This window comes from Paucibacter sp. B51, from assembly GCF_027863535.1.
GTDB classification, from domain to species: Bacteria; Pseudomonadota; Gammaproteobacteria; order Burkholderiales; family Burkholderiaceae_C; genus Paucibacter_A; species Paucibacter_A aquatilis.
On record NZ_JAPIVN010000001.1, the window covers coordinates 4,656,200 to 4,713,280 of the forward strand.

General features: G+C 65.9%; 49 protein-coding genes (2 of these 49 only partly in view). 21 read left to right on the forward strand and 28 right to left on the reverse strand.

Annotated features, from left to right (window positions below; translation table 11 throughout):
• Together OOB33_RS19645 and OOB33_RS19650 are read left to right on the forward strand one after the other, a co-directional pair.
• Positions 1-778: the final stretch of a TonB-dependent receptor domain-containing protein gene (locus tag OOB33_RS19645; RefSeq protein WP_271009875.1), read on the forward strand. 1,400 nt of this gene lie to the left of the window's left edge; only the last 778 of its 2,178 coding nucleotides appear in the window; the start codon falls outside the window, past its left edge; it ends in the stop codon at positions 776-778.
• A gap of 124 nt (positions 779-902) precedes the next feature.
• Positions 903-1,193 carry a late competence development ComFB family protein gene (locus tag OOB33_RS19650; RefSeq protein WP_102767242.1) on the forward strand — a complete coding sequence of 97 codons (291 nt, stop codon included), beginning with the start codon at positions 903-905 and terminating at the stop codon, positions 1,191-1,193.
• Between the two features lie 18 nt (positions 1,194-1,211).
• Here OOB33_RS19650 and modA read toward each other — a convergent pair whose 3' ends face one another.
• A complete protein-coding gene (gene modA / locus OOB33_RS19655) occupies positions 1,212-1,964 on the reverse strand; it encodes a molybdate ABC transporter substrate-binding protein (RefSeq protein WP_271009876.1) in 753 nt (250 codons plus the stop codon).
• Positions 1,965-1,972: 8 nt separating this feature from the next.
• Positions 1,973-3,610, reverse strand: a complete 1,638-nt coding sequence (gene nadB / locus OOB33_RS19660) for an L-aspartate oxidase (protein WP_171825920.1) — start codon at positions 3,608-3,610, stop codon at positions 1,973-1,975.
• 304 nt (positions 3,611-3,914) lie between these two features.
• Between nadB and OOB33_RS19665 the strand changes: the two genes are divergently transcribed.
• Positions 3,915-6,092, forward strand: coding sequence for a TonB-dependent receptor (locus OOB33_RS19665; protein ID WP_271009877.1), 2,178 nt, complete (start codon positions 3,915-3,917; stop codon positions 6,090-6,092).
• Between the two features lie 2 nt (positions 6,093-6,094).
• Complete coding sequence (locus OOB33_RS19670) at positions 6,095-7,333, forward strand: PepSY-associated TM helix domain-containing protein (protein ID WP_271009878.1); 1,239 nt, start codon at positions 6,095-6,097, stop codon at positions 7,331-7,333.
• Here OOB33_RS19670 and OOB33_RS19675 read toward each other — a convergent pair.
• Positions 7,308-8,198 (reverse strand): sterol desaturase family protein, encoded by an 891-nt coding sequence (locus tag OOB33_RS19675; RefSeq protein WP_271009879.1) that lies wholly within the window; start codon positions 8,196-8,198, stop codon positions 7,308-7,310. The two genes, OOB33_RS19670 and OOB33_RS19675, sit on opposite strands and share 26 nt — an antisense overlap.
• 208 nt (positions 8,199-8,406) lie before the next feature.
• Here OOB33_RS19675 and OOB33_RS19680 point away from each other — a divergent pair, with 208 nt between their 5' ends.
• Entirely contained in the window at positions 8,407-9,423 is a 1,017-nt protein-coding gene (locus OOB33_RS19680) for an AraC family transcriptional regulator (protein ID WP_271009880.1), read from the forward strand.
• Positions 9,420-10,445, forward strand: coding sequence for a DUF2804 domain-containing protein (locus OOB33_RS19685; RefSeq protein WP_271009881.1), 1,026 nt, complete (start codon positions 9,420-9,422; stop codon positions 10,443-10,445). The genes OOB33_RS19680 and OOB33_RS19685 overlap by 4 nt, the downstream gene beginning before the upstream one ends.
• A 673-nt stretch (positions 10,446-11,118) precedes the next feature.
• On the opposite strand, the gene clpB is transcribed toward OOB33_RS19685, so the two are convergent.
• A complete protein-coding gene (gene clpB / locus OOB33_RS19690) occupies positions 11,119-13,725 on the reverse strand; it encodes an ATP-dependent chaperone ClpB (protein WP_271009882.1) in 2,607 nt (868 codons plus the stop codon).
• 180 nt (positions 13,726-13,905) lie between these two features.
• Between clpB and OOB33_RS19695 the strand changes: the two genes are divergently transcribed.
• Both OOB33_RS19695 and OOB33_RS19700 read left to right on the forward strand, forming a co-directional pair.
• Entirely contained in the window at positions 13,906-14,424 is a 519-nt protein-coding gene (locus OOB33_RS19695) for a DUF1993 domain-containing protein (RefSeq protein ID WP_271009883.1), read from the forward strand.
• Between the two features lie 352 nt (positions 14,425-14,776).
• A complete protein-coding gene (locus OOB33_RS19700; protein WP_271009884.1) occupies positions 14,777-17,902 on the forward strand; it encodes a PEP-CTERM sorting domain-containing protein in 3,126 nt (1,041 codons plus the stop codon).
• Positions 17,903-17,981: 79 nt separating this feature from the next.
• Here the strand turns inward: OOB33_RS19700 and crcB are convergent, their stop codons facing one another.
• Together crcB and OOB33_RS19710 are read right to left on the reverse strand one after the other, a co-directional pair.
• Positions 17,982-18,383: a fluoride efflux transporter CrcB gene (gene crcB / locus OOB33_RS19705; RefSeq protein WP_102767251.1), complete on the reverse strand. Its 402-nt coding sequence runs from the start codon at positions 18,381-18,383 to the stop codon at positions 17,982-17,984.
• Positions 18,380-18,883 (reverse strand): molybdenum cofactor biosynthesis protein MoaE, encoded by a 504-nt coding sequence (locus tag OOB33_RS19710; RefSeq protein WP_102769517.1) that lies wholly within the window; start codon positions 18,881-18,883, stop codon positions 18,380-18,382. Before OOB33_RS19710 ends, crcB begins: the two co-directional genes overlap by 4 nt.
• Before the next feature lie 219 nt (positions 18,884-19,102).
• Between OOB33_RS19710 and OOB33_RS19715 the strand changes: the two genes are divergently transcribed.
• From OOB33_RS19715 to OOB33_RS19725, 3 genes are read left to right on the forward strand one after another with little or no spacing between them, the layout of a single operon-like run.
• Entirely contained in the window at positions 19,103-20,158 is a 1,056-nt protein-coding gene (locus tag OOB33_RS19715; RefSeq protein ID WP_102767252.1) for an SPFH domain-containing protein, read from the forward strand.
• Between the two features lie 16 nt (positions 20,159-20,174).
• The gene (locus OOB33_RS19720; RefSeq protein ID WP_271009885.1) at positions 20,175-21,830 is read left to right on the forward strand and encodes a DUF4178 domain-containing protein; all 1,656 of its coding nucleotides are present in this window, start codon (positions 20,175-20,177) and stop codon (positions 21,828-21,830) included.
• 52 nt (positions 21,831-21,882) lie between these two features.
• Positions 21,883-22,113: a DUF350 domain-containing protein gene (locus OOB33_RS19725; RefSeq protein ID WP_102767254.1), complete on the forward strand. Its 231-nt coding sequence runs from the start codon at positions 21,883-21,885 to the stop codon at positions 22,111-22,113.
• An 18-nt stretch (positions 22,114-22,131) separates the two neighbouring features.
• Here the strand turns inward: OOB33_RS19725 and OOB33_RS19730 are convergent, their stop codons facing one another.
• On the reverse strand, positions 22,132-22,494 hold the full coding sequence (locus OOB33_RS19730; protein WP_102767255.1) for a YkgJ family cysteine cluster protein: 363 nt from the start codon (positions 22,492-22,494) through the stop codon (positions 22,132-22,134).
• 101 nt (positions 22,495-22,595) lie between these two features.
• Positions 22,596-23,243 carry a hypothetical protein gene (locus tag OOB33_RS19735; protein WP_271009886.1) on the reverse strand — a complete coding sequence of 216 codons (648 nt, stop codon included), beginning with the start codon at positions 23,241-23,243 and terminating at the stop codon, positions 22,596-22,598.
• 272 nt (positions 23,244-23,515) lie between these two features.
• Between OOB33_RS19735 and OOB33_RS19740 the strand changes: the two genes are divergently transcribed.
• From OOB33_RS19740 to OOB33_RS19750, 3 genes are all read left to right on the forward strand, one after another.
• Positions 23,516-25,126 (forward strand): polyamine aminopropyltransferase, encoded by a 1,611-nt coding sequence (locus OOB33_RS19740; RefSeq protein ID WP_271009887.1) that lies wholly within the window; start codon positions 23,516-23,518, stop codon positions 25,124-25,126.
• Complete coding sequence (locus OOB33_RS19745; protein WP_271009888.1) at positions 25,108-26,757, forward strand: flavin monoamine oxidase family protein; 1,650 nt, start codon at positions 25,108-25,110, stop codon at positions 26,755-26,757. Before OOB33_RS19740 ends, OOB33_RS19745 begins: the two co-directional genes overlap by 19 nt.
• Before the next feature lie 146 nt (positions 26,758-26,903).
• Complete coding sequence (locus OOB33_RS19750) at positions 26,904-27,443, forward strand: outer membrane beta-barrel protein (protein ID WP_102767259.1); 540 nt, start codon at positions 26,904-26,906, stop codon at positions 27,441-27,443.
• Between the two features lie 137 nt (positions 27,444-27,580).
• Here OOB33_RS19750 and OOB33_RS19755 read toward each other — a convergent pair whose 3' ends face one another.
• A complete protein-coding gene (locus OOB33_RS19755) occupies positions 27,581-28,693 on the reverse strand; it encodes a questin oxidase family protein (RefSeq protein ID WP_271009889.1) in 1,113 nt (370 codons plus the stop codon).
• Positions 28,694-28,815: 122 nt separating this feature from the next.
• Here OOB33_RS19755 and soxR point away from each other — a divergent pair, with 122 nt between their 5' ends.
• Together soxR and OOB33_RS19765 are read left to right on the forward strand one after the other, a co-directional pair.
• Positions 28,816-29,400: a redox-sensitive transcriptional activator SoxR gene (soxR, locus tag OOB33_RS19760; protein WP_271009890.1), complete on the forward strand. Its 585-nt coding sequence runs from the start codon at positions 28,816-28,818 to the stop codon at positions 29,398-29,400.
• Between the two features lie 213 nt (positions 29,401-29,613).
• Positions 29,614-30,144 (forward strand): outer membrane beta-barrel protein, encoded by a 531-nt coding sequence (locus OOB33_RS19765; RefSeq protein WP_171825902.1) that lies wholly within the window; start codon positions 29,614-29,616, stop codon positions 30,142-30,144.
• Positions 30,145-30,840: 696 nt separating this feature from the next.
• Here OOB33_RS19765 and speD read toward each other — a convergent pair.
• Genes speD through OOB33_RS19795 form a run of 6 tightly spaced genes read right to left on the reverse strand, consistent with a single transcriptional unit; the run spans position 30,841 to position 36,759 of the window.
• Positions 30,841-31,212 (reverse strand): adenosylmethionine decarboxylase, encoded by a 372-nt coding sequence (gene speD / locus OOB33_RS19770; RefSeq protein ID WP_271009891.1) that lies wholly within the window; start codon positions 31,210-31,212, stop codon positions 30,841-30,843.
• A gap of 15 nt (positions 31,213-31,227) precedes the next feature.
• Entirely contained in the window at positions 31,228-31,503 is a 276-nt protein-coding gene (locus OOB33_RS19775; RefSeq protein ID WP_263299859.1) for a MoaD/ThiS family protein, read from the reverse strand.
• Positions 31,500-32,759 carry a molybdopterin molybdotransferase MoeA gene (locus tag OOB33_RS19780; RefSeq protein WP_271009892.1) on the reverse strand — a complete coding sequence of 420 codons (1,260 nt, stop codon included), beginning with the start codon at positions 32,757-32,759 and terminating at the stop codon, positions 31,500-31,502. The genes OOB33_RS19775 and OOB33_RS19780 overlap by 4 nt, the downstream gene beginning before the upstream one ends.
• Positions 32,752-34,158 (reverse strand): threonine synthase, encoded by a 1,407-nt coding sequence (gene thrC, locus OOB33_RS19785; RefSeq protein ID WP_271010087.1) that lies wholly within the window; start codon positions 34,156-34,158, stop codon positions 32,752-32,754. The genes OOB33_RS19780 and thrC overlap by 8 nt, the downstream gene beginning before the upstream one ends.
• A gap of 5 nt (positions 34,159-34,163) precedes the next feature.
• Positions 34,164-35,477 (reverse strand): homoserine dehydrogenase, encoded by a 1,314-nt coding sequence (locus tag OOB33_RS19790; protein ID WP_271009893.1) that lies wholly within the window; start codon positions 35,475-35,477, stop codon positions 34,164-34,166.
• A 55-nt stretch (positions 35,478-35,532) separates the two neighbouring features.
• On the reverse strand, positions 35,533-36,759 hold the full coding sequence (locus OOB33_RS19795; RefSeq protein ID WP_271009894.1) for a pyridoxal phosphate-dependent aminotransferase: 1,227 nt from the start codon (positions 36,757-36,759) through the stop codon (positions 35,533-35,535).
• Between the two features lie 238 nt (positions 36,760-36,997).
• On the opposite strand from OOB33_RS19795, the gene OOB33_RS19800 reads away from it, so the two are divergent.
• The 4 genes from OOB33_RS19800 (at position 36,998) to OOB33_RS19815 (ending at position 41,061) form a co-directional block, all read left to right on the forward strand.
• Positions 36,998-37,372 carry an Mth938-like domain-containing protein gene (locus OOB33_RS19800; RefSeq protein WP_102767347.1) on the forward strand — a complete coding sequence of 125 codons (375 nt, stop codon included), beginning with the start codon at positions 36,998-37,000 and terminating at the stop codon, positions 37,370-37,372.
• A 235-nt stretch (positions 37,373-37,607) separates the two neighbouring features.
• On the forward strand, positions 37,608-38,087 hold the full coding sequence (locus OOB33_RS19805) for a peroxiredoxin (protein ID WP_102767348.1): 480 nt from the start codon (positions 37,608-37,610) through the stop codon (positions 38,085-38,087).
• A 281-nt stretch (positions 38,088-38,368) separates the two neighbouring features.
• Complete coding sequence (locus OOB33_RS19810; RefSeq protein ID WP_271009895.1) at positions 38,369-40,150, forward strand: PhoH family protein; 1,782 nt, start codon at positions 38,369-38,371, stop codon at positions 40,148-40,150.
• 74 nt (positions 40,151-40,224) lie between these two features.
• Positions 40,225-41,061, forward strand: coding sequence for an HAD family hydrolase (locus OOB33_RS19815; protein ID WP_271009896.1), 837 nt, complete (start codon positions 40,225-40,227; stop codon positions 41,059-41,061).
• A gap of 21 nt (positions 41,062-41,082) precedes the next feature.
• On the opposite strand, the gene OOB33_RS19820 is transcribed toward OOB33_RS19815, so the two are convergent.
• The 7 genes from OOB33_RS19820 to OOB33_RS19850 all read right to left on the reverse strand — a co-directional run bounded on the left by OOB33_RS19820 (position 41,083) and on the right by OOB33_RS19850 (position 50,053).
• Positions 41,083-42,099, reverse strand: coding sequence for a 2-dehydropantoate 2-reductase (locus OOB33_RS19820; RefSeq protein ID WP_271009897.1), 1,017 nt, complete (start codon positions 42,097-42,099; stop codon positions 41,083-41,085).
• Positions 42,100-42,118: 19 nt separating this feature from the next.
• Positions 42,119-43,645: a tripartite tricarboxylate transporter permease gene (locus OOB33_RS19825; protein WP_271009898.1), complete on the reverse strand. Its 1,527-nt coding sequence runs from the start codon at positions 43,643-43,645 to the stop codon at positions 42,119-42,121.
• A 1-nt stretch (position 43,646) separates the two neighbouring features.
• Positions 43,647-44,201, reverse strand: coding sequence for a tripartite tricarboxylate transporter TctB family protein (locus OOB33_RS19830; protein ID WP_271009899.1), 555 nt, complete (start codon positions 44,199-44,201; stop codon positions 43,647-43,649).
• A gap of 33 nt (positions 44,202-44,234) precedes the next feature.
• Entirely contained in the window at positions 44,235-45,251 is a 1,017-nt protein-coding gene (locus OOB33_RS19835) for a Bug family tripartite tricarboxylate transporter substrate binding protein (RefSeq protein WP_271009900.1), read from the reverse strand.
• Positions 45,252-45,306: 55 nt separating this feature from the next.
• The gene (locus OOB33_RS19840; protein WP_102767354.1) at positions 45,307-46,842 is read right to left on the reverse strand and encodes an acyl--CoA ligase; all 1,536 of its coding nucleotides are present in this window, start codon (positions 46,840-46,842) and stop codon (positions 45,307-45,309) included.
• 63 nt (positions 46,843-46,905) lie between these two features.
• Positions 46,906-47,727: a phosphate/phosphite/phosphonate ABC transporter substrate-binding protein gene (locus tag OOB33_RS19845; protein WP_271009901.1), complete on the reverse strand. Its 822-nt coding sequence runs from the start codon at positions 47,725-47,727 to the stop codon at positions 46,906-46,908.
• Between the two features lie 301 nt (positions 47,728-48,028).
• Complete coding sequence (locus tag OOB33_RS19850; protein WP_271009902.1) at positions 48,029-50,053, reverse strand: M3 family metallopeptidase; 2,025 nt, start codon at positions 50,051-50,053, stop codon at positions 48,029-48,031.
• A 410-nt stretch (positions 50,054-50,463) separates the two neighbouring features.
• Between OOB33_RS19850 and OOB33_RS24460 the strand changes: the two genes are divergently transcribed.
• Entirely contained in the window at positions 50,464-51,297 is an 834-nt protein-coding gene (locus OOB33_RS24460) for a C40 family peptidase (RefSeq protein ID WP_333780340.1), read from the forward strand.
• Positions 51,298-51,330: 33 nt separating this feature from the next.
• On the opposite strand, the gene OOB33_RS19860 is transcribed toward OOB33_RS24460, so the two are convergent.
• The 6 genes from OOB33_RS19860 to paaD form a co-directional block, all read right to left on the reverse strand.
• A complete protein-coding gene (locus OOB33_RS19860; RefSeq protein ID WP_102769534.1) occupies positions 51,331-51,837 on the reverse strand; it encodes a hypothetical protein in 507 nt (168 codons plus the stop codon).
• 49 nt (positions 51,838-51,886) lie between these two features.
• Positions 51,887-53,941, reverse strand: a complete 2,055-nt coding sequence (paaZ, locus tag OOB33_RS19865; RefSeq protein ID WP_271009903.1) for a phenylacetic acid degradation bifunctional protein PaaZ — start codon at positions 53,939-53,941, stop codon at positions 51,887-51,889.
• 93 nt (positions 53,942-54,034) lie between these two features.
• Positions 54,035-55,213: an ABC transporter substrate-binding protein gene (locus tag OOB33_RS19870; protein WP_271009904.1), complete on the reverse strand. Its 1,179-nt coding sequence runs from the start codon at positions 55,211-55,213 to the stop codon at positions 54,035-54,037.
• 80 nt (positions 55,214-55,293) lie between these two features.
• Positions 55,294-55,917, reverse strand: a complete 624-nt coding sequence (locus OOB33_RS19875) for a TetR/AcrR family transcriptional regulator (RefSeq protein WP_271009905.1) — start codon at positions 55,915-55,917, stop codon at positions 55,294-55,296.
• Between the two features lie 39 nt (positions 55,918-55,956).
• Positions 55,957-57,036 (reverse strand): 1,2-phenylacetyl-CoA epoxidase subunit PaaE, encoded by a 1,080-nt coding sequence (gene paaE / locus OOB33_RS19880; protein ID WP_271009906.1) that lies wholly within the window; start codon positions 57,034-57,036, stop codon positions 55,957-55,959.
• Between the two features lie 24 nt (positions 57,037-57,060).
• On the reverse strand, positions 57,061-57,081 hold the 3' end of the coding sequence (gene paaD / locus OOB33_RS19885; protein ID WP_171825858.1) for a 1,2-phenylacetyl-CoA epoxidase subunit PaaD. It continues 507 nt past the right edge of the window; only the last 21 of its 528 coding nucleotides appear in the window; its start codon lies off the right edge, out of view; its stop codon occupies positions 57,061-57,063.

Consider the following 57,081-nt stretch of genomic DNA (forward strand, 5'->3'; position numbering starts at 1 on the left):
CAGCGCTGCGACGAGCTGGTTCGCCGATGCCGGCCGCAGCTGGCGGGCTCCGGTGATCGACGAGATGTTCGAAGTCCAGTCGGCCGCGGCCAGCGCGCCGGCGACCAGCCGCGGCCTGCGCAAGGAGCGGGTCACCGCCCTGCGCGGCGGGCTGAAGTTCCAGCAGGCCGACTGGCTCAGCGATGGCGATGCTCTGGCCGCGACCTTCACCGCCTTCCGCAATCTGGTGCACGACAACATCCACAAGCGCTTCGGCGTCATGGTGGAGCCCGGCAGCGTGCGGCCTGCGCAGCTGCCCTTCTACCGCAACCTGCCCGGCTACCGCAGCGAGGGCCTGGATGTGGAGGCGCATTACGAGCAACGCCGCTACTTCATGACGGCCTCGCTGGCCTGGATGGACGGCGAGCACCAGGGCTCGATCCGCGACCCCTGGTCGGCCAAGAACCAGCCGTTGATCGACATCGGCGCGCCCAAGGCGGTGTTGGTGCTGGGCGCCAAATGGCCAGCGCACGGCCTGGCGCTGGGCTGGCAGGGCAAGTTCGTCGGCGCGCAGACCCAGGTGCCGGATGACGAGATCGTGCCCTACGCCCTGCCTGCGGCCAAGGGCTATGCCGTGCACGGCCTGTTCGCCCAATGGCAGGGCCGGGGCCGCTGGGCCGGCAGCCGGATGCAGCTGAGTGTCGACAACCTGTTCAACCGCAGCTACCAGCCCTATCTGGCGGAGGCGGTCTATGCGCCGGGACGCAATCTGAAGCTGAGCTTCAGCCAGCAGATCTGAGTCACGGGCAAGGATGCGAAATAGCGGCCGGGCGCGGCTTTTTCTGCCACGCCCGGCGTGTAAAAACGTTTATCGTTGCAGGGATCAAGCCGCCCTGCCGGCGAAACGCGGAGACCCCTGCACCATGAGTCAAGATTTCAGCTCGCTTTACAACCACCACGAACGCGAGGTGACGGCCGCCGTGATGGCGCTGGCACACAAATACCCCAGCATCGAGGCCGACAGCGACCTGCTCTGCGACGTGGCCTGCGTGGCCCTGAACCGCCTGCCGCCTCGCTACATCCGCCACGCGGTGGATTTCCTCTTCTACCTGACCGAAAACGAGCGCCGCGAGATCGACGCCGCGATCGAAGAGGCGGTCGACTACGCCTTCAACTTCGTGCAAGCCCGCACCGCCCTGCGCCAGCAGGCCTGAGGGGCGCGGCCTCTCCGTTCAGGGCTTGCGAAAGCCGTGCCGCGCCAGCACCGCCTGGCCGGCCGGAGAGAGCAGGTGGTCGATGAATTTGCGCGCCTCGCTGGCCTTGCTGCTGCCGGCAATGGCCGCAACCGGGTAGCGGATGGCCGTTTCGGTCGGCACCGTGAACAGCACCCGGACCTTGCCCTTCTGCGCTAAGGCATCGCTGGCGTAGACAAATCCGGCATCCACCTCGCCGCGCGCCACATAGTCCAGCGCCTGCCGGACATGGATGGCGTAGATGGCCTTGGGCTCCACCACGCCCCAGAGCTTGGCCGACTCCAAGGCCGCCTTGGCATAACGCCCTGCGGGCACGCCCTCCGGCTTGCCCAGCGCCACGCGCTTGACGGCGGGCCGGGCCAGATCGGCCAGGCCGCTCATCAAAGCCGCCCCGCCCTCCGCCGGCGTCACCAGCACCAGCTCATTGCTGACGAAATTGAAACGGCTGCCCGGCAGCAGGAGCTTTTGCACCTCTGCCCGGTCCATGGTCTCCTGATCGGCCGTGGCCAGCACATCGACCGGCGCGCCCTTGCTGATCTGGGCCAGCAAGGCATCCGAAGCGGCAAAGTTGAACAGCAGCCGGGTACCCCGGTTCTGCGCCTCGAAAACCGGTCTCAGCTCCTTGAAGGCATTGCTGAGGCTGGCAGCCGCCGACACCGTCACATCGGCGGCCAGGGCCGCACCGCTCAGCAACCCCAAGCCGGCCAGTGCCCATGCACGAAGGCGCCGCATGATGGCGCTCAACGCTTGGTGGTGCGCAGGCCGCGGTCGGCCACCAGCACCGTGGGAAAGCTGACCGGCAGGGTGCGCGGGTAGTCACGGCTGTAGTGCAGGCCGCGGCTTTCGTGGCGCAAGAGTGCCGAGCGCACGATCAGCTCGGCGCAATCGACCAGATTGCGCAACTCCAGCAGGTCACGGGTGACGCGGAAATTGGCGTAGTAATCGTCAATCTCAGCGCGCAGCAGATGGATGCGGTGGAGGGCCCGCTCCAGGCGCTTGGTGGTGCGCACGATGCCGACGTAGTTCCACATCAGCAAGCGGATCTCGTCCCAGTTGTGGGCGATGACGACCTGCTCGTCGGCGTCTTCGACCTGGCTCTCGTCCCAGGCCGGCAGGGGCGCGGGCGGCAGATCGGGCAGGCCGAGGATGTGCTCGGCGCAGGTCTGGCCTAGCACCACGCATTCCAGCAGCGAGTTGCTGGCCAGGCGGTTGGCGCCATGCAGGCCGGTGTAGGCGGTTTCGCCCACGGCATAGAGCCCGGGCAGATCACAGCAGGCCTGCAGATCGGTGACGGCGCCGCCGCAGGTGAAATGCACGGCCGGCACGACCGGGATCTTCTGCCGCGCGATGTCGATGCCCAGGGCCAGGCAGCGCGCATGCACGGTCGGGAAATGTTCCTTCAAGAAGGCTTCGCCTAGGTGGGTGGCGTCCAGCCAGACATGATCGACGCCATGCTTCTTCATCTCGAAGTCAATCGCGCGGGCGACGATATCGCGCGGCGCCAGCTCCATGCGCTCGTCATGCGCGGCCATGAAGCGGCCGCCGCCAACATGGTCGGGCAGCACCAGATGGCCGCCCTCGCCGCGCAGCGCTTCCGTGATCAGGAAGCTGCGCTCTTGCGGGTGGTAGAGGCAGGTCGGGTGGAACTGGATGAACTCCATATTCGCCACCCGGCAGCCGGCGCGCCAGGCCATGGCGATGCCATCGCCGGTGGAGGTGTCGGGGTTGGTGGTGTAGCGGTAGACCTTGCCGGCGCCGCCGGTGGCCAGCACCACGGCGCGCGCGGCCAGGGCCTCGACACGCTGGCTGTCGATATTGAGCGCGTAGATGCCGTAGCAGCGCGGCTCTTCTTCGCGCTGCACATGGCGCGAGGTGATCAGGTCCAGCGCCATCCAGCGCTCGCGCAGGTCGATATTGGGGTGAGCCTGAGCGGCGGCCAGCAGCTGCTCGTGGATGGCCTTGCCAGTGGCGTCCGCCGCGTGGGCGATGCGGCGCACGGCATGGCCGCCTTCGCGGGTGAGGTGAAGGCCCAGCGGGCCTTCTTCGTCGGCGGTGAAGGGCACGCCCTGATTGACCAGCCACTCGACGGCCTTGGCGCTGCGCTCGGCGATGAAGCGGGCCGTGTCTTCGTCCACCAGGCCGGCGCCAGCGTCGCGGGTGTCGCGCACATGGGAGTCGATGCTGTCATCGCTGCCCAGCACGCCGACGATGCCGCCCTGCGCCCAGGCGGTGGCGCCCTCGCCCAGTTGGCGCTTGGCCAGCACCACCACGGGCACGCGGTCGGCCAGGTGGAGCGCAGTGGTCAGGCCGGCCAGACCCGCGCCGACGATGACCACGGGGAGCGAAGTGTCCGGATTCGGCATAGCGGCAGATGTCATGAAATCGAAAGAAAAACGCCCCGTCTCGGCGGGGCGCTGAGAAATCAGCGTGGGCCATTCTAGGAGGCGCAGGGGAGACCGCTGTGCGGCAGGGGCGGAAGCCGGGCCGAGCCTGCAGTCAATTGCGCCTCGTCCAACATTAAATGCGAATTGTTCGCATTTATCAATCTACAATGCGCGGCAACGTTGGTCGGGCCACCTGGGCTTGGCCAAGCCCAGGCCTCAAACGTCAGGCCCGCAGCTCGCGGGTCTTGGCGGCTCCTCTTTTTTCTTCTCGTTCGCGCTTTTTCTCCCCTCCCTCTTCATGTCACGCCCTCCCCGCTCCGCCCGCCACACCTCCGCCCTTCGTTTCACCCCTCACGCCCTCGCCCTCGCCGCCAGCCTGTGCAGCGCTGCCGCCGCCAGCCAGGCGCAAACGCTGCCCGAAGAGGCGCCCGCCAGCTCGGTGCAGCAGTTGGAACGCACCGTCGTCACCGCCACACGCAGCAGCAAGGCGCTGGAAAAAATCCCCGGCGCGGTCAGCGTGATCGGCCGCCAGGACATCGAGACCCAAAGCCTGATCAGCGAAGACCCCAGCCAGCTGCTGACCCTGCAGATCCCCGGTTATGCGCCGGCGCGGCAGAAGATGAGCAACTTCGGCGAGGGCCTGCGCGGCCGCAACGCCCTGCTCTTGCTGGACGGCATTCCGCAGACCAACCCGCTGCGCTTCGGCGGCCGCGAGGGCTACTTCGCCGACCCGATGATCGTCGAGCGCATCGAGGTGGTCAGCGGCGCTTCGGCGGCCCAGGGCATGGGCGCCACCGGCGGCATCATCAACACCATCACCCGCAGCCCGCGCCGGGTCGGCACCCAGCAGCTGCTGGAGCTGAAGTTCGGCAGCCAGGGCCACAGCAACAGCAGCAGCTGGAAAACCGGCTACCGCCTGGAACACCTGAGCGAGGGACCCGATCCCTGGAGCGCCCTGGTCTACCTCGGCCAACGTTCGCAAGATGTGGGCGTGGACGGCGAGGGCCGCATGCTGGCCACCGAATCCCTGCATAAGGCTAACGACGCCTTCATCAAGCTGGGCCAGCGCCTCGGCGACCAAGAGCTGCAGCTGATGTTTAACCAGTTCACCGCCCATGGCTTCGAGGACTGGGTCGATGTGCCGGGGGACCGCGCCCGCGAGCTGCCCGCTTCCTCCAAGCCGGGCCGGCTGGACTACCAGCCGCTCTACAACCGCAGCCGCTCGGCCAGCCTGAGCTGGAGCCACGCCGATCTGGCCCAGGGCCAGGCACAGCTGCAGCTGTTCGCCCAGCGCTTTGCCGCACGCTACAGCGGCGGCGTGATCGCCACCTTCCAGGACGCAGCCATTGCGCCGCTGAACACCCTGGTCGACCAGAGCCAGATCGAAGCCCGCAAATGGGGCCTGCGCGCCAGCTGGGTGCGCCAGGACTTGTGGACCCCGGGCCTGGAGCTGACCCTGGGCCTGGACGTGCTGGACGATGTCTCGCAGCAAGACCTGACCCTGACCGGCCGTGCCTGGGTGCCGCCGCTCAAGTTCCGCAGCACCGCGCCCTTTGCCCAGCTGGAATACGAGCTCGGCCCCTTGACCCTGCGCGGCGGCCTGCGCGATGAGCACACCCAGCTGCAGGTGGACAGCTACAACACCCTGGCGTTCTACGGCAAGCCGCGCGTGCAAGGCGGCGAGCGCCGCGCCAGCGAGATGGTCAAGAGCTTGGGCGCGGTCTGGCGCTTTGGCCGCAGCGGCTGGTCCAGCTTTGTGGCCTACAACGAGGGCTTCGGCCCGCCGGATGTGGGCCTGATCCTGCGTGCCGTCAAGGCCGCGAACAGCTCAGTCACGGACCTGGTGGACCTGCAACCCATCGTCACCCAGAACCGCGAGCTGGGCCTGGCCTGGCGCGGCCGGCAGGCCAGCGTCTCGGCCTCGGTCTACGAATCGCGCTCCGACCTGGGCAGCCAGCTGATCGTCAGCAATGGCATCGGCACCGTGCAGCGCGTGCCCATCACCGTGCGCGGCGTGGAAGTGAGCGGCGAATGGCGGCCGAGCGAGCAGCTCAAGCTCAGCAGCAGCTATGCCCGCACCCGCGGCCGCACGTCCAGCACCAGCAATGGCGGCGCGCTCGATCTGGACCTGGGCGCCCGCTCGCAAGGGCCGGACAAATGGGTGGCCGCCGCCACCTGGCAGTTCGCCCCGCAATGGAGCAGCCAGCTGAGCCTGCAGCGGCAGCTGCCGCGGCATGCCAATGTCGGCAAGTTCTCGGGCAAGACCTCGCTGGAAGAGCACTTCAAGGGCGTCACCCTGGTCGATGCCTCGCTGAGCTGGAACACGGCTCAAGGCCAGTGGAGCGCCGGCGTCGAGAACCTGTTCAACCGCCAGTACATCACCTACTACAGCCAGGCCCACTACGCCGGCACGGGCGAGGACTTCTACGCCGGCCGCGGCCGCGGCCTGAGCCTGAGCTGGCGCCGCCCCTTCTGAACGTGGAGACGCTGCACATCATGCAAGACCAGGCCCGGGCCCGGCGCTGGAACGCTCGCAAGCTCTGGGTCTGGCTGCACCGCTGGGTGTCGCTGGCGGCTGGCCTCTTGCTGGTGCTGCTGGGCCTGAGCGGCAGCGCCCTGGTCTGGCGCGCCGAGCTAGATGCGATGCTCAACCCGGCCTGGTTGCAGGCGCGGCCGGCCTGCGCCGCGGCCGAAACCGCCCCGGAGGCGGCGCCCATCCGCCGCGTGCTGCAGCTGCTGGCCGAGCAGGCGCCCGGCCGCAAGCCGGCCCTGATCGTGGCGCCAGCCCAGCCGGGCGCCGCCTACCAGGTGTGGGAGCGTCGCGACCCGCAGACCGGCTGGCGGCGCGAGCATTTCATCGATGCCCGCTGCGGGCTCTACCTCGGCCACCGCGATCGCGGCGCCGTGCGCTGGGACGCCGCTCATCTGATGCCCACGCTGTTCGAGCTGCACCGTTACCTGCTCAGCGGCGACCGTGGCGAGACGGTGGTCGGCATCGGCGGCCTGGTGCTGCTGGGCCTGGGCCTCTCGGGCATCTGGCTGGCCTGGCCGGCGCGCCCCAGCTGGCGCAGCTGGCGGCAGGCGCTGAGCATCAAGACGGGGGCATCGACCGCACGCACCTGGTTCGATGTCCACCGCGCCGTGGGCCTGTGGATGGCGCCGGTGCTTATCGTGCTGAGCCTCACCGGTGCGGCCCTGGCTTTTGGTGACAGCACGCGCGCCCTGGTCGGCAGCGTGCTGCCGGTGCAGAGCTGGCCCAAGCTCAAGCCATCAGCACAGCCTGCGGCAGCAAGCACCGACTGGGACTACGACGCCCTGGCCCGCGCCGCCGAAGCGCAGTTCCCCGCCGGCCAGGCACGCTGGACACGCATCACCCTGGCCAAGGCCTCCGAAGGCCAGACGGAGCTGCGCCTGCTGCAGCAGGGCGAGTGGCGCAAGGACACCGGAAGCACCCGGCTGCGACTGAATCTTCAAGGCCAGCCGCAGGCCCTGCACGACCCGCTGCACACCGGGGCGGGCAATCAGGTGCTGGATTTCATCTACCCCCTGCACAAGGGCGAAGCCTTGGGCCTGGGCGCGCGCCTGCTGTGGACCCCTGTTCGGCCTGACGCCGGCACTCCTGCTGGGCAGCGGCGTTTACCTCTGGCTGCGACGCCGGGCGGCGCGCGCCTGAGCCCGCTGTGGCGGCAACTCAGCGCGCATCGGCCCCGTCGCTGAGCCGCCGCCATTCCGGCGGCGCCCAGAGATGCTTGAGGGCCAGCCACAGGCTGCGTTCACGCCGCATGTCCGCAAGCATGGCCGCCCATTCGTGGGCATTGAGCCAGAAGAGGTTGTGGGTTTCGACCGGGTGCTGCAGGCCGTAGTCCACCGGTTCGTCTTCGGGCACAAAGGTGCCGAAAAGCCGATCGAACACGATCAACATGCCGCCGAAGTTGCGGTCGATGTAGACCTCGTTACGGCCATGATGGGCGCGGTGGTGCGAGGGGGTATTGAAGACCCACTCGAACCAGGCCGGCATGCGATCGACCCACTGGGTGTGGACGAAGAACTGGTAGCCCAGATTGAGCGAGAGCGCGAACAAGACCCAGCGCGGCTCGAAACCCAGCCAGACCATGGGCGTGTAGAACAACCAGTTGCCGGCGATGGGGTAGAACCAGCTCTGCCGCAGCGCCGTGGTGAAGTTCATCTGCTCCGAGCCGTGGTGCACCACATGGGCGCACCAGAACCAGCGGATGCGATGGCTGGCGCGATGGAACCAGTAGTACAAAAACTCCACTGCCAGAAACAGGCCGATGAAGTTCAGCGGCGTCACCTCGATGGTGAACAGCCGGTGCTGGTAGATCCAGCCCATGGCCGGCAGCACCCACACGGCCAGCAGGACCAGATCGACCAAGAGATAGCTGCCGCCGCTGTTCATGCTGTCCAGGGTGTCGCGCCAGCGGTAGACGCGGCGCTGGCGCAGGCGCCAGGCCTCCAGGGCGATAAAAACCATGAAGAGCGGCGAGAGCAGCAGCAGGGTCAGGTCGCGCCAGTCGCCATGGCGGAGATAGAGCTGCTGGAAAAAGTCGATCAGGGCGTCCATGGGGTCAACAGAAAACCGCGGCAACCCACATGATGCGCCGCACCGCAGGCACCGGCTTGACGGACATGGCCAATCACTTGACCGATCGCGCCAAAACCGCGGCGCCCTGGCGTTTGTCCGGAGCGCCGCTGCATGCGGCTCGGGCATCATCGCGGCCAGTTTCCCGAGACCTGCTCTTCGCACGTTCACCTGTTCCCCTCATTTGCCCATGACCGAAGCCCGCGTTGCCGCCAGCTATGTGCAGCTGCTTTACGAGCATCTGGCCGCGCTCGGCCTCGACGCAGCCGCCCTGCTGGGCCCAGGCCCGGCCGCGGGCGAACACTTTGTGGCCCTGAAGCGCTGGCAGGCCTTGTTACAGCGCGCGCAAGCCCTGGACCCCGGCCCGCCGGCCACCTTTGCCCTGCGCCTGGGTCGCGGCATCAGCCCGCGGCATTTCGGCGTGATCGGCTATGCCGCCCTGGCCTGCGGCACCCTGGCCCAAGCGCTGCAGCGATTGGAACGCCACCACCGCTCGGTCTACGACGTCAACCAGGCCCAGGTCGAGCTGGGTCCGGACGGCCTGCACATCGTCTGGGGCGTGGAGCGCGGCCGGCCCGGCCCCTTGGTGGACGAGACCGCGCTGGCCGCCTTGATGCACCTGACGCGTGATTTGAGCGGCAAGCCACTGCGCGCCCTGGGCGTGGATTTCGTCAACCCTCGGCCGGCCGATGTGAAGCCCTACGAGGCCTACTTCGGCGGCCCGGTACGCTTTGCCCAGCCGCTCACCCGCCTGACCCTGGCCCATGCGGACCTGGCCCTGCCCTTGCGAGCCTCGGACAGCGCCTTGCTGGCCCTGCTGGACGAGCAGGCCGAGCGCTTGCTGCAGGAGCTGGGCACCCACCAAGCCCTGAGCGAACCGCTGGCCCTGTGGCGCCACACCTTGATCGGCCTGATCCGCTCGGGCCGCACGGCCCTGGCCGACCTGGCCCAAGCCCTGCACCTGAGCCCGCGCAGCCTGCAGCGCCGGCTGAGCGAGCAAGGCAGCAGCTTCCAAACCCTGCTGGACCAAACCCGCCAGCAGCTGGCCGAAGCGTATCTGCGCGACCCCGAGCTGGAGCTCAGCGAGGTGGCCGGCTTGCTGGGTTATTCGGAGCACAGCGCCCTGAGCCGCGCCTTCCGGCAGTGGACGGGGCAGACGCCGCAGGAATGGCGGCGCACACAGGATGCCAAGGTGCGTCGCGGATGAAGCCCATCCATTTGCACTCCGCGCCAGCCGGCCTGGTCTTGAACGGCGCCCCCGCCACGGGGCGCTATGCCGGCCAGCTGGACCTCGGCTTTGACTGGCGCGGCCTGCAGCCCCCGCACGCACGCAGCTGGCTGTGGCGCCGGCTGCATCACAAGCGCTGGCTTTACCTGGGCCTCGGTGACGAGCGGGTGTTCATCGGCCTGGCCGTGGTCGATGTCGGCTGGACCGCAACGGCCTTCGCCTACCTGTTCGACCGGCAGCAAGCCCGCCTGCGCGTGGACTGGAGCCAGGATGGTCTGCCGGGCCTGCAGGCGCACGTGGCCGATGCGCCGTTCGCAGCAGGCAGCGTCACCCGCTTCCGCGGCCCAGGCGCGCGCATCAGCCTGAGCCGTGATTCGAGTCAGCTGATGCAGGTCCAGCTCGACACGCCACAGTTTCAACTGGAATCGCAGCTGGATCTCGCCCACATGGCGCCCCCACTGCTGGCCATCGGCCCCATCGCCGATGGCGGCGTGGCCCATGCCACGCTGAAAACCAGCGCCCTGCCTTTGCGCGGCCAGGCGCGCTTGCGCGGCGCTGCCGGGCATGAGGATCTGAGCCTGGACCAGGCCTGGGGTGCGCTCGACGCCTCCAACGGCCTGCTGGCACGCCACACCGCCTGGCGCTGGGCCAGCGCCCACGGGCCCGGGCTGGGCTTCAATCTGCAGCAGGGCTATTTCGGCGGGCAGGAGAACGCGCTGTGGCTGGACGGCCAGCTCATCCCGCTCGGCGCCGCCCAGTTCGCCTTCGATGCGGCCCGGCCCTTACAACTCTGGCATGTCCGTACGGACGACGGCCTGCTCAACTTGCAGTTCCAGCCCGAAGGAGCCCGTCAGGACGCCCGCCACCTCGGTTTCGCCGCCAGCCACTACGTGCAGCCGGTCGGCCGCTTCAGCGGCTGGGTGCGAGCATCACCCAATGACCCCAAGCGCGAGGTTCACCAGCTGCTGGGCGTGACCGAGGACCATCGGTCGATGTGGTGATCCGAGAGCTGGGATGGCAGTGAACGGCACAGAGCTTTCTTTGGTTTTGCTCGTGAGGCCCTGCAGCCCGCGCCGCCACCGGGCTCATGGTTCCGGGGTCGGCCCTAGCGGGCCGACTTCCCTGCGCTGCTCGCACCTCGGGGCTGGCGCATAACTCACTTCGCTCCCTGCGTTCGCTTCGTTCAGACAGAAGCGCCAAGTCAGAACTTGAAGCGCACGAGTACGTGCGCGCCCCGAGGCGCTGTGCTGCTCGGCCCCTCACAAATCGCCCGGCAGCGGCACGGGCTGCAGGGCGCTTGCACGGCGATCGATCTGCCTCATCAACGGAGGAACACGCCAACTCCGAAGGTGGCTCGGCCCGCCGACGGGCGATTTGTGCGCGGCCGAGGGCGCAGCGGAGCGGCTCAGGCGCGCGCCGAAGTTTGCTTCAAGCGCGCTTCAAGCTCTGACTCGGCGCCACTGTCTGACCGCAGTGAGCGCAGCGAACGGAGGGAGTTTGGCGCCGCTGAGCCGCGGAGTGAGCAGCGAGGGGAGTCGGCTCGAAGAGCCGACCCGCGAACCTTGAGCACGGCGGCGGCCCGAGGCACCGCAGCGTGAGCGACGAGCACAGCGAAGGGTAGCAATGTGCCGCCAGCAGCCCCTCGCAGAACGAGAGGGGCCGCCACGCACTCACTCAATGCACCACGCGCCCGAACTGGAACTCGCCGTCCTGCACATCGACCGGGATCACATCCTTGGGGCCGAAGCGGCCTTGCAGGATGAGCTTGGACAGCGGGTTCTCGACACGCTGCTGGATGGCGCGCTTGAGCGGGCGGGCGCCAAACACAGGGTCGAAGCCGACCTTGGCCAATTCGTCCAAGGCCGCCGGGCTGACGTCGAGCTTCATCTCCAGCTTCTCCAGACGCTGCTCCAGGATCTGCAGCTGGATCTTGGCAATGGAGGCAATGTGCTTGGCGTCCAGCGCATGGAAGACCACGGTCTCGTCGATGCGGTTGAGGAACTCGGGGCGGAAATGCGCCTTGACCTCGCCCCAGACGGCGTCCTTGATGACTTCGCTCGATTCACCAGCCAAGGCCATGATCTGCTGAGATCCTAAGTTACTGGTCATCACGATCACCGTGTTCTTGAAGTCCACGGTGCGGCCCTGGCCATCGGTCAGGCGACCGTCGTCCAGAACCTGCAAGAGCACATTGAACACATCGGGGTGGGCCTTTTCGACCTCGTCCAGCAGCAGCACGCTGTAGGGCTTGCGGCGCACGGCCTCGGTCAGGTAGCCGCCTTCGTCATAGCCCACATAGCCCGGAGGCGCGCCAATCAGGCGCGACACCGAATGTTTCTCCATGAACTCGCTCATGTCCATGCGGATCAGATGCTCTTCGCTGTCGAACAGGAAGCCGGCCAAGGCCTTGCACAGCTCGGTCTTGCCCACGCCGGTGGGGCCCAGGAAGAGGAAGCTGCCCAAGGGGCGGTTCGGGTCCGACAGGCCGGCGCGCGAGCGGCGGATGGCATCGGCCACCGCGGTGATGGCCTCATCCTGGCCGACCACGCGTTGGTGCAGTTTGGCTTCCATCTGCAGCAGCTTGTCGCGCTCACCCTGCATCAGCTTGGACACCGGGATGCCGGTGGCACGGGCCACCACTTCGGCGATCTCTTCGGCGCCGACCATGGTGCGCAGCAGCTGCGGGCGCGCCGTGCCCTCCTTGCCTGATTTGGCCTTGCCGGCCTCCTTGGCCTGGGCCTCCTTCAGGCCCTTTTCCAGCTCGGGCAGGCGGCCGTATTGCAGCTCGGCAACCTTGTTGAAATCGCCCTTGCGCTTGAGTTCCTCGATCTGCTGCTTGATGCGGTCGATCTCTTCCTTGACGTGGGCGCTGCCCTGGGCCTGGGCCTTCTCGGCGGTCCAGATCTCTTCCAGGTCGTTGTACTCGCGCTGCAGCTTGAGCAGCTCTTCCTCGATCAGTTCGAAGCGCTTGATCGAGCCCTCGTCCTTCTCGCGGCGCACGGCCTCGCGCTCGATCTTGAGCTGGATCATGCGGCGATCGAGCTTGTCCATCACCTCGGGCTTGGAGTCGATCTCGATCTTGATCTTGGCGGCGGCCTCGTCGATCAGGTCGATGGCCTTGTCGGGCAGAAAACGATCGGTGATGTAGCGGTGGCTCAGTTCGGCCGCAGCGATGATGGCCGGGTCGGTGATCTCCACGCCATGGTGGACCTCGTACTTTTCTTGCAGGCCACGCAGGATGGCGATGGTGGCCTCCACCGTCGGCTCATCGACCAGCACCTTCTGGAAACGGCGCTCCAGGGCGGCGTCCTTTTCCACATACTTGCGGTACTCGTCCAAAGTGGTCGCGCCGATGCAGTGCAGCTCGCCGCGGGCCAGGGCCGGCTTGAGCATATTGCCGGCGTCGATGGCGCCCTCGGCCTTGCCGGCGCCGACCATGGTGTGGATCTCGTCGATGAAGAGAATCGTCTGGCCTTCGTCCTGCGCCACTTCCTTGAGCACGGACTTCAGACGTTCCTCAAAATCTCCACGGTACTTGGCGCCAGCCAGCAGCAAGGCCATGTCCAGCACCAGCACGCGCTTGTTCTTCAGGGAATCGGGCACCTCGCCGTTGACGATGCGCTGGGCCAGGCCTTCGACGATGGCGGTCTTGCCCACGCCCGGCTCGCCAATCAGCACCGGGTTGTTCTTGCTGCGGCGCTGCAGCACCTGGATGGCGCGGCGGATCTCGTCATCGCGGCCGATCACCGGGTCCAGCTTGCCTTCGCGGGCGCGCTCGGTCAGATCGAGCGTGTACTTCTTGAGCGCTTCGCGGTTTCCTTCGGACTCCTGGCTGTCGACCTTCTGGCCGCCACGCACCGCCTCGATGGCGGCTTCCAGCGATTTGCGGCTCAGGCCATGACCACGCGCGATGCCGGCCAGATCGGTTTTGGCATCAGCCAAGGCCAGCAGAAACATCTCGCTGGCGATGAAGTGATCGCCGCGCTTGGAGGCCTCTTTCTCGGCCGCCTGCAGCAAGGCCACCAGGTCGCGCCCGGCGCTGACCTGCTGGCCTTCGCCCTGCACCTGGGGCAGGCCGGCGATGATGCTGTCGAGCGCGGTCTTGAGCGCCGACACCTTGACGCCGGAACGCTCCAGCAAGGCTTTGGGGCCGTCCTCCTGCGCCAACATGGCGCTCAGCACATGGGCGGGCTCCATGTACGGGTTGTCGCGGGTGATGGCCAGGCTCTGAGCCTCGCCCAAGGCTTCTTGGAAACGGGTGGTGAACTTGTCTGCACGCATGGGATGAATCCTCCGTTGCTCGGACAGCTGAGGCCATAGACCCGGCTTTCAAGAGGCCCGCGGCGCAGAGCGCGGCTTCTAGGGGGAGTGCTCCAGCGAAGGGCTTGCCACCGACGGCACGCAGCGAGCGGCACAATCGCCGCCGCAATCCTGTCAGCCGCCCTGCCTGCCTTCCACACCATGAACCCGCCCCAGCTCTACACCGCCAGCGTGCCCGTGTTCCAACGCTACCTCAGGCAGCTGAGCCTGATGCTTGATGCAGCTCAAGCCGAAGTCACGAAGGGCCGCGTCAACGAGGCCCAGCTGCTGGAAGCGCGCCTGGCGCCGGACATGCTGCCGCTGCATTTGCAGGTGCAGATCGCCGCAGGATTTGTCCTGCGCGCCTGCGCCCCGCTGCAAGGGCTGCCCGTGCCACCACTGGGCAGCCCGGCGCCCGGTCTGGCCGGCCTGCAAGCCCTGCTGCGCGAGCGTCAAAGCGACCTCGACGCCCTGCCTGCCGAAGCCTTCCGAGGTGCCGAAGCGCGGGTGATCGACAGTGACGCCGGCCGAGCGCAGTTGCAACTGCCCGCCACCGAGTTTCTGCAGCACTTTGCCCTGCCCAATTTCTTCTTCCATCTGAGCTGCGCCTACGCCTTGCTGCGCCAGAGCGGCGTGCCCCTGGGCAAGCAGGACTTCGACGGTTTGCATCGCTACCGTTAGCCCCTGAACCAGCGCGCCCGATGTCCGGGGCAACGTTGCCTGTCCTTCGCGTGAGCGACGACGCCCAAGGCTTGTCCGCGAGCCCCCTAACTTGAAGTTCGTCCGGCCCTGACGGCCTTGCCGCATGTCCGTCTCTGAGGGGTCGGCGCGCTCAAGGCGTGGGCGAAGGGACTGGCGGCCGTTTCACAGGCCCAGCCTCATTCGCCTGTTCATGGCCATGACGCCCGGCACTCCATTGTCATTCGCCCCGTCCCGCTGCCCACATCCGCAGCACTTCACCACAGGGATCCACATGAAGAACGCACCGCGTATTCCATCTCGCCGTCCATCGAAGCAGCTGATGCCGATGCCCATGCGCTTGAGTCCCCTGCTGCTGGCCAGCTTGCTGGCATTGGGCGCCGGTCCGGTCCAGGCGCTGGACTACGTCTGGCTGGGAGGCACAGGCAGTTGGACCGATGCAAACAAATGGTCACTGCTGGGCCTGCCGGGTTCCGGCGACACAGCCACCCTCAGCACCGGCAGCGCCATTCTGGACAGCGACCGACTGCTGGACCGCTTGATCATGGCCGGAGGCAACCGCGGCGGCAGCGGCCTGCTCACCAGCGGCGCCCTCACCTTCTCCTCCGGCTCCCTCTTCGGCCCCGGCACCACCACCATCACCGGCGCGGCCAGCTTCTCCGGCAGCAACAACCAGTACGTCGACGCCACCCACACCCTCAACCTGAACGGCGGCGCCAGCTGGTCCGCCGGCAGCGGCACCATCTCCGTCGGCTCCAATGCCCGCATCAACGTCGCCACCGGCACCACCTTCGTCGATGCCGGTACCCTCAACCCCTCCGGCAACCGCTACCTCGCCTACTCCGGCAACGGCAGCTTCAACAACGCCGGCACCTACGAGCGCAACGGCCTGGGCACCACCCATGCCTACGGTTTCAACAACAGCGGCACGCTCAAGATCAACGCCGGCACGATGCTGATGCGCGCCGACTCCAGCTCCTCCGGCCAGATCCAGATCGCCAGCGGCGCTGTGCTCGACTACTTCGGTGGCAACGCCACCATCTCCGGCAGCGTCAGCAACGCCGGCCTGCTGCGCCAGAGCGCCGGCAACCTCACCCTCACCGCGGCCGCCAGCATCGACGGCGCCCTGCAACTGGACTACGGCAACTTCTACAACGAAGGCAGCCACAGCGTGGCCAGCCTGGGCCTGGCCGGCGGCAACCGCGGTGGCAGCGGCCTGCTCACCGCCGGCGCCCTCACCTTCTCCTCCGGCTCCCTCTTCGGCCCCGGCACCACCACCATCACCGGCGCGGCCAGCTTCTCCGGCAGCAACAACCAGTACGTCGACGCCACCCACACCCTCAACCTGAACGGCGGCGCCAGCTGGTCCGCCGGCAGCGGCACCATCTCCGTCGGCTCCAATGCCCGCATCAACGTCGCCACCGGCACCACCTTCGTCGATGCCGGTACCCTCAACCCCTCCGGCAACCGCTACCTCGCCTACTCCGGCAGCGGCAGCTTCAACAATGCCGGCACCTACGAGCGCAACGGCCTGGGCACCACACACGCCTACGGTTTCAACAACAGCGGCACGCTCAAGATCAACGCCGGCACGATGCTGATGCGAGCCGACTCCAGCTCCTCCGGCCAGATCCAGATCGCCAGCGGCGCTGTGCTCGACTACTCCGGTGGCAACGCCACCATCTCCGGCAGCGTCAGCAACGCCGGCCTGCTGCGCCAGAGCGCTGGCAACCTCACCCTCACCGCGGCCGCCAGCATCGACGGCGCCCTGCAACTGGACTACGGCAACTTCTACAACGAAGGCAGCCACAGCGTGGCCAGCCTGGGCCTGGCCGGCGGCAACCGCGGTGGCAGCGGCCTGCTCACCGCCGGCGCCCTCACCTTCTCCTCCGGCTCCCTCTTCGGCCCGGGCACCACCACCATCACCGGCGCGGCCAGCTTCTCCGGCAGCAACAACCAGTACGTCGACGCCACCCACACCCTCAACCTGAACGGCGGCGCCAGCTGGTCCGCCGGCAGCGGCACCATCTCCGTCGGCTCCAATGCCCGCATCAACGTCGCCTCCGGCACCACCTTCGTCGATGCCGGTATCCTCAACCCCTCCGGCAACCGCTACCTCGCCTACTCCGGCAACGGCAGCTTCAACAATGCCGGCACCTACGAGCGCAACGGCCTGGGCACCACACACGCCTACGGTTTCAACAACAGCGGCACGCTCAAGATCAACGCCGGCACGATGCTGATGCGCGCTGACTCCAGCTCCTCCGGCCAGATCCAGATCGCCAGCGGCGCTGTGCTCGACTACTCCGGTGGCAACGCCACCATCTCCGGCAGCGTCAGCAACGCCGGCCTGCTGCGCCAGAGCGCTGGCAACCTCACCCTCACCGCGGCCGCCAGCATCGACGGCGCCCTGCAACTGGACTACGGCAACTTCTACAACGAAGGCAGCCACAGCGTGGCCAGCCTGGGCCTGGCCGGCGGCAACCGCGGTGGCAGCGGCCTGCTCACCGCCGGCGCCCTCACCTTCTCCTCCGGCTCCCTCTTCGGCCCCGGCACCACCACCATCACCGGCGCGGCCAGCTTCTCCGGCAGCAACAACCAGTACGTCGACGCCACCCACACCCTCAACCTGAACGGCGGCGCCAGCTGGTCCGCCGGCAGCGGCACCATCTCCGTCGGCTCCAATGCCCGCATCAACGTCGCCGCAGGCACCACCTTCGTCGATGCCGGTACCGTCAACCCCTCCGGCAACCGCTACCTCGCCTACTCCGGCAATGGCAGCTTCAACAACGCCGGCACCTACGAGCGCAACGGCCTGGGCACCACCCAGGCCTACGGCTTCAACAACAGCGGCCAGATTCACATCAACTCCGGCACTTTCCTGCTCCGAGACGCATGGAACAACACCGGGGTCGCCCGCATTGCTGCAGGCGCGAGCCTGAGCTCATCTGAGGCCAACTTCAACAACCACGGGCGGCTGGAGGGCGACGGAATGATCCGGACTGCAGGCCAGAGCTATGCGCTGCTGAACCTGGGCGAGCTGAGCCCAGGAAGCTTGTCCACCGTCGGCCAACTGGCCATCGACGGCGATCTGACCCTGGGCAGCACCTCGGTGCTGGACATCGACCTGGCCAGCTTGAGCAGCTTTGATGCCATCAGCATCAGCAGCGACTTGCGCGTCGGCGGCGTGCTGAAAGTGGAGAGCCTGGACGGATTCGGCCCTCAGGTGGGAGACAGTTTCAAGATCGCCACCTTCAGCCAACTGGTCGGCGGGGGCCGCTTCAGCCAGGTGCAATGGCTGGGCAGCCCGGGCTTGACGCTGAGCGTCGACTACAACGCCAGCGACATCACCTTGCGCGTGACTGCGGTGCCTGAGCCTTCCAGCTGGGCGCTGATGTTCTCGGGCCTGGCTTTGTTCGGCTGGCTGTCATCGCGTCGCCACCGCGTGGCTGAGCAGTAAGCGGGCACCCGGCTGGCCGGGGGCGCCGTCGAGCCAGCAACTCATGACCTCGTTCTTCGCCCCTGCCCTGCTCGCGACATCAAGCACCCATCGCCAGCCACAAGCGAATCAGCCTCATACCCAGCGCCGCACACGCCAGCGAGCCCAGCACATGGGCTGCGGCGTGCAGCAAGGCCATCCCCATCTCGCCCCGCTGCAACAGCCCCAGCGATTCACCCGAAAAGGCCGAGAAGGTGGTCAAGCCACCGAGAAAGCCGGTGACCAGCAGCAGGCGCAGGAACTCATCCGGCGTGCGGCCGAACCATTCCAGCGCCATGCCGATGAGCAGGCCGCCGACCAGATTGACCAGCAAGGTGCCGAGCGGGAAACCGGCGTAGCTGCTGTTGAAGTAAACGCCGGCGACCCAGCGGCAGAGCGCGCCCAAAGCAGCACCACCGGCAACGGCGGCACCCTGGGCCAGCCCCACAGGCAGGCCGCTCACAGAGTCGAACCCGCCGTATTGCCGGCCACCTGAATGCCCCAGCGAGCCAGCGCCGCATCGTCCGCTTCGCGGGCGTCGACCCAGTGGCCGCCCTCGGCCGTGTATTCCTTCTTCCAGAACGGCGCCTGAGTCTTGAGGTAGTCCATCAAGAACTCACAGGCCTGAAAGGCCTGGCCGCGGTGGCGGGCGCTGACCAGCACCAGCACGATCTGATCCAAGGCCGCCAGGCGGCCAACCCGGTGGATCACGCGGGCCTCGTGGATGTCGAAGCGCTGCAATGCCGCCTCAATCATGGCTTCGATGCTGGCCTCGGTCATGCCGGGGTAATGCTCGAGCTCCATGGCCTCGATGGCCGGCCCCTCGCCGCCGACATCTCGCACCGTGCCCAGAAAGCTGACCACCGCGCCTGTGCGCCCATCGCCCGCGCGCAAGGCGGCCGCTTCCTGGCTCAAGTCAAAATCTTCCGTCTGGATGCGGACACGAGTGGGGCTGACTGTCATGGCGCGGATTGTGTCATCGGCCACTGGAGATATCACATCCAGCTTGGGGATCGACGGTGAATTTGACCCGGGGGCGAGCCCGGAGGCATTGGTACTTTGTCGCATACTGCCCGGCAAGCGCGGTCGGTTTGCATCGAAGCCAGAGCTTCGATGCCAGCACATCGGTGATGTGCTGGCGCCGGCTGCATGGGATCGGGCTGACAACAAGGAGACGCGGCCATGGGCCTGATGGATTTCATCAAGAAGCAGTTCATAGACATCCTCCAGTGGACGGAGGATGGAGACGGCACGCTGGCCTGGCGCTTCCCCATGGCCGATATGGAAATCCAGTACGGCGCCTCGCTGACGGTGCGCGAGTCGCAGCTGGCCGTGTTCGTCAACGAAGGCAAGGTCGCCGATGTCTTTGGGCCTGGAACCCACACCCTGAACACCCAGACCCTGCCGGTGCTGACCTATCTGAAGAACTGGGACAAGCTCTTCGAATCGCCCTTCAAGAGTGACGTCTACTTCTTCAGCACCCGCCAGCAGGTGGACCAGCGCTGGGGCACACAGCAGCCGGTGACCATCCGCGACAAGGACTTTGGTGCCGTGCGCCTGCGCGCCTTCGGCAATTTCGTCTACCGGGTGGCCGATGCGAAACTCTTCCACACCGAGATCTCCGGCACGCGCGAGCGCTACACCGTGCAGGATCTGGACGGCCAACTGCGCGGCCTGATGCTGCAACACATCAGCGATGCGGTGGCCCAAAGCGGCATCCCCTTCCTGGATCTGGCGGCCAACCAGATCGAGTTTGCGCGCCAGCTGCAAACCGCCACCGCGCCCGAGTTTGAAAAGATCGGCCTGAAGCTGGAGGGCGTGACGCTGCAGAACGTCTCCCTGCCGGAAGAGCTGCAGAAGATCCTCGACCAGAAGATCGGCATGGGCATGATCGGCCAGAACATGGGCCAGTTCATGCAGTACCAGACCGCTCAAGCCATCCCCAAGCTGGCCGAAGGCGTGGGCCAGGGCGGCGGCGGCGGTGTCGCGGGCGACGCCATGGGCCTGGGCGCCGGCCTGGCCATGGGTCAGGTCTTGGCCCAACAGCTGCAAGGCGGCCTGGCGGCTGCAGCAGCACCCGTGGCCGCGGCCGCTGTGGCTGCTGCGGCGCCCGTGGTGCAAAGCGCCGAGGACATCATGCAGCTGCTGGAGAAGCTCGGCGACTTGAAGACCAAGGGCATCCTGACCGACGAAGAGTTCGCCGCCAAGAAGGCCGACCTGCTCAAGAAGCTGGGCTGAGGAAGCAGCGCGCGCCTTGGCATCGGACACCTCGCCTCCTTCCGGCTCCTCCGCCAGTGGCGCTCCTCAGCGCCGCTGGCAAGCTGCCTGCCCCAACTGCGGCGCCACGGTGGAGTTCGCCTCGGCGGCCTCTGCCAGCGCCGTCTGCAGCTATTGCCGCAGCAGCCTGCTGCGCGAGGGCGAGGCCCTGCGCAAGATCGGCATCAGCGCCGAGCTGATCGAGGACTATTCGCCGCTTCAGATCGGCGCCAGCGGCCGCTATGCCGGCGCGCCCTTCACCGTCGTCGGCCGACAGCAGATCGCCTATGCCGAGGGCAGCTGGAACGAATGGCATGTGCTGTTCGATGGCGGACCGGCCGGGCCACGCTCGGGCTGGCTGGCCGAGGACAATGGCAGTTATGTCATGGCCTTCGAGGCGCCTCTGCCGGAAGCCGCCCCCAAGGCACAGGAACTGATTCTTGACCGCAGCTTGCAACTGGCCGACCAGCGCTGGACAGTGGCGGCCGTCACCCGCTGTCACCTGCGTGCCGCCCAGGGTGAGCTGCCACGCCCACCCCAGCTCGGAGCGGAGCGCCAGTACCTGGTGGCCGAGCTGCGCGGGCCCGGCAACGAAGTCGGCAGCCTCGACTTCAGCCCAGGACTCGCATCCAGCAACGCGGCACCGATCTGGTCGATCGGCCGATCGATCCGGCTGGACGCCATGGCCATGCAAGGCCTGCGCGACGACCTCAACAACAAAGACCTGAAATCGCGCAGCCTGGAATGCCCCAGCTGCGGCGCCGCCTTGACGCCCAGCCTCAGCAGCACCCGCTCCATCGTCTGCGGCCAATGCCATGCGGTGGTGGATATCTCGCAGGGCGCCGGGGCCGATCTCGAACACTATGCCCAGAACAATGGCATGGAGCCGCAGCTGCGCCTGGGCAGCACCGGCATGCTGCAGACCGAGACCGGCCAGGCCATCACCTGGCAGGTGGTGGGCTACCAGGAGCGCTGCGACCTGCCCGAGAGCAGCGAGGACGAGCAGACCTTTTGGCGCGAGTACCTGCTCTACAACAAGATCGAGGGCTTCGCCTTTCTGGTCGACACCGAAGAGGGCTGGAGCCTGGTGCGGCCCCTGACCGGCGCACCCGTCAGCAGCCGCGGAGATCGCATCGATTGGGGTGGCAAGAGCTACAAGAAGCGCTGGACCTATCAGGCCAAGGTCACTTATGTGCTGGGTGAGTTCTATTGGCAGGTCAGCCGCGACCAACGTACCCTGGTCAGCGACTACGAAGGCCAGGGCGAAGCCCGGCAGATGCTGCTCAGCCGCGAACAGACCGAGAACGAAGTCGTCTGGAGCCTCGGGCGCAAGCTCGATGCCGCCGTGGTGGCGCGGGCCTTCAAGCTGGCGCCCGAGCGCGCTGCGGCTCTGGGCCGCGATGCCAGCAGCCTCAGCGACGGCGGCGGCCTCTTGCGCAAGATCGTCATCGCCTTTTTCATCCTGCTGATCCTGGTCTTGCTGCTGCGCGCCTGCAGCAGCGACGATTGCCAGGCCTACAAGGACAGCTACGGCGAAGCCAGCAGCGAGTACCAGCAATGCCGCAAATCCAGCGGCGCCCGTTACGGAACAAGCGGCGGCAGCTATGGCGGCTCCTACGGCGGCTACAGCAGCGGTGGCGGCGGCCACAAATAGCCAAACGTCCAGGCCACAACCCGTTCACGCAAGATTTGAGGAGATCCACATCATGGACCACAGCGCTTTCGAATGGCTCAAGCCCGGCATCGTGCTGGGCTCCATCCTCTACGCCCTGATCGGCGTGCTGGTCTTCTGGATCAGCTTCGTCATCATCGACAAGCTCACCCCCTACAAGCTCTGGGAAGAAATCGTCGAGCACAAAAACATCGCCCTGGCCATTGTGGTGGGCGCGATGTGCATCTCGATCGGTCAGATCGTCGCGGCGGCCATCCACGGCTGAGCGCCGTCGCCCCAAGCCTCAGGCCAGCGGCGGCAAGCCATGCGCGGCGCGGGCACGCTGGCACTTCTCATCGCCGGCCTGCAACTCGTGGCAGGGGCTGGGGCGCTGGGCATAGATGCTGCACGCCACATGCTGGCCGACCTGCCCACCCAGCGCTTCACAGCGCGGGGATTTGCGATTGGTGCCGGCCATGCAGCTCAGGTGGGGCGTGAGTGGCTCCACCCATCGTGCGTTCAACTCGGCTGCCTCGGCCCAGTAGAACGAGACGCGAAAAAACGCACAACACGCGCCGCACGCCTGGCACGGGCTGGTGTGCTGGGAGGCCGCAGGGATAGGAACAGAGGACGAATGGGGCGGGTTGCAGGAAGGGGCCTGGCTCATCGCGATCAAGTAACAGGAAGCGAACAGACAGCCAGTATTTTTGCAAACTCTGCCAATCCCTCTTGCCCAAGAGCGCCTGCGGCATGGCGCGCCGCGCCGACTCAGAGGCCGCGATGACGACGAGCACGCGTCAGGCCCAAGACCGCCAGTGCGGTCAGGGCCAGCGCCAGCGACTGCGGCTCCGGAACCTGGCTGGCCGTGGCTTGCACGCCGTTGATGAAGCTGGTGCGGTCATAGCTGCCCAGGTTCAGACTGCGGAACTCCAGCAGACCCGAGCCGCTGGCGGTGAAGCTCAGCTGATGCTGGCGCCAAGCCTGACCGGCCTGGGTAGAGAAAGTACCGAGCTCGGTGCCGGCAAAGTAGACGCTGTAGCTTTGCAGGCCCGACCAGTTGCTGCGACCGGCGTCGAACCAGCTCAGTTCCACCAGACTGGCCGTGGCCAGGTTCAAGGTTTGCGAAATGTTGGCGCCATTGCCTTGCAACCCGAGCACAAAGCTGCCCAGATTGCCGCTGGCGTTGCCCAGGCTGCTGGGCGTGCCCCAGGCACTGCTGTTGGCGCCAATGACCACGGTGCCGTTGCCCGTGCTGCTCCAACCGGCAAAAGCGCAGCCCGCAGAACTGGTGTAGCAATAGCCATTGGCATTGCTGCCGGTCTGGCTCTCAAAACCGCCGTTGCTGACGATGCCGGCTTGCGCCACACCAGCGCCCAACAAGCTCAAGAGGGCGGCGCAGCGGGTCCAAGCGTTCATGGTCTGGGTCTTCATCGAAAGGTCCTGGTGTCGTGGCTGTGGAATGAAACCAGTGTCAGCGCAAAATCCGGGCCCACCCGGAAGCCGCGGTGACGCAGTTCACACTCGCGCCACCCATCCTTGCCCAACCCCCTCAAATCAAGGGCGGGCCGACTGCTGCAGATTTGCAACAGCAACTCGCCAGGCCCGGAGCCACCCAGAAGCGCCCTGCACCGAATCAGCCGCGGCGCAGCGGCCACAATGCAGCACCCGAAAAAAGAGCCCTGGACTCCATGAGCCTCACGCCACCTCCTTCGCCCGCCGAAACGACCGAGCCTGCCAGCCCAGACTCGGCTGAGGCCGGGCGCATCTCCCTGCACGAAGTGCTGCTGCTGGTCAGCGTGTTTGTGGTGGCGGCCTGCGGCCTGGTCTACGAGCTGGCTGCCGGGGCGCTGGCCAGTTATCTGCTCGGTGATTCGGTGCTGCAGTTCTCCACCATCATCGGCACCTACCTCTTCGCCATGGGCCTGGGTTCCTGGCTGAGCCGCTACGTCGAGCGTCAGCTGGTGGCGCAGTTCCTGAAGATCGAGCTGCTGGTGGGCTTGATCGGCGGCCTGATGCCGGCCGCCCTGTTCCTGGCTCACAGCCTGCTGCCGCCCGGGCAACAGGCGGCCTTCCGGGTGCTGCTGTACGGCCTGGTGCTGCTGGTCGGCGCCCTGGTGGGCCTGGAGATCCCGCTGGTGATGCGCATCCTCAAGAAGCAGTTCCGCCACCGCTATGCCTTGCGCGATCTGGTATCCCAGGTACTGACCTTCGACTACCTCGGCGCCCTGGTCGTGGCCCTGGCCTTCCCGCTGCTGCTGGTGCCGCATCTGGGCCTGGTGCGCACGGGCTTGTTCTTCGGCCTGCTCAATGTGGGCGTGGCGGTCTGGGCCCTGTTTCTCTTTCGCAGCGAGCTGCGCGCCTGGCGCAGCCACGCCCTGGCCTGTGGGCTGAGCGTGCTGCTTCTCGTGCTGGGCATGTTGATGGCCGAGCGGCTCAACACCTGGGCGGAGGACCGCTTCTACGGCGAGCACATCATCGTGCGCGAGAGCAGCGACTACCAGCGCGTGGTGGTGACCTCGGGCCAGGCCGGCACGCGCTTGTTCCTGAACGGCAATCTGCAGTTCCATTCGCGCGACGAATACCGTTACCACGAAGCCCTGGTCCACCCCGCCATGGCCGGCCACGGCGCGCCCAAACGGGTGCTGGTGCTGGGCGGCGGGGATGGCATGGCCGTGCGCGAAGTGCTGCGCTACCCCAGCGTTGAGCAGGTGACCCTGGTCGAGCTGGACCCGCACATGACCCGGCTGTTCTCCACCCTGCCCCTGCTGCGCCAGCTCAACCGCGATGCCCTGCTCAGCCCCAAGCTGCGCATCGTCAACACCGATGCCTTTGGCTGGCTGGAGCAGCAACCGCCCGACGAGCGCTTCGATGTGATCGTGATCGACTTCCCAGACCCCAGCAACTTCTCGCTGGGCAAGCTCTACAGCAGCAGCTTCTACCGCCTGATCGATCAACGCCTCAACGCGGGTGGCTATGCCGTGGTGCAAACCACCTCGCCCCTGATTGCCCGTCGCAGCTTCTGGACCGTGGTAAGCACCCTGGAGTCGGCTGGCTTGAGCACCACGCCCTACCACGCCCATGTACCCAGCTTCGGTGAATGGGGCTTTGTGCTGGCCGGCCGCCGTCCCTGGGCCCTGCCGAGACAACTGCCCGAGGGCTTGCGATTCCTGAGCCTCGGCGGCCTGCCGGCGCTGCTGGACTTTCCGCCCGATATGGCCCGTGTGCCCACCGAGATCAACCGTCTGTCCAACCAGATCCTGGTCCATGAGTTCGAGGCCGAATGGGGCAAGGTGCATTGATGGACTGGAGTCGGCGCGAGTTCCTGCAAGCAGCCGCCGGTGCAGGCGCAGGCGCCTCGCTGCTGCTGGCGGGCTGCGAAGCCCAACAGGCAGAGCTGGCCCAGCTGCCCGGCGTTTGGCTGGGCGCCAGCGCCGAGCGTGGCCACCGCCTGCGTGGGCCCCTCCCTGCGGCTCAGAGCGCGCCAGCCCTGCCTCTGCAGCGCCGCCAGGTGCTCATCGTCGGCGGCGGCATCGCCGGCCTGGCCTGCGCGCGCGGCCTGAGCCAGGCGGGCCTGGACGACTTCGCCCTGCTGGAGCTGGAAGACCAGGTCGGCGGCAACAGCCGCGGCCATCGCATGGGCGGCATGGCCTGCCCTATGGGCGCGCATTACCTGCCGCTGCCGGGGCCTCAGTCTCACGAGGTCTACCAGTTGCTGGAGCAGCTGGGGCTGGTTCGCCAGGAGCTGGGCCGCGCCGTCTGGGACGAGCGTTACCTCTGCCACAGCCCGCAGGAGCGCCTGTTCTTCGAGGGCCAGTGGCACGAAGGCCTGCTCCCTCCCGAGCCCAGCCCGAATGCCCTGGCCCAGCTGCGCCGCTTCGAGCAGGCGGTGGAGCACGCACAGCGCGAGCTGGGTTTTGCCATGCCCAGCCATCGCGCGCCCTGGACGCCAGCCCATGCGGCACTCGACAGCCAGAGCTTTGCGGCCTGGCTCCACGCTCAAGGCCTGAACGAGCCCACGCTGCGCTGGTACCTCGACTATTGCTGCCGCGATGACTACGGCACGTCCAGCGAGGGAGTTTCGGCCTGGGCCGGTCTGCACTACTTTGCCAGCCGCCATGGCTTTCATGCGCCAGGCGCCGACAGCATCGAGCGGGAACCGGTGCTGACCTGGCCGCAAGGCAATGCCTTCCTCACCGAGGCGATGGGCGCACCTTTGCGTGAGCGCATCCATGCCGGTCGCACGGTACTGCGCATCGAAGCCGGCAAGCACGACATCAGCCTGCGCGTCTGGAATGAAGGCCTGCAACGCGAGGAAGGCTGGCAGTGCCAGCAGCTGGTGCTGGCCACGCCCTTGTTCATGGCCCAGCGCCTGCTGGGCCCTGGTCTTGCCGCGCTCGATGAAGTGGTCGCCCAGCAAACCCACGCGCCCTGGCTGGTGGCCAATCTGCAGCTCAAGCAGCCGCTGCTGCAGCGCCTGGGCGCCCCGCCCTCCTGGGACAACGTCATTTACGGCAGCCAGGCGCTGGGCTATGTCGACGCCATGCACCAAAGCCTTCGCCCGGTGAGCGGCCCGACCGTGCTGAGCGCCTACTGGGCGCTACCTCAAGCTCGCCGCGGAGAGTTGCTGCGCTCAGACAGGCGGCACTGGCTCACCCAGGTTCTGGCGGAATTGAGCGCTGTTCATCCAGATCTGCCCAGCCAGCTGGAACGCGCCGACCTGGTGCGCTGGGGCCATGCCATGAGCATTCCGAGCCCAGGCTTGCGGGGCTCATCGGCCCTGCGGGCGCTGCGGAACTTGCCCGGGCGCATCCACTTCGCCCACAGCGACCTGGCCGCCTACTCCGTGTTCGAGGAGGCTTACACCCTGGGATATGAAACGGCGACGACAGTCGCAAAATTCACCACCAACAACCAAAGAAAATCAGCTTAGGTAGCAATTTTCAGCACCAAGCGGCAGTTCGACAGCACTTGCACAGGCGGACGCGACACCCGGTGAAGCGATGGTTAGAGTGCGAAGCATCTCCCGAGGGGGAGCTTGATTTGAACCACAACTTTTCCTTGAAAGCAGTCCACACCATGAACAAATTCATCGCTGCCGCCGCCCTGGCCCTGATCGCTGGTACCGCCTCTGCTGCCCCTGGCACAGACAGCAACTTCTACATCGGCGCCGACATCGGCTCGAGCAAATTCAAAGTCGATGGAGAGTCCGGCTCCAAGACCGGCTTCGGCGCCACCCTGGGCTACACCCTGAACCCGAACGTCGCCTTTGAACTGAGCGCGCGTCGTTTGGGCACTTGGAAGGAAGGCAGCGTCTCTGCCAAGGCCAATGCGCTGCAAGCTTCGGTGTTGGGCATCGCACCGATCACCAATGAGTTCTCGCTCTACGGCCGTCTGGGCGTGGGCCGCAACTCCTTGACCGTGACCGAAGGCGGCTACAACGGCACGGAACGCAAGACCAAGGCCTTGTTCGGCCTGGGTGCCAGCTACCAGTTGGCCAAAAACGTCAGCCTGCGTGGCGAGTACATGAACCTGGGCAGCAACAAGCTGGGTTCGGGCGCCGACACCGTGACGGTCAAGATGCACCAGTTCAATGTGGGCGTGAACTACGCCTTCTGAACCTGATTCAAGCTGAGGCCTCGTCACCTCTGACACGAGTGCCTCAGCCCGTGTGAATCGTGACAAGCCCCGCAGCTGCGGGGCTTTCGCTTTGGCAGAAGCAAACCGTGCTCCCTCGCCTGGCCGGGCCCAAGCCCTCATCCCGAACGCAAAGCCAGGGCCGCGGCCTGCACATAGCGGCGGTCTCCATACACCGCCATTTCATCGCCACAGGCATGCACCAACTTGATCGCGTGATCGTCCTTGGAACCGCATGCGGCGGCCGCAAGCTCGGGCCATGACAGAAGCGGTGAGGCCTCATTCGCCTGCGGCCGAACCTGCACCCGTCCCGCCAGATAGGCGGCCACAAAGGCTTGCCCGAGCAGGTGTTGAACCGCAGGATCCACATGCAAGCGCTGGGGCAGCCAGGGCAGAAGCACCCGCAAGGCGCGCAGGCCGGTGATCATGTGCAAGACCGTGAAATTGCCGCTGGCCAGGTAGTAGCCCAGGGCCAAATGGGCCAGCTGAGCCACCCGCTGCGCCAAAAGAGATTCGGGCTCAAGGCCGTGAGCCAGCTCCGCATACAAAGGCGTGGCACTGGCCTCCTGCATGCGCAGGAAGATCAGCGGCGCCTCACTGCGCCAGCCACGCGCACCGTCCACCAGGGCTTGCGACCACGCGGCCAAGTCCATCGCCCTGCCAGGTGGCGATGCGGGCGATGCCATGGCCGATGGCGGTGGTGATGGCGGGGGTGATGGCGGCGGGGGCAAAGTCTGCCAACGGCAGGCCCAGTAGGCCAAAGCCGAGGCCAGTTCGCCATCATGGCCGCCCTCCACCGCATGTGCAGTACGAATCAGGCCGTGAAAGGCCACGGCCGACATGCCGGGCAGCAACACCGGCAGGGCTTGGCCCAGCAGTTCATCACGCCCGTGACGGGCCAGCTCTTCGGCAAAGCTGCAACGCAGATCGGCAAAAGCGTCGAACTGCCCCAGGGCCTCGCGCCAGTCGGGCAATACCTGGCCAGCCTCGTCCAGACGTCGGCCTTCGAAACGCGCTGCATAGGTCGACACAAAGCCCTCAAGCTGTTCCGCTTCTGCACCGAGCTGATACAAGGCATGCGCGGCCATGGGCAGGTGGCTGCTGAGCTGATCGCCGTACTCGGGGGGATGGTCCTGAACTTGGTCCAGGCTGGCATGCAGCGCGGCGAGAGTCGAGAGAGCACCTGGTGCTTGATGGGCTGGATGTGCGGGATGTGCGGGATGTAGGTTCATGGTGCGAGACCTCGGCTGCAATGAAGAGGCCTCTATACTCAAAGTTCAAGTAAACTTGAAGTCAAGCCCTTTCAGTCGCTTGGCCCTGCATGCCGCAAGGGCATTCAAATGCAGCCCCATCCATGAACATGCGCATCCGCAAACCGCCTGCTCCCAATTCCGCATCCAGTTCCAGCCAAACAACGCGAACCGCCGCGCCTTCGGCAAGCGATCGCCTGCCCATCGGCGAGCTGGTTCGGCGCAGCGGTGTGGCCGCCAGCGCCTTGCGCTTCTACGAGGACGCAGGGCTATTGCAAAGCACGCGCAGCGACAGCGGCCGGCGCCACTACGCACGCAGCGACCTGCGTCGCCTGGCCTTTGTGCGTGCGGCCCAGGCCGTGGGCCTGAGCCTGGATCAGATTCGCGCCGCGCTTGCCGAATTGCCGGAAGGACGCACGCCCACGGTGGCCGATTGGGCCCGACTGTCTTCCTCCTGGCGCCCCTTGCTGGACCAGCGCATTGCCGAGCTCAGCCGCCTGCGTGACACGCTGAGCTCATGCATCGGTTGCGGTTGCTTGTCCCTGAGCAAATGCGCGCTCTACAACCCGGCCGACCAGGCCGCGAGGCAAGGCCCAGGAGCCCGCTACCTGCTGGGAGATGTCGCGCCGCAGCCCGATCAAGGCCAACACAAAGTAGCGCGGCGCGGCAGCCGCCGATCTTCCAACTGACATCAGAGTTGCCCATTTCTTGGGCCAAGACCACCAAGAACGATGTCGCTGGCATGAAGTCACGCAGGGAAATCTTCCCCTTCGCGGCTTGATGGGTGATAACAACAGCGGCCCACGAATCGGGAAAACCCTTGATAGGATGCGCCCCCTCTCTCCAGAGGGGGAGAGAGTAGTGACCTGATCCTCGAAATCAAGACAGAAAGCAGTATTCCAATGAAGAAGATTTTTGCCCTGGCCGCTCTGGCCTTCGCCGCCACCACCGCTTGCGCCGCAGACAACAGCTGGTACGTGGGTGGCGACGTCGGCTCCACCAAGTTCAAGCTGCTGGGCACGTCCTCGACCCGCACTGGCTTCGGCGCCACCGTGGGCTACCAACTGAACACCAATGTGGCTTTCGAAGCCTCGGCTCGCCGCCTGGGCTCCTGGAAAGTAAACGGCGATGAGCTGTCGGCCAACGCTCTGCAAATTTCCGCCCTGGGCATCGCCCCGATCAACAATGAGTTCTCGGTGTTCGCACGCCTGGGCGTGAGCCGCAACTCCCTGGACCTGGACGAAGGCAAGGCAACCTACTCCATCCACAAGACCAAGGCATTCTTCGGCCTGGGCGGCGCCTACCAAATCGACAAGGCACTGAGCCTGCGTGCTGAGTACGCCAACCTGGGCAAGAACAAGATCAGCGACGGCACCGACAGCGTCGAAATCAAGATCCACCAGTTCAACCTGGGTCTGAACTACGCTTTCTGATCCTCACCGATCTGAATGCAGCTATCAAAAGCCCCGCAGCCGCGGGGCTTTTTTGTTGGCGAGCTGCATTGTGAAGGGCTGAATACGGCACGAAGCAGCCTTTGGTTTTGCTCGTGAGGCCCTGCAGCCCGTGCCGCCGCCGGGCTCGTGGTTCCGGGGTCGGCCCTGGCGGGCCGACTTCCCTGCGCTGCTCGCACCTCGGGGCTGGCGCATAACTCACTCCGCTCCCTGCGTTCGCTGCGTTCAGACAGAAGCGCCAAGTCAGAACTTGAAGCGCACGGGTACGTGCGCGCCCCGAGGCACTGTGCTGCTCGGCCCTGCACAAATCGCCCGGCAGCGGCACGGGCTGCAGGGCGCTTGCATCGCGGTCGATGTGCCTCATCCACGGTGGAACACGCCAACTCCGAAGGTGGCTCGGCCCGCCGCCGGGCGATTTGTGCGCGGCCGAGGGCGCAGCGGAGCGGATCAGGCGCGCGTACCCGCGCGCTTCAAGCGCTGACTCGGCGCCACCTGTTTGACCACAGTGAGCGCAGCGAACGGAGGGAGTTTGGCGCCGCTGAGCCGCGCAGTGAGCAGCGAGGGCAGTCGGCTCGCAGAGCCGACCCGCGAACCATGAGCCCGGCGGCGGGACGAGACACCGCAGCGAGAACGACAACCCCACAGAGGTCCGCAATGTGCCGATACCAGCTAACCGATTCAACCTCGCAACAGACGCTGCTCTCGCCGCTCGCGGGGCGCAAAGGCGTCGCACAGCAGTTGCATCAGGCGCTCCGCTGAAGCGCTGTTGTCGCCCACGAGGTTGCAGACGTAGACATCGAGCGTCACACCCCCCAACTCGGGCCAGGTGTGGATGGCCAGATGAGATTCGGCCAGGAGCACCACGCCCGTGATGCCGCTCTGCTCACAGCCAGGCGCGACCTCGAAACGATGGAACAACTCAGCCACGGCGCCCAGACCTGCCGCTTGCACGGCATCGCGGCACAGGCGGCCGAGAGCCTCTGGGTCCAGCATCAGAGGCGATTGCGGGTCGCAGCCACGCAGATCGGCAGTCAGGTGCAAGCCCTGCACAGCAGCCTCAGCAACTCAACCGCCGGTGACTGGCGGGAAAAAGGCCAGCTCGGCATCGGCAGGGATGACGGCCGAATCGCTGGCCACCATCTGCTGGTTCAGCGCGCAGCGCACGGCACGCCCGGGCGCCAAGGCTTCGGCATGCACGGCAGAGCGGGCGCAGAGCTGGGCCCGGAGCGCCGCCACGCTGGTTCCCGCAGGTATCTCCAGCCGCTCACCCGAACCCAGTTGCTCACGCAGCGAGGCGAAGAATTTCAGCTGCACCTGAATCATGGCCACGCCCTCGCTCATGACAGCAACTCGCTGAACGGCAGAAAGCGCACCGTGTCGCCGGGCGCGATGCTGCGACCCGAGGGGTTGTCCACCAAGCCGTCGCCCCAAACCGCCGAGCTGAGGACGCCCGAGCTTTGGTTGGCAAACAGATCCAGGCCGCCCGCCTCATTGAGGCGGGCACGCAGAAACTCCTGGCGCCGGTCGGCCCGGGGCCAGTTGAAATCGGCGCGCAAGGCGTAGGCACGAGGATGCAAGCGGGTGGCACCCTGCAAGCGCAGGATCACCGGCCGCACCAGCAGGCAGAAGGTGACCAGGCTGGCGACCGGATTACCGGGCAGACCGATGAACCACGCCGAACCGCCATCGTGATTTCGGCGCACCGAACCGAAGGCCAAGGGCTTGCCGGGCTTGATGGCGATCTGCCAGAGCTCCAGCTGGCCTTCCGCTTGCACGGCCGGCCGCAGATGGTCCTCCTCACCAACCGAGACGCCGCCCGAAGTAATGATGAGGTCGGCCTGCGCTGCAGCATCGCGCAAAGCGGCACGGGTGGCATCCAGACGGTCGGGCACGATGCCCAGGTCCAGCACCTCACAACCCAGGCCTTGCAGCAGGCCGCGCAGGGTGAAGCGGTTGGAGTTGTAGATGGCGCCGGGGCGCAGCGGCTCGCCGGGCATGACCAGCTCATCGCCGGTGGAGAACAGCGCGACACGCGGACGCTGGGCCACGCTCAAGCTTGCAGCACCCACCGATGCGGCCAGGCCCAAGCCGGCCGGATCCAGACGACTGCCCACCGAGAGCACGGTGGCGCCGCGCTCTACATCCTCGCCGCGGCGACGGATGGCATTGCCCAACTCGGGCACGCTCAAGAAACGCACAGCGCCCAGGCCCTCGCCCGGCACAGCCTCGCACTGCTCCTGCATCAGCACGGTGTCGGCGCCCACCGGCACTTGCGCACCGGTGAAGATGCGCGCGGCCGTGCCCGGCAGGTGTGCGGCACCAACCACGCCGGCGGGCACACGCTGCGCCACCGGCAACACTGTGCCCGGCTCACGCACATCGGCCGCGCAAAAGGCATAGCCATCCATGGCCGAGTTGTCGGCGGGCGGCACATCAAGCAAGGACACCACGTCCTGGCTCAGCACCCGGCCCAGGGCCTCGGCCGTGGGCAGCATTTCGCTCAGGCCCAATGGCTGAACGGCTGCCAGCAAACGAGCCAGGGCTTCGTCCAGCGGCAGCATGGCCGGTTTGGCCTTGGCGGCAAGAGGCTCAGACATGGGCTTCGATGAAACGCTGAACGGCGGCCACATCGACCGGCATCACCACCACCCGTTTGGGCAGGGACTCGATGTGCTCCAGGCCGGCCGGCCGCGGCGGCGCGGTGCCCAGCGCCTCTTCGATAGTGGCGGCGAACTTGACCGGCAAAGCCGTCTCCAGCACCAGCATGGTCACGCCAGGCTCGCGGCGCTCCTGTGCCACCTTGAGGCCGTCGGCCGTGTGGGTGTCCACCACCACGCCATAGCGTGCATGGGTGCTACGGATGGTGGCCAGGCGGTCGGCATGGCTGCTGCGGCCGGACTGGAAGCCAAAACGCGCAATTTCGGCATGCTCGCCGGCGCTGATCTGGAAGCGACCTTCGCGGGCGATGGCCTCGCCGAACAAGGCCTTGGTACGCGCACCATCACGACCCAGCAGATCGAAGACAAAGCGCTCGAAATTGCTGGCCTTGGAAATGTCCATGGACGGGCTTGAGGTCTCGTGCGTCTCGGCACTGCCGCGCACGCGGTAGACGCCGGTGCGGAAGAACTCGTCCAGCACATCGTTCTCGTTGGTGGCCACCACCAGCTGCGCAATCGGCAGGCCCATCATGCGCGCCACATGGCCGGCGCAGACATTGCCGAAATTGCCCGAGGGCACGGTGAAGCTGACCCGCTCCGTGTTGCTCGTCGTGGCCTGAAAGTAGCCGGCGAAGTAGTACACCACCTGGGCCAGCAGACGCGCCCAGTTGATCGAATTGACGGTGCCGATCTGGTACTTGCGCTTGAATTCGAGGTCATTGCTGACCGCCTTGACGATGTCCTGGCAGTCGTCGAACACGCCCTCGATGGCGATGTTGTGGATGTTGGCATCCTGCAGGCTGAACATCTGCGCCTGCTGGAAGGGGCTCATGCGGCCATGGGGGCTGAGCATGAAGACATTCACACCCGCCTTGCCGCGCATGGCGTACTCGGCCGCGCTGCCGGTGTCGCCCGAGGTGGCGCCCAGAATGTTGAGCGTCTGGCCGCGCCGGCCCAGCTCGTACTCGAAGAGCTGTCCCAGCAGCTGCATGGCCATGTCCTTGAAGGCCAAGGTCGGGCCGTTGGACAGGGCTTGCAGGGCCAGACCCGGCTCCAGGGTCTTGAGCGGCGTGATCTCGGGCGTGCCGAACACGGCCTCGGTGTAAGTGCGGCGGGTGATGGCGCGCAGGTCTTCGGCCGGGATGTCGTCGATGTAGAGCGACAGGATCTCAAAGGCCAGATCGGCATAGGCCAGGCCGCGCCAACGCGTCAGCGTGGCATCGTCCACCTGCGGGTAATGCGTGGGCAGGTAGAGGCCGCCATCGGGCGCCAGGCCTTCCAGCAGGATGTCGCAGAAGCGGCGCTCAGTTTGGTCGCCGCGGGTGCTGATGTATCGCATGTTCGTCAAGCCAATTCTTCCTTGCGCAGGCGCACGATGGGCGCCAGCACGGTGTTCAGACCTTGCATCTGAGCCAGGGCTCGGTTCATGCGGCCTTCCTGGGTCTCGTGGGTCAGGATGATCAGGTCGGTCTGGCGCTCGCCCTCGTTGGATTCGCGCTGCAACACGGCATCGATCGAGATGTCATGCTCGGCCAGGATGGTGGTGATGCGCGAGAGCACACCGGCCTCATCGGCCACGCGCAGGCGCAGGTAATAGCTGGTCAGCACCTCGGCCATGGGCAGGATGGCGGTGTCGCTCATCGCGTCGGGCTGGAAGGCCAGATGCGGCACCCGGTGGTCGGGGTCGGCGGTGTGCAGGCGGGTGATGTCCACCAGATCGGCGATCACGGCCGAGGCGGTCGGCTCGGCGCCGGCGCCCTTGCCGTAGTAAAGCGTGGTGCCGACGGCATCGCCCTGCACCACCACGGCGTTCATCGCGCCTTCAACATTGGCAATCAGGCGGCTCATGGGCACCAGGGTCGGGTGCACGCGCAGCTCGATGCCGCTGTCCCGGCGGCGGGTCAGGCCCAGGAGCTTGATGCGGTAGCCCAGCTGCTCGGCGTACTTGATGTCGGCGGCCTGCAGCTGGCTGATGCCTTCCACATGGGCTTTGTCGAACTGCACCGGCACGCCAAAGGCGATGGCGCTCATCAGCGTCAGCTTGTGGGCGGCGTCCACGCCTTCGACGTCAAAGGTCGGGTCGGCCTCGGCATAGCCCAGGCGCTGGGCTTCTTTCAGCACGGTGGCGAAGTCCAGGCCCTTGCTGCGCATCTCGGACAGGATGAAATTGGTGGTGCCGTTGATGATGCCGGCGATCCACTCGATGCGGTTGGCGGTCAGGCCTTCGCGCAAGGCCTTGATGATGGGGATGCCGCCGGCCACAGCCGCTTCAAACGCGACCATCACACCCTTGGCGCGCGCAGCGGCAAAGATCTCGGTGCCATGCACGGCCAGCAGCGCCTTGTTGGCGGTGACCACATGCTTGCCCTGAGCGATGGCTTCCAGCACCAGGCTGCGGGCCAGATCGCAGCCGCCGATGGTTTCGACCACGATGTCGATCTCGGGGTTGCGGATGATCTCGAAGGGGTCGGCGGTGACCGCCACATCGGCATCGCCCACGATCTGGCGCGCCTGGGCCAGGTCACGACGGCACACCATGGTGACCTCGATGCCGCGGCCCGCGCGGCCCTTGATCTCCGCCTGATTGCGACGCAGCACATGGAAGGTGCCACTGCCCACGGTGCCAATGCCGAGGAGGCCGACTTTGATCGCTTTCATGCTGTCTGTCACTTTGCTGTTCACGTTTCGAAGAAAACAAACCCGGGAGGGCGGCTCAGGTGCCGTGGCGCTTGCGGTAATGGGCCAGGAAGCGCTCGATGCGGCCGATCGCTTCCTTCAAGTCATCGGAATTGGGCAAGAAGACCAGGCGGAAGTGGTCGGGCGCCACCCAGTTGAAACCCGTACCCTGGACGATCAGCACCTTCTCCTCGGCCAGCAACTCGTAGGCGAACTGCTGGTCGTCAGCGATCGGGTAGACCTTGGGGTCCAGGCGCGGGAACATGTAGAGCGCCGCCTTGGGCTTGACCACGCTGACGCCCGGGATCTGGCTCAGCAGCTCATAGGCCAGATCACGCTGGCGGCACAGGCGGCCGGTCGGGGCCACCAGGTCCTTGATGCTTTGGTAACCGCCCAGGGCGGTCTGGATGGCCAGCTGGCCTGGCGTGTTGGAGCACAGGCGCAGGGAGGCCAGCATGTTCAGGCCCTCGATGTAGTCGCGGGCATGGCGCTTTTCGCCGCTGACCACCATCCAGCCGGCGCGGTAGCCGCAGGAGCGATAGTTCTTGGACAGGCCGTTGAAGGTCACGAACAGCACATCGTCGGCCAGGCTGGCCATGCTGGTGTGCGTGTTGCCGTCGTACAAGGTCTTGTCGTAGATCTCGTCCGCGAAGATCAAGAGCTGGTGGCGGCGGGCGATCTCGATGATGCCCAGCAAGAGGTCGTCCGGGTACAGCGCCCCGGTCGGGTTGTTCGGGTTGCAGACCATGATGGCGCGGGTGCGGGGCGTGATCTTGGACTCGATGTCGTCCAGGTCGGGCAGCCAGCCCGCGCCCTCGTCGCAGAGGTAATGGACCGGCTTGCCGCCGGACAGGCCCACCACCGCGGTGTAGAGCGGGAAGTCAGGTGCGGGGATCAGCACCTCGTCACCATCGTTGACCAGGGCGTTCATCGCCATCTGGATCAGCTCCGACGCGCCATTGCCCAGGTAGACATCGTCCACCGTCACACCCTTGACGCCTTTCTCCTGCGTGTAGTGCACCACGGCCTTGCGCGGGGCAAACAGGCCCTTGCTGTCGGTGTAGCCGGCAGCATCGGGCAGGTTGCGGATCATGTCCTGCACGATCTCGTCCGGCGGCATCAGGCCGAAGGCGGCCACATTGCCGATATTCAGCTTGATGATCTTCTGGCCCTCATCCTCCATCTGGCGCGCCTTGTCCAGCACGGGGCCACGGATGTCATAGCTGACGCTGGCGAGCTTGCTGGACTTGGCGATGGGCTTCAAGACGGGGACTCCTCGGGCGATCTGTGGGGGCAAGTGGGGCTGGGGAAACTTCGACACTGCAGAGCGAGAAGGCCCAGCGGCCCTCATGCTGCAGTGCAAAACCATACAATTTAATCACAGGGCTGCGGCTGCTCAGGCACCCGCCGCCTGAGAGTACAAGCAAGTGAGCCTTCGCAGGCCCCGGCATGGCCGTCACCCCCCCCCCCCCCACCCCGCCCTCCCCGCCCTCCCCGCCACGATGAAATTCCAACTCGACGAGCCGCAAGGCGGCAACATCATTTCGCGCCACGACGGGCAAAGCGTCCGGGTCAATGCCGACGAACACCGCAGCAGCGTGCTGGTGCCTTGGCGCGGCGAGGTGCAGTCCTGGGCGCTGACGCGCTTTGAGGATCTGACAGAAGCGCACTTTGAACAGATCTTGAGCCTGAAGCCCGAACTGGTGATCTTTGGCAGCGGCAGCCGCATCCGCTTCGCCAACCCCAAGCTGTACCGCAGCTTGATCGAGGCCCGCATCGGCATCGAAACCATGGACCTGGCGGCGGCCTGCCGCACCTACAACGTGCTCAGCAGCGAGCATCGCGCCGTGCTTGCAGCCTTGCTGATCGAAGCCTGAAATACAGAAGCTTTATGGGGCGCTGGAGGCTGCGCCGAGCGGCTTTGCAAGGGTGATGACACTGCGCAATCCATGCACTTGAAACCCATCCCGGGCTCAATCTGGCACACATCACAAGCGCTGGACCGAGGGCAATCCCCCTAAATGACGAAGGCGGGCCTCCCGGAGGGGGCTCGCCAAAGGCCGTATAATCAACGGCTATGCCCAGCCGGGCACATCATACATAGAACGCCACATGACGCCAGCGCTCAACAAACCTCTCCCGGAAATTGAAGCCCTTGCCACCGGAGGCGTGAAGTTCACACCACAAACCTTCCTGGGTCAAGCCGTGGTGCTGTACTTCTACCCGAAGGACAACACTCCCGGTTGTACTACGGAAGCGATGCAATTTCGCGACCGCCACAAGGACTTCGTGAAAGCTGGCGCAGTTGTGCTGGGTGTTTCGCGCGACAACATGGCCTCGCACGACAAGTTCAAGCAAACGCTGGAACTGCCTTTCGAGCTGATCGCGGACACCGAAGAAAAGCTTTGCCACATGTTCGGCGTGGTCAAGAACAAGATCATGTACGGCAAGAAGGTCAAGGGCATCGAGCGCTCGACTTTCCTGATCGACGCGTCGGGCGTGCTGCGCGCCGAATGGCGTGGCATCAAGGTGGCTGGCCATGTGGACGAAGTCCTCAAGGAAGTCAGCGCTCTGAAAAAGGCTGCAGCCTGATTCAGCGAGCCTTGCGACTAGCAAAAGCCGATTCGGGCCCTGCCCGCATCGGCTTTTTTCATGCCCGCGCATTTGGGCGGCGGCGTCACCGGCTTTGTGCATAATGGATTCATGCCCGAGAGCCGCGAAGCCCAAGAACAAACACCATCAAGCCGCACAGCAGCCTGTGCGGCTTTTTGCTTTTTTCGGCCGCCTGCTTCGTCATCAGCCTCCCGGCCTGCCGTCACGGCTTTTCTTCCCGACTGCGTGGTGAGCTTCACCTCGCCCGAACACTGAGCACCATGCCACTGCCCAAGCCCCCGACCAAACGCGCCGCCCGCCTCGAGCCCACCGCCTTTGCAAACACCTTGGCGGTGAGCCCCAGCAACAAAGCCGAGACCCCGATCGCCAAAACCAGCAGCCGCAGCCTGGCTGCCGCCAAGCTGAGCGCCGCGCCCACAGCTGCACCCGCACCCGCCACTGCCACAGTGAGTGGCCGCAGCCCTGCCGCCAAAACCCGCAGCGCTGCAAAACCAGCTGCCGCACCGACCTTGCCGGTGGACGCCCTGGCGCCCACCATCTACCCCGCTGACAAGCCCAAGACCAGCAAACCCACGCCCGAAAGCGCCAGCAAGACCAGCAGCGCCGCCAAGCCGGCCAAGACCAGCAAGAAGGCCGGCAGCGCCGCGCCCAAGCTCTTTGTGCTCGACACCAATGTGCTGATGCACGACCCGATGAGCTTGTTCCGCTTCGAGGAACACGACATCTACCTGCCCATGATCACGCTCGAAGAGCTGGACGGGCACAAAAAGGGCATGACCGAAGTGGCGCGCAATGTGCGCCAGGTCAGTCGCGAGCTGGACAACCTGGCCGGCGGCCTGAAAAGCAGCGGCATCGAGGAAATGGCCAAGGGCCTGCCCCTGGACCACACCGGCCACCGCGAAGCCGGCGGCAAGCTGTTCTTCCAGACCCAGCTGATCGACACACCCCTGCCAGCCGGCCTGCCCCAGGGCAAGGCCGACAACCAGATCCTGGCCGTGGTGCAGGCGCTGAAGATCCAGCAGCCCGAGCGCGAAGTCGTCCTGGTGTCCAAGGACATCAATATGCGCATCAAGGCGCGTGCCCTGGGCCTGCCGGCCGAGGACTACCGCAATGACAAGACGCTGGAAGACTCCGACCTGCTCTACACGGGCGTGCAAGCCCTGCCGGCCGACTTCTGGGAGCGCCATGGCAAGACCATGGAAAGCTGGCAGCAAGGCGGCCTGACCTACTACCGCATCAGCGGCCCCCTGGTGCCCTCGCTGCTGGTCAACGAGCTGGTCTACCTGGAGGCGCCCGGCGCCGTGCCGCTGTACGCCAAGGTGCTGGAGATCACCGGCAAGACCGCCGTGCTGCGCACGCTCAAGGACTACGGCAACCAGAAGCATTCGGTCTGGGGCGTGACCGCCCGCAACCGCGAGCAGAACTTCGCCCTCAACCTGCTGCTCGACCCCGACTGCGACTTCGTCACCCTGACCGGCACGGCCGGCACCGGCAAGACGCTGATGACCCTGGCCGCCGGCCTCTCGCAAGTGCTCGACGAGCGCCGCTACAGCGAGATCATCGTCACACGCGTGACCGTGCCTGTGGGCGAGGACATCGGTTTCCTGCCCGGCACCGAAGAGGAAAAGATGAGCCCCTGGATGGGCGCCCTGGACGACAACCTCGAAGTGCTGGCCCGCGGTGACAGCGCCGCCGGCGAATGGGGCCGCGCGGCCACCAACGACCTGGTGCGCAGCAAGATCAAGATCAAGAGCTTGAACTTCATGCGCGGCCGCACTTTTTTGAACAAGTTCGTCATCATCGACGAGGCGCAAAACCTGACGCCCAAGCAGATGAAGACCTTGATCACTCGCGCCGGCCCCGGCACCAAAATCGTCTGCCTGGGCAACCTCGCGCAGATCGACACGCCCTATCTGACCGAAGGCAGCTCGGGCCTGACCTACGCCGTGGACCGCTTCAAGGGCTGGGCCCACAGCGGCCATGTCACGCTGGCGCGCGGCGAACGCTCGCGTCTGGCAGACTTTGCCTCCGAGGTGCTCTGAGCACCTGGCGCCGATCGCAACTTTTTCCGGGGCGGCTTCAGCCGCCCTTTTTCTTTTTGCAGCCTGATCCCGACATGACGCTTTACGTCTCCGACCTCGACGGTACCTTGCTCGACCCCCAAGGCCGCCTGGCTAACAGCACCCGCGCCGGACTGACCCGCCTGCTGGACCAAGGCCTGCTCTTCACCGTGGCCAGCGCCCGCCATGTCACCTCGATCCGCCACATCCTGGGCGATCTGCCCCTGCGCCTGCCCGTGATCGGCAGCAACGGCGCCTACCTCAGCGATCTGGCCAGCGCTGAGCATGAGGTGGTCAATGCCATGGAGCCAGCCCTGGCTCAGGCCGTGTTCGCCCTGATCCGCCAGCATGGCTTGATGCCCTTCGTCTCCACCCACGGCCCGCTGGGCGACCAGCTGTTTTACCAATCGGTGCACAACGAGGCGCAGCAGGCCTTTGTCACCGAGCGCCAGCGCAATGCCGACCCGCGCCTGCGCCACAGCCCGCGTCTGCAAGACGAGCTGCGCGACCCGGCCGTGACCTTTGTGGTGGTGGAGCGCGAGGCGCCGCTGGCGGCGCTGCAGGCGGACATCGACGCAGTGTGCGGCGATGCGGTGGAAACCCATCTGGCCGAAGACCTGTACAAACCTGGCTGGCCCTGGCTGACCGTGCACGACCGCCGCGCCACCAAGGATCAGGGCATCCAACTGCTGGCCCAGCGCTACGGCCTGCAGGAACGCGAGGTGGTGGTCTTTGGCGACCATGTCAACGACATCAAGATGCTGCGCGCCGCCCACCGCGGCATTGCCGTGGCCAATGCCATCGAGGCCGTCAAGCAGGAAGCCCACCAGGTGATCGGCCCGCATCACGAGGATGCGGTGCTGCGCTTCATCGAAGCCGACTGGCGGCGCTGAAGCCCGCCTCCGAGAGAGGTGTCAGGCCGGGCTGATCTGCAAGCGGCCACCCTGCCGGCTCAGGCTCAAGGCCAGCAGGCGCGTGACGGCATAGATGGCATCGAGATTGGGCGTCAAGGTCTCGGTGATGCGGGCCAGCTCGACCACGGCGCCAAGCAAGGCTTCCAGCTCCAGCGCGCGGCCGGCCTCCACATCCTGAAGCATCGAAGTCTTGTGCGCGCCTACGGCCTCGGCGCCGGCGATGCGCTTGTCCAGCGAGATCTTGAACTGCACGCCCAGCTTCTCGCCCACCTGCTGGGCCTCGCCCATCATGCGCGCGGCCAGCTCGCGGCTGAGCGGGAAGCGGCAGATGTCTTCCAGCGTGGCATGGCTCAGGGCCGAGATCGGGTTGAAGCTGAGATTGCCCCAGAGCTTGACCCAGAGCTCGGAGCGAATGTCCTTGGCCACTGGTGCCTTGAAGCCGGCGCGCATCAGGGCTTGCGACAAGGCCTCGATGCGTTCACTGCGCTGGCCGTCGAGCTCGCCCAGGCTGAAGCGATTGCCCTCGATCAGGCGCACGCGCCCGGGCGCTTCCAGCTGCGCCGCGGGGTAGACGATGCTGCCAATCACCTGGGCCGAGGGCAGCGTGGCGGCGATGGCGCCGCCCGGGTCCACCGACTCCAGCACGCGGCCCTCATGCGGGCCGGCCAGACCCTGGAAATACCACCAGGGCAGGCCGTTGATCATGCTGACGATCAGGGTCTGCGGGCCGATCAGGGCCGGCAGCTCGGGCAGCAGATCGACCAGCTGATGTGCTTTCACGGTCAGCAGCACGACATCCTGCACGCCCGCTTCGGCCATGCGCTGGACCGCGCGCAGGTTCGCGCCGGCCGGCTGCGTCAGCTCGCGACCGTCCTCCTCGATCAAGGTGAAGCCCTGGGCCTGGATGGCGGCCAGGTTCTTGTTGCGGGCGATGAAGCAAACCTGCTCATCGGCCGCGGCCAGACGCACCCCGAGCAGGCCGCCGATGGCGCCTGCACCCACGATGGCGAACTTCATGCGCCCGTCCTCATTCCACTCATACGGCCTTCACCTCTTGTTGTGCATCTGCCGCCGGACCGCGGGCCCAGCGCTTGGCCACATCCAGCAGCGGCCAGAGCAGCATCAGCAAGGCCAGGCCCGTGATGCCACCGACCAAGCCATTGGACCAAAAAATGCTGAGCTCGCCCTGCGAGAGCAGCATGGACTGGCGGAAGTTGGCCTCGGCCTTGTCGCCCAGCACCAAGGCCAGCACCAGAGGCGCCATGGGAATCTTGATCTTCTTGAACAAATAACCGAGCACGCCAAAGCCCAACATCAGGTAGACATCGAACATGGAGCTGTGCACCGTGTAGGCACCCACCGCACAGGTGACGATGATGATGGGCGCAATGATGGCAAAGGGCACGCGCAGGATGGCAGCCCAGAATGGCACCGTCGTCAAAACCACGATCAGACCGACGATGTTGGCCAGGTACATGCTGGCAATCAAGCCCCAGACGAAATCCTTGTGTTCGGTGAACAGCATGGGCCCGGGCTGCAGCCCCCAGATCACCAGGCCACCGAGCAGCACGGCGGCCGTGGGCGAGCCCGGTATGCCAAGCGTCAACATGGGCAGCAGGGCCGAGGTACCGGCGGCATGGGCGGCCGTCTCGGGCGCCACCACACCGGCCAACTCGCCCTTGCCAAAGTCCTCGGGGTTCTTGGCCATGCGCCGCGCCACGCCATAACTCATGAATGAAGCGGGTGTAGCGCCGCCGGGCGTGATGCCCATCCAGCAACCGATGGCCATGGAGCGCAGAAAGGTCTTCCAGTGGCGCAACAGCTGCACCCAGGTCTGCCAGACCGCGCGCGGGCTGATGCGGGCGCTCTGGCCCTTGAAGGCCAGGCCCTCTTCCATGGTCAACAGGATCTCGCCGATGCCAAAGAGACCGATCACCGCGATCAGGAAATCAAAGCCCTTGAGCAGATCGGTGAAGCCATAGGTCATGCGCAGCTGACCGGTCATGTCGTCCATGCCCACGGCGGCCAGGGCAAAGCCCAGCAGCATGGCGATCAGGGTCTTGACCGGCGCTTCCTGGCTCATGCCGACAAAGCTGCAGAAGGTCAGCAACTGCACCGCAAACAACTCGGCCGGACCGAAGCGCAGGGCAAAACGGGCCAGCAGCGGCGCAAGAAAGGTGATCAGAAGCGTGGCGAACACGGCGCCCACAAAGGACGAGGTGAAGGCCGCCGTCAGCGCCTGCGCCGCCTGGCCGCGCTGGGCCATAGGGTAGCCATCAAAGGTGGTGGCCACCGACCAGGGTTCACCGGGGATATTGAACAGGATGGACGTGATGGCCCCGCCGAACAAAGCGCCCCAGTAGATGCAGGACAGCATGATGATGCCGGTGGTGGGGTCCATGGCGAAGGTCAGCGGCAGCAGGATGGCCACACCATTGGCGCCGCCCAAACCCGGCAGCACGCCGATCAAGACCCCCAGCAGGATGCCCACCAACATATAGCCCAGATTGGGCAGGGTGGCGGCGACCGAAAAGCCGTGCAGCAGATTGGAAAAATCATCCATCTCAGAACCCCAGCCAGTGTTCGATCGGGCCCTTGGGCAAAGGCTGTGTGAAGGCGCGTTCAAACAGAAGGAACAAGCTGACGCTCACCGCCAGCGGCAACCCCACGAGCCAGGGCCAGCGATAGCCGCCGTTGCGCCACATGAACCAAGCCACCAGCAAGCAGGCTGCCAGATAGATGCCCAGCCAGGGGATGGCGGCGACAAACACGGTGGTTGGCAGCAGCACCGCCGCCACATCGCGCAACTGCGCACCTTCCGCAAACACGCGGCTGCGCAAGCGCGGCCAACGCAGCAGTTGCTGGAGCAGGAGCCAGGCCGAACAGGCCGCCAGCGCCAGGCCGATGCGAAACGGGAAATAGCCGGAGCGCGGCCCGTCCTCGGCCCAGCCAATGCCCAGGCGCAGGCTGTCCTTGATCACCAGGCCCGCCACGACGAGCAGGAACAGGGCCACGCCCAACTCCACCCAGCGCAGCTGCCAAGCACCCGGCCCAGCGCTTGCGGACAGGTTGTCTCCACGCTCCGCCGATTCAGTCTGCATGTTTTGTTCTTCGCTCATCACCCCGCCTCCCAGCCGAGATGAGCCCCTGGCTTACTGCGCCATGAAGCCCGCTTCCTTCATCAGCACACGGTGTTGCTGCTCGTTCTTACCCAGCCAATCGATGAACTCGGCACCCTGCAGCGCGGTTTGCCTGAACGCACCCTTGGCCATGAAGTCCTTCCACTCGGGCAAGGCGCGCAATTTGTTGAACAGCTCTTGGTAGAACGCCGTTTGATCGGCACTGACACCCGGCGGCATGAAGATGCCGCGCAGCATCAGATAGCTGACCGGGATGCCTTGCGATGCACAGGTGGGCAAATCGGCCCAGGCCTGGCTTGCAGTGACCTTGGCCGGGTAAGGCATGCGCTGCTCATCGAACACACACAGCGGCCGCAGCTTGCCGGCGCGCCAGTGCGACTCGGCCTCGATCGGGTTGTTGACGGTGGAGTCCACATGCTTGCCCACCAGCTGCACCGCCACATCACCGCCACCCTTATAGGGGATGTAGATCATCTTCTTGCCGGTGGCCTTCTCGAGCATGACGGTGATGATCTGGTCCTCCTGCTTGGAGCCCGTGCCGCCCATTTTGAAGCTGTTGGGGTTCTGACCCTTCAGCGCATTGAAGTAGTCCTTGGCCGTCTTGAAGGGCGCCTCTTCGTTAACCCAGAGCACGAACTGATCCAATGCCAGCATGCTGACCGGAGTCAGGTCTCGCCAGTTGAAAGGCACACCGGTGGCCATGGGCGTGGTGAAGAGGTTGGACAAGGTAATGACCAATTTGTGCGGATTGCCCTTGTCGCCCTTGACATCGAGGAAGCCTTCGGCGCCGGCACCACCCGCCTTGTTCACCACCACCATCGGCTGCGGGCTGAGCTGGTGCTTGGACACCATGCCCTGGACGAAACGAGCCATCTGATCGGCACCGCCGCCTGTGCCCGCAGGCACGATGAACTCGATCGGCTTGGTCGGCACCCAGCCGGCGGCCTGGGCCTGCACGGCCGCCAGGCCCAGCAGGGCCGCAGCCCACCAGGCCTTATTGTTCTTCTTGTGGATCGCACGCACTCCCATGAAACGCTCTCCCTTTATTGCACTGTTGGCAGTCAATCGATGAAACGGCAAAAACTCAGCCCAGGCCCAACTTCTGCGCCAGACCGATGCGCTGCAGCTTGCCCGTCGCCCCCTTGGGGATCTCGTCCATGAACAAGATCTTGCGCGGCACCTTGAAGTCCGCCAGGCGCAGGGCCACAAAGTCCTGCAGCTCGCGCTCGCTGGCGGCCTGCCCCTCGCGCAGCACCACCACGGCCGCGACCTCTTCGCCCAGCTTGGCATGCGGCATGCCGAAGCACACCACCTGCGCCACGGCCGCGTGGTCCATCAGCACCTCGTCCACTTCGCGTGGGCTGATCTTCTCGCCGCCACGGTTGATGATTTCCTTGAGCCGGCCGGTGATGGACACATAGCCCTCTGCATCCATCACGCCCTGGTCGCCGGTGCGGAACCAGCCCTGGCTGAAAGCCTCGGCATTGGCGCTCGGGTTGCTCTCATAACCCGCCGTCACATTGGCACCGCGGATGACGATTTCGCCGGTCTCGCCAGCCGCCAGCAGCGCGCCTCCGGCGCCCATGATGGCCACCTCGGGTCCTGCTGCCAGGCCCACCGTTCCGGGCTTGCGCACGGCCGGCGGCAGCGGGTTGCTGCACATCTGATGGGTGGCCTCGGTCATGCCGTAGGCCTCAATCAGCGGTGCGCCAAACACCTGCTCCAGCTCGGCAATCACCTGCGGCGGCATGGACGACGAAGACGAGCGCATGAAGCGCAGCGGGTGACGGGCAATCACCTCCTGGTTCTTGCTCGCGCGGCTCAGAATGGCCTGATGCATGGTGGGCACTGCCGTGTACCAGCTCGGTGCGGCCTCGTCCATCCAGCCGAAGAACTTCAGCGCATTGAAACCCGGCGTGCAGAACACCTGGGACCCCGCCGACAGCGGCGCCAGCACCCCGGCAATCAGGCCGTGGATGTGGAACAGCGGCATGATATTCAGGCCGCAGTCACTGGGCTGGAACTGCAGGCTCTGGCGGATGTTGCGGGCCGAGGCACAGAGATTGCGCTGCGACAGCGGCACGATCTTGGGCCGCGAGGTCGTGCCCGAGGTGTGCAGAACCATGGAGACATCGTCGGGCTGGGCATAGCCAGCCTGCGCTGCCGGGCCCTCGGTGCGGGCGCCGCCCTCGGTCTCGTGAAGCGTGAAGCTGCCGGCCGGCGCGCCGTCCTCAACCACCAGCTCCAGAATGCGAACGCCCAATTTCAGCGCCACCGCCACGGCGGGTGAGGCGCTGCCGCGCTCCACGATCAGGGCCTTGGCCTGCAGATCGCCCAAGTAGAACTCGAACTCCTCGGCGCGGTAGGCCGGGTTCAGCGGCGCACTGGCCACGCCGCAGGCGCAGGCCAGAAAACAAGCGGCCATTTCGGGGCCGTTGTTCAGAACCAGCGCAACCCGGTCATTGCGGCCGATGCCCAAGTGATTGAGACGGGACACCGTATCGGCCGCCAGCTGGCGCAATGCGCCATGACTCAAGGTCGGCCGCCCCGGGGCTCGCAGGGCCGGGGTGTCGGGCTGCGATTGCTGCGACAACATCTCAAACAGGGAGTCTTGGCTCATCGTTGCATCTCGTTCAGATTCAGGAGCAGGCCGATTCGGGGCGCAGTGTCGCAGCGAAAGATGTCATTTCACATCCAGCCAAACACCAAGTTTCAGCAGCGCCGCCTGGTCGTAGGCCTCGAAGCCCTTCCACTTGGTGGGCTCCAGCTTCTTGCGCCCGTCCTCGCTGCTGTCCAGGGCAAGAAAGTAGGCGCGAACCTTCTCGACCTGTTCCGAGCTGAGCTGCGGGCTGGCGATGATGTGCTTGATGGGCACCGCCTTGGACGCCGCCAATACCTTGCCGCCCTTGTCCTGCCAGTCCTTGACCAGGGCGTTGGAGGCGGTGGCGCCCGCATGGGTCAGGCGGTTCTCCACGAAGAAGGGCACGGCGTCCTGGTAACGGGTGTAAGTGATCTCCATCTGCTTGGGCACCACGCCGTTGTCGCGCAAGGTGGCGCGCACCATCATGGAGGTGATGGAATCTTCATCAGGCGCACCCAGGCGCTGCCCCCTGAGTTCGGCCAGCGATTTGAGCGTGCTGTCCGCGCGCACCAGAAAACTGGCCTTGTAGCCGGTGAAGCCCTTGGTCACGGCCAGCAAGCTGTAGCCCTGATCGCGGATGGCGGCAATGGAGATATGCGCCGGGTGCACCAGGGCCAGCTCCCAGCGCTTGTCAGCCAGGCCCTGGCGCAAGGTCGGGTAGTCGCCGATGGGCTCGATGGTGACCGGTTGGCGCAGCAGCTTGCTGAGGTCGGCGGCAATGCCCTCGTAACGCGTGCGGATCTCACTCAAGGGCACGCGATAGCTGACCCCTTCATTGACCGCAAAGCTCAAGGCCTGAGCGGCCAAGGCGGGCGCGCACAGCAGGGAGGTCAAAAGGATGGCGCGAAGCTTGGGGTACTTCAAGGCAAGAACTCCCGTGGACTGGTGAAGGAACTGTGGGGCATGCAGCAGAGCTTCTGCTGCGAGCTCGGTTGCAACATGGCCGGGAATGGCCGGGGATGGCCTCTGACCGGAGCTCGCCAACTGACGCGGGTCCCACTGACATGGATCGCCGGCATTGTGCGTGCCGGCCAGACCGTTCGGCGTAACAATTATCCTGAGCTGCAAGCAAATGAAAAAGCCCGTAACTCCGTGCAGGAGTTGCGGGCTCGAAACAGAAGCCAACGCCAGGAGCGGCGGCGGCGACGGTCAAGATTGGCGAGGATCAGCGTTTCAGGTAGTCGAAGAAGGCCTTGGCATTGCTGTCACGCTGCAAGAAATCGCGCACCAGCTCAGGCGCCGGCTTCTGGCCACCCTGGCCCAGCACCAGATTGCGGTAGCGCATGCCCGTCTCCGGGTTCAGCTTGTCAGCGGCAAAGGCCGTGCGCAGATCCATGGCCACGACCAGGCTCCAGAGGTAGCCGTAATAGCCGGCGCCGTAACCGCCCGCCACATGGGCAAAGCCGGCCGGGAACTTGCTGCCCTCGACATAACCCTGAGGCGTGGCGCCCTGCATCTTGGCCCACAGGGCCAGCGGCTCCTGGTGCACCGGGCCATGCAAGGCCAGGTCATAACTGGCGAACAGATGCTGGCGGCCGTACTGAGAGCCCTTGCCGAACTCCTTGGCCGCCACCGCCTTGTCCACCAGGGCATCCGGCACTGGCTTGCAGCTGGGGCAGACCTCGGCCATGAGCTTGAGCACCTTTTTGTCGTAAACCCAGTCTTCCAACATCTGCGAAGGGGCTTCCACAAAGTCCAGCATCACATTGGTACCGCCTTGCGAGGCGTAGTGGGTGTTGGACAGGTTGTTATGCACGGCATGACCCAGCTCGTGCAGCAGCGTCTCCATCTCACCCAGGGTCAGGCCCTTGCGGTCGAAGTTGACCACCAGGGCGGCCGTGGGCGTTCGGCCGATGCGGGTGGCGCTGGAGCGCAGCGGCCAGACGGCCGCGTGGTTGTACTTGGCCTCGCGCGGGAACAGATCCACGTAAAGCGTGGCCAGGGGCTTGCCGCTGGCAGCGTCGCTGACGGCATAGGCCTGAGCCTCCGGATGCCACAGCTCGGCCGGCACGCGGGTGTACTTCACGCCCATCAGCCGCTCGATCACGCGCATGGCGAACTGCAGGCTTTCCTGGGCCGGGAAGTACTCGCGGAAGGCTTCCTGGTCGACCGAGAACTGCGCCTGCCGCAGGCGTTCGGCATAGAAAGCGCTGTCCCAGGCGAAGACCTGGGTGGCCTCCAGCGGGGTACCCAGATGCTGCGCCTTGGCGGCGCGCAACTGGGCCATATCGGCGACTTCGCGCTCGCTCACCTGGCTCTTCACCTCGTTGAGGAACTTCCAGGCACTGGCCGAGTCCTTGGCCATGCGGCGGCGCAGATTGAAGTCCACGAAGTTGTTGTAGCCAAAGAGCTTGGCGAAATCCTGGCGCGCCTGCGTGATCTCGTCGAGGATCTTGAGGTTGGCGTCCCCGCCTTCGCTGTTCTTGGCCCGCCACATGCGCTCGCGCGCGGCAGGGTCTTCGGCCATCTGGATCACCGGGCCGGAGCTGGGGTAGTCCACACCCAGCACGATGCGGCCCTGCGCATCGCGCGGCGCCTTGGCCCAAACACCCTCGGGCACGCCCTTGAGCTCCGCCTCGCTGAAGCTGACTTTGACGCCGGCATCGCGCAGGTTCTGACCGAACTTCTGGTCCAGCTCGGCCAGGCGCACCAGCAAGGTTTTGGCTTGCTTGCGCTTGGCCGGCGGCAGCGCCACGCCCGCATCCTCGAAGCTGCCCAGGGCCACACGCTGCAGCTCGCGCTCCAGAGCGGTGGGCGTGGGCACGCTCTTCAGGGCGCGGTAGAGCTTTTCGTTTTGGCCCACCCCCGTGTTGTACTCGGACCAGGCCATGGCGCAGGCCTGGGCGGCCTCACGCACAGCTTTGTCGGGGTGGACATTGAGCACGAACTCGATCGGGTACTGCACGTCCTCCTGGTAGGTGTAGTAATCGTCATAGGCCGCCAGCCAGCCGGTATCCAGCTTGCGGCGTTCCAGCGCAGCCAAGCGCTTCTTGGCGCCGGCCAACCCGGCATCGCAAGCCGACTTGACCTGCGCGGCCGATTTGAATTGGGGAAACGCTGGGCCGGGCAGAACGGCGGCGGCGCCGCCGCTCTGGGCCAGCGCCTGTGCGCCCAGCAAAAGGGCGGCAGCGCCGAGGAACAGATGCTTGTGCTTCATGGTGGCAATCGGGAAGAAATGAAATGAAGTCATGGGGCGAACCAGGAGGCCCCTGGCCGCCCGAGGGCTGCAGGCGTAAACGCTTTGCTCGCAGCCGCCTCGTGGGCTGGGATTGTGCGCCTCCGCGAATCCCGGCCACAGCGGGGTTTGCGACAGGCCAGACCTTTGCAAGCCATGCACCGCGCGCAAGCCGCACAGCCGACAAGTGCCCCACGGCATGGGCTGCGCCAGCGCAATCCGTGAAACCTTGCCGGAACGCAAGACCTGTCACCTCATAGCCGGACATCATCTGTGTTCAAATTAAGGGTTAGCCCTAGATCGAGCAGCGACTGGGGTTGATGATTGCTTCCGCTGCCTTCTGATTGCGCCGGGATTTCCCTCGGTCGCCTGCCACTTTGCTTGACACTCGCAACAGCCCCCCCATAAGCTGCGCGCCGAACACCATGCTCGACGCCAGCCGCCAGACCCCCTCCCCCACTGCCACTTCGCTCGGACGTGCTGTCCGCGCGCTGGGTTTGATGGCGAGCCTGGGTTTGATGGGCGCCTCCTTGGCACAAGCCCAGACCACGCCGCCACCAGGCATGGTCACCGGCGCCTACGGCCAGAGCCTGCTGCAGAACTCGAGCTCCAGCCAACTGACGGCTGGCCCCACGAACTCACAGAACCTGTCGGCAGTCACCGGCAATGCCAACCTCGCGCCCCTACCTGCGGCGCTGGCAGCCTCCGGAAACGGCGGCGCCGCCCATGGCCCGGCCGGAGTCACCACATCCACCTCCAGCGACCCCGTCAGCCGATTTCTGCAAGAACGCGGCCTGCTGGCGCAAGCCGAATCCAACAGCCTGCTGAACCAGGTGCGCGACACCGCCTCCGGCCTGGTGCTCTCGGCCATGAACTTCCTGGGTGTGCGCTACACGCGCGGCGGCAAGTCGGTCGAAAGCGGCTTTGACTGCAGCGGCTTCACCCGCCACATCTTCGAGCTCAGCGTGGGCATGGTGCTGCCGCACCGCGCCGACGAACAGGCCCGTCTGGCCAGCCTGCTGCCCATCAACAAGACCGAACTCAAGCCCGGCGATCTGGTGTTCTTCAACACCATGCGCCGCACCTTCTCGCATGTGGGCATCTACGTCGGCGAGGGCAAGTTCATCCACTCGCCCCGCGTCGGCGGCGCCGTGCGGGTGGAGGACATGCGCGAGGCCTACTGGGCCAAGCGCTTCACCGGGGCACGCCGCGCCGATCTGAACGCGGCGGCAGCCAACAACAACGCGCCGGCCAAGTAAGCCGCCGGACGTTGGACGGTCTTCAGGCCGAACTCAAGGCCGCAAGAACTCTTTCGCTGCCCAGGCCTGGGCCGAGGCTTCGCTCAGCTTGAAACCGGCGTCGACCTTGATCTGCGCGATCGTCTCCCCATCGTCGTTGCGCGCGGTCAGCGTGGCATAAGGGTTGTCTTCATCGGGAACGATGTCCAGCAAGACCTGGATGCGGCCCTGCTCGGTGTCGATCTTCAAGCTTTTGTGCAGGCGGGCGTGGAGCTGCTGCTCATGCCGACGCAGCACCTCGGAGGCGGTTTTCACCAAGGTGTGAAAGGCCGGCGCCGACAAGGGCTTGGGGTTCTTCTTGTCGCGACCCATGGTCCAGGGGCCGACCAAGGCGGGTTCGGCCTCGCCCGCCAGGGTCATGGCCACAGCCCAGCCCTCGTCGTCTTCGTTCTTGATGACCTCGGCCGTCCAGCGCTCATCGCGCCAGAGCAGATCGCTCTGCACCCAGGTGTCTTCCTCGTTCAGCACCGCGTTCTGTGCGGCTTGCAAATGCGTGTTCATGGCCGGCACGGTATCACGGCGCCGGCCCGGGCCTGTCAGCAGAGGATGCTCAAGCCGGCTTCTTGGCAACCAGGGTCAGGATGTCATAACTGGCCACCAGCTCGCCACGCTGGTTCATCACCTGCACATCCCAGGCCACGACGCCCTGCGGCGGCTGGTCGGGGCGATTGCCGCGGTCGATGCGGCGTTTGCATGTGAGGCGCGCCTGGATGGTGTCACCGATCGCCACCGGGTTCACAAAGCGCAGCGTGTCCAGGCCGTAATTGGCCAGCACCGGGCCGGGCGCCGGCGACACAAAGAGGCCGGCCGCGGCCGACAACACAAAGTAGCCGTGGGCGATGCGCTGACCGAACTGCGTGTCCTTGGCCGCCACTTCGTCGAAGTGCATGTAGAAGTAGTCACCCGAGACGCCGCCGAAATTGACGATGTCGGCCTCGCTGACGGTGCGGCGGTGGGTCAGCAGGGAATCGCCGACCTGGATCTCTTCGAAATACTTGCGGAAGGGATGGACGGCATCCTCCTGCACCCGGCCGCCGCGCTGGTACTCGCCGGTGATGGCGCTCAGCATGGTCGGGCTGCCCTGCACCGCGCAGCGCTGCAGGTAGTGCTTGACCGAGCGGATGCCGCCCAGCTCTTCGCCACCCCCAGCGCGGCCGGGGCCGCCATGCTTGAGCTGCGGCAGGGGCGAGCCGTGGCCCGTGGATTCCTTGGCCGCATCGCGGTCCAGCACCAGAAGACGGCCGTGGAAGGCCGCGGCGTGATAGACCGCTTGCGCGGCAATCGCCGGCGTCTTGGTGACCACCGAGCCGACCAGGCTGCCGCGGCCCTTGGCGGCCAGGCTCAGGGCCTCGTCCAGTTCCTGGTACGGCATCAAGGTGGACACCGGGCCGAAAGCTTCCAGGTTGTGAACTTGCTCGTTGGCGAAGGCATCGCGGCAGAGCAGCAAGGTCGGCGCAAAGAAAGCGCCCTCGCCCACGCCCTCGCCCACCGGTGCAAAGCCGTCCTTGGCGCCGAACACGACTTCATTGCCGGCGCTCAGCAAGGCCACGCGCTCGGCCACATCGGCCTGCTGGGCTTTGGAGGCCAGGGCGCCCATGCGCACGCCGTCGACGGCCGGGTCACCGACCTTGATTTTGGCCAGGCGCGCACGCAAGGCCTCGGCCACCGCATCGATGTGGCGGGCGGGCACGATGGCGCGGCGGATGGCGGTGCACTTCTGGCCGGTCTTGGCCGTCATCTCGCGCGCCACCTCTTTCACGAAGAGCTCGAACTCGGGGTCGCCCACCTCCACATCGGGCGCCAGGATGGCGCAGTTCAGGCTGTCCGCCTCGCCGTTGAAGGGAATGGAGCGCGCAATCAAGTTCTTGTTGACGCGCAGCATGGCGGCGGTATCGGCCGAGCCGGTGAAAGTGACCACATCGGTCTCTTCCAGGCGGTCCAGCAAATCGCCCGAGCCGCCCACGATCAGCTGCAAGCTGCCGGCGGGCAGCAGACCGCTTTCATGGATCAAACGCACACAGGCCTCGGCCACGAAGGAGGTGGCGGTGGCCGGCTTGACGATGCAAGGCATGCCCGCCAGGAAGCTAGGGGCGAATTTTTCCAACATGCCCCACATGGGGAAGTTGAAGGCATTGATGTGCACCGCCACGCCTCGTTTGGGCACCAGGATGTGGGAGCCGATGAACTGCCCCTCCTTGCTCAGCGGGATGGCCGGGCCCTCGTGCATCACATTGCTGGAGGGCAGCTCACGCCGGCCGATGCTGGCGTAGGCGAACAAGGTGCCGATGCCGCCTTCGATATCGATCCAGTTGTCACTGCGCGTGCCACCGGTGTGGGCGGAAATGGCGTACAGCCCCTCCTTGCGCTCCAGCAGATAGGTCGCCAAGGCCTTGAGCCGGGCGGCGCGTTGCTGGAAATCCAGGGCCAGCAAGGCAGGCAGGGCCTGACCCCGCGCATAGCTCAGGCTCTCGGCAAAGTCGATCTCATCCGCATGGGTCAGCGCCACCGGCCGGCCATTGACGGCGCTGTGCAAGGCTCGGGCCGCCTGGCTGCCGATCCAGCGGTTGGCAATCAGGCTTTGAAGAATGGGAGGGGTGGCGCTCATGGCGGTGGTCTGTCTCTGAGTGGATTTCAAAAGGGGCCCGATCGGGCCCCTGCTTGCTAAGGGTTCCGTGTGAACCCGGCGTCAGGGCTGGTGTCAGGGCTGGTAGAGCCAGGCGCCCTTTTCGATCTTCACCATCACGCGGGCACGCTGATCCAGGCCCAGGTGATCGGTCGGCGACATATTGAACACGCCGTGGGCGCCGGGCAGCTCTTTCACGCCCTCCAACGCATCGCGCAGCGCGGCGCGGAAGGCCGGCGTGCCGGGCTGTGCTTTCTTCAGCGCCACGGGCAGCGCCGCCTGCAGCAGCAGGCCGGCATCCCAGGCATGGCCGCCGAAGGTCGAGACCGTGCCCTTGCCAAAGGCCGCTTCGTACTTGGCGACGTAGTCGAGCGCGCTCTTCTTGACCGGATGATCGGCCGGCAGCTGGCTGGCCACCAGCACGCCGCCGCTGGGCAGAAAGGTGCCTTCCACATCCTTGCCGCCGACGCGAAGGAAGTCGTTGTTGGCCACACCGTGGGTTTGGTAGTACTTGCCGGCATAGCCGCGCTCACGCAGTGACTTCTGCGGCAGCACGGCCGGCGTGCCCGAGCCCGCAATCAGCACCGCATCGGGCTTGGCCGCCACCAGCTTGAGCACCTGGCCCGTGACCGAGGTGTCCGTGCGGTTGTAGCGTTCGGACGCGACCAACTTCAGGCCCTTGAGCTCGGCAATCTTGCTGAACTCCTGGAACCAGCCCTCGCCATAAGCATCGGCAAAGCCGATGAAACCCACGGTCTTCACGCCCGCCGAAGCCATGTGCTGGGCGATGGCCAGGGCCATCATGATGTCGTTCTGCGGGGTCTTGAAAACCCAGCGCTTCTTGGCGTCGACCGGGTCGACGATGCGGTTGGAGGCCGCCATGGAGATCATGGGCGTGGCGCCCTCGACCACGGCATCAATCATGGCCAGGGAATTGGGGCTGGTGGTCGAGCCGATCACGACATCGACCTTGTGCTCGGTGATCAGCTTGCGCGTGTTGGCCACGGCCGAGGTGGTGTCAGAGGCATCGTCGAGCACGATGTAATTGACCTTCTGGCCGGCGATGCTGGTCGGCATCAGGCTCAAGGTGTTCTTCTCCGGGATGCCCAGGGAAGCTGCCGGCCCGGTGGCCGAGACGGTGACGCCGACATTGATGTCGGCCAGGGCTTGGGCGCACAGCAAGAGTCCAGCGGCCAGGCTCAGCCAGGTCTTGCGGTGTGACGACGATGGGTGCTTCAGCGAAGTGGCATTCATGCTCGTTCTGTCTCCTGTGTGTTGTCCGTGAAAAAAGGCGTGCCTAGGCAAGCCAGCCATGGTCCGCCGCCAAGCCTTCATCAAACTTGCAAGGCCTGCGCCCCAGGCTCGGCTTGCACCGCGCCCAGTCCGCCAAAGAACAGATCGGCCACCATGGGGGCCACCGCGTCATAGGTCAGCTCGCCATCGGGCTTGAGCCAGGTGAAGGTCCAGTTGATCATGCCAAAGAGCAGCATGGTCAGCGGTTTGTGCAGCCTGGCTCCCTGCAGCTCGGGCCGCACGGCCGCCACACTGTCGGCAAAGGCCGCGACCACACGACGCTCGATCGCGGTCAGGCGCAGGCGATCGGCTTCATCCAGGAACTTCACATCCTCGGTCAGCACCCGGTGCTCGTTCTGCGCCTGGCCATAGGCCTGCACAAAGCGGGCGATCAGGGCGCGCAGCCGCGCCTCGGGGGCCAGGTCTTGCGCCAGCACTTCCTGCACCAAGGCTTCCAGATCCTGCACATGGCTCTCGCAGATCTGCACCAGCAGTTCGTGCTTGTCGCGCACATAGTGATACAGCGTGGGCTTGCTCACGGCGCAGGCTTCGGCCACGGCATTCATCGAAGTGCCCGGATAGCCTTGATGCGCGAACAGGCGCGCGGCCTCGCGCAGGATCTGCTCGCGCTGGTTCTCGAAACCCGGAGCGCGTCCGCGGGCCATCAGCTTGCGTCCATCGGTGAACGGGAGCGCGACATCGGTTCAGCGTTCATCAAAAGAAATCACCACGCGGGGCGTCAATGCATGGGCCTGGCAGCTCAAGATGAAACCGGCAGCGATCTCATGCTTGTCGAGCGCGAAGTTCTTGTCCATGCGCACCTCACCCTCCAGCAGCTTGCAGCGGCAGGTCGAGCAGACACCGCTCTTGCAGGAAAAGGGCACATCCATGCCTGCACGCGCGGCGGCGTCCAGCAGGCTGGCATCGCTCTTGGAAAACCCAATCTCGCGGCTGAGGCCGTCGCGAATCACCGTCACGCGGGCGTTGTCGGCATCGCCGGCCAGGCTTTGGTGAGGCGCGGGCTGGCCGGCTTGCATCTCGGGCGTGCCGAAGCGCTCGACATGGATGCGCGACTCGTCCACGCCGGAGGCGCGCAAGGTGGCCTCGGCCGCCTCGTTCATCTCGAACGGCCCGCAGATGTAGGCCTGGTCGATGCTGGACGGTGGCAGCACCGTGGCCAGGAACACTGCCAGCTTGCCCGCATCGATGCGCCCCGCTTGCAGCGGCGCATCGACCTGCTCGCGCGAAAACACCGGGTGCAGAGACAGCCGCGTCATATAGCGGTTCTTCAGATCCTCGATCTCCTCCTTGAACATGGTGGAGGCCTGGGCCCGGTTGCCGTAAATCAGGGTGAAGCGGGCCTCGGGGTCGCGCGCCAGCACCGTCTTCATGATGGACAGGATGGGCGTGATGCCCGAGCCAGCCGCGATACCGACATGATGCTCGCCGCGCACGGCCAGAGCCTGGGCGCCGAAACGGCCCTGAGGCGGATAGCTCTCGATCACCGCGCCGGCCTTGAGTTCGCCGTGCACCCAGGTCGAGAAGGCGCCGCCTTCCACCCGGCGCACACCCACGCGCAGCTCGCCGTCATCGGCGCCGGCGCAGATGGAATAGGAGCGGCGCAGATCCTGACCCTTCACCTCATGGCGCAGGGTCAGGTATTGACCGGGCACGAACTGGAAATCAGCTTGCAGGCTGGCGGGCACCTCGAAGCTGAGGATCACGGCGTCGTCAGTGTCGGGAGTCACCGAACGTACGGTCAAAGGGTGGAAGTGCAGACTCATCGCAGGGATCCGTCTTCTTTGAATTCAGATGGGTTTGAAATGCTC

Bases quoted from the DNA above. Each gene is read 5' to 3' on its own strand.
- OOB33_RS19650 (WP_102767242.1), top strand. From the start codon at position 903: ATGAGTCAAGATTTCAGCTCGCTTTACAACCACCACGAACGCGAGGTG.
- modA (WP_271009876.1), bottom strand. From the start codon at position 1,964: ATGCGGCGCCTTCGTGCATGGGCACTGGCCGGCTTGGGGTTGCTGAGC.
- nadB (WP_171825920.1), bottom strand. From the start codon at position 3,610: ATGACATCTGCCGCTATGCCGAATCCGGACACTTCGCTCCCCGTGGTC.
- OOB33_RS19665 (WP_271009877.1), top strand. From the start codon at position 3,915: ATGTCACGCCCTCCCCGCTCCGCCCGCCACACCTCCGCCCTTCGTTTC.
- OOB33_RS19675 (WP_271009879.1), bottom strand. From the start codon at position 8,198: ATGGACGCCCTGATCGACTTTTTCCAGCAGCTCTATCTCCGCCATGGC.
- OOB33_RS19680 (WP_271009880.1), top strand. From the start codon at position 8,407: ATGACCGAAGCCCGCGTTGCCGCCAGCTATGTGCAGCTGCTTTACGAG.
- OOB33_RS19685 (WP_271009881.1), top strand. From the start codon at position 9,420: ATGAAGCCCATCCATTTGCACTCCGCGCCAGCCGGCCTGGTCTTGAAC.
- clpB (WP_271009882.1), bottom strand. From the start codon at position 13,725: ATGCGTGCAGACAAGTTCACCACCCGTTTCCAAGAAGCCTTGGGCGAG.
- OOB33_RS19695 (WP_271009883.1), top strand. From the start codon at position 13,906: ATGAACCCGCCCCAGCTCTACACCGCCAGCGTGCCCGTGTTCCAACGC.
- OOB33_RS19700 (WP_271009884.1), top strand. From the start codon at position 14,777: ATGCGCTTGAGTCCCCTGCTGCTGGCCAGCTTGCTGGCATTGGGCGCC.
- OOB33_RS19710 (WP_102769517.1), bottom strand. From the start codon at position 18,883: ATGACAGTCAGCCCCACTCGTGTCCGCATCCAGACGGAAGATTTTGAC.
- OOB33_RS19715 (WP_102767252.1), top strand. From the start codon at position 19,103: ATGGGCCTGATGGATTTCATCAAGAAGCAGTTCATAGACATCCTCCAG.
- OOB33_RS19725 (WP_102767254.1), top strand. From the start codon at position 21,883: ATGGACCACAGCGCTTTCGAATGGCTCAAGCCCGGCATCGTGCTGGGC.
- OOB33_RS19730 (WP_102767255.1), bottom strand. From the start codon at position 22,494: ATGAGCCAGGCCCCTTCCTGCAACCCGCCCCATTCGTCCTCTGTTCCT.
- OOB33_RS19735 (WP_271009886.1), bottom strand. From the start codon at position 23,243: ATGAACGCTTGGACCCGCTGCGCCGCCCTCTTGAGCTTGTTGGGCGCT.
- OOB33_RS19740 (WP_271009887.1), top strand. From the start codon at position 23,516: ATGAGCCTCACGCCACCTCCTTCGCCCGCCGAAACGACCGAGCCTGCC.
- OOB33_RS19745 (WP_271009888.1), top strand. From the start codon at position 25,108: ATGGGGCAAGGTGCATTGATGGACTGGAGTCGGCGCGAGTTCCTGCAA.
- OOB33_RS19750 (WP_102767259.1), top strand. From the start codon at position 26,904: ATGAACAAATTCATCGCTGCCGCCGCCCTGGCCCTGATCGCTGGTACC.
- OOB33_RS19755 (WP_271009889.1), bottom strand. From the start codon at position 28,693: ATGAACCTACATCCCGCACATCCCGCACATCCAGCCCATCAAGCACCA.
- soxR (WP_271009890.1), top strand. From the start codon at position 28,816: ATGAACATGCGCATCCGCAAACCGCCTGCTCCCAATTCCGCATCCAGT.
- OOB33_RS19765 (WP_171825902.1), top strand. From the start codon at position 29,614: ATGAAGAAGATTTTTGCCCTGGCCGCTCTGGCCTTCGCCGCCACCACC.
- OOB33_RS19775 (WP_263299859.1), bottom strand. From the start codon at position 31,503: ATGAGCGAGGGCGTGGCCATGATTCAGGTGCAGCTGAAATTCTTCGCC.
- OOB33_RS19780 (WP_271009892.1), bottom strand. From the start codon at position 32,759: ATGTCTGAGCCTCTTGCCGCCAAGGCCAAACCGGCCATGCTGCCGCTG.
- thrC (WP_271010087.1), bottom strand. From the start codon at position 34,158: ATGCGATACATCAGCACCCGCGGCGACCAAACTGAGCGCCGCTTCTGC.
- OOB33_RS19790 (WP_271009893.1), bottom strand. From the start codon at position 35,477: ATGAAAGCGATCAAAGTCGGCCTCCTCGGCATTGGCACCGTGGGCAGT.
- OOB33_RS19800 (WP_102767347.1), top strand. From the start codon at position 36,998: ATGAAATTCCAACTCGACGAGCCGCAAGGCGGCAACATCATTTCGCGC.
- OOB33_RS19805 (WP_102767348.1), top strand. From the start codon at position 37,608: ATGACGCCAGCGCTCAACAAACCTCTCCCGGAAATTGAAGCCCTTGCC.
- OOB33_RS19810 (WP_271009895.1), top strand. From the start codon at position 38,369: ATGCCACTGCCCAAGCCCCCGACCAAACGCGCCGCCCGCCTCGAGCCC.
- OOB33_RS19815 (WP_271009896.1), top strand. From the start codon at position 40,225: ATGACGCTTTACGTCTCCGACCTCGACGGTACCTTGCTCGACCCCCAA.
- OOB33_RS19820 (WP_271009897.1), bottom strand. From the start codon at position 42,099: ATGAAGTTCGCCATCGTGGGTGCAGGCGCCATCGGCGGCCTGCTCGGG.
- OOB33_RS19825 (WP_271009898.1), bottom strand. From the start codon at position 43,645: ATGGATGATTTTTCCAATCTGCTGCACGGCTTTTCGGTCGCCGCCACC.
- OOB33_RS19830 (WP_271009899.1), bottom strand. From the start codon at position 44,201: ATGAGCGAAGAACAAAACATGCAGACTGAATCGGCGGAGCGTGGAGAC.
- OOB33_RS19835 (WP_271009900.1), bottom strand. From the start codon at position 45,251: ATGGGAGTGCGTGCGATCCACAAGAAGAACAATAAGGCCTGGTGGGCT.
- OOB33_RS19840 (WP_102767354.1), bottom strand. From the start codon at position 46,842: ATGAGCCAAGACTCCCTGTTTGAGATGTTGTCGCAGCAATCGCAGCCC.
- OOB33_RS19850 (WP_271009902.1), bottom strand. From the start codon at position 50,053: ATGACTTCATTTCATTTCTTCCCGATTGCCACCATGAAGCACAAGCAT.
- OOB33_RS24460 (WP_333780340.1), top strand. From the start codon at position 50,464: ATGCTCGACGCCAGCCGCCAGACCCCCTCCCCCACTGCCACTTCGCTC.
- OOB33_RS19860 (WP_102769534.1), bottom strand. From the start codon at position 51,837: ATGAACACGCATTTGCAAGCCGCACAGAACGCGGTGCTGAACGAGGAA.
- paaZ (WP_271009903.1), bottom strand. From the start codon at position 53,941: ATGAGCGCCACCCCTCCCATTCTTCAAAGCCTGATTGCCAACCGCTGG.
- OOB33_RS19870 (WP_271009904.1), bottom strand. From the start codon at position 55,213: ATGAATGCCACTTCGCTGAAGCACCCATCGTCGTCACACCGCAAGACC.
- OOB33_RS19875 (WP_271009905.1), bottom strand. From the start codon at position 55,917: ATGGCCCGCGGACGCGCTCCGGGTTTCGAGAACCAGCGCGAGCAGATC.
- paaE (WP_271009906.1), bottom strand. From the start codon at position 57,036: ATGAGTCTGCACTTCCACCCTTTGACCGTACGTTCGGTGACTCCCGAC.